The 57,671-nt window shown below is 53.2% G+C and carries 60 protein-coding genes and 2 riboswitches (1 of these 62 running past the window's edge); of the genes, 59 read left to right on the forward strand and 1 reads right to left on the reverse strand.

What is annotated here, in order from left to right; all coding sequences use genetic code 11:
• The 38 genes from ACFWUB_RS00005 to coaBC all read left to right on the forward strand — a co-directional run bounded on the left by ACFWUB_RS00005 (window position 1) and on the right by coaBC (window position 33,648).
• Window positions 1-1,347, forward strand: a complete 1,347-nt coding sequence (locus ACFWUB_RS00005) for a hypothetical protein (protein WP_416183972.1) — start codon at window positions 1-3, stop codon at window positions 1,345-1,347.
• 7 nt (window positions 1,348-1,354) lie between these two features.
• On the forward strand, window positions 1,355-3,511 hold the full coding sequence (gene ppk1 / locus ACFWUB_RS00010; RefSeq protein ID WP_302511987.1) for a polyphosphate kinase 1: 2,157 nt from the start codon (window positions 1,355-1,357) through the stop codon (window positions 3,509-3,511).
• Window positions 3,512-3,568: 57 nt separating this feature from the next.
• The gene (locus ACFWUB_RS00015; RefSeq protein ID WP_020309743.1) at window positions 3,569-4,576 is read left to right on the forward strand and encodes a 3D domain-containing protein; all 1,008 of its coding nucleotides are present in this window, start codon (window positions 3,569-3,571) and stop codon (window positions 4,574-4,576) included.
• Between the two features lie 225 nt (window positions 4,577-4,801).
• A complete protein-coding gene (gene rpsB, locus ACFWUB_RS00020; protein ID WP_020309742.1) occupies window positions 4,802-5,545 on the forward strand; it encodes a 30S ribosomal protein S2 in 744 nt (247 codons plus the stop codon).
• A 109-nt stretch (window positions 5,546-5,654) separates the two neighbouring features.
• The gene (tsf, locus tag ACFWUB_RS00025; RefSeq protein ID WP_020309741.1) at window positions 5,655-6,302 is read left to right on the forward strand and encodes a translation elongation factor Ts; all 648 of its coding nucleotides are present in this window, start codon (window positions 5,655-5,657) and stop codon (window positions 6,300-6,302) included.
• Between the two features lie 80 nt (window positions 6,303-6,382).
• Window positions 6,383-7,108, forward strand: coding sequence for a UMP kinase (gene pyrH, locus ACFWUB_RS00030; protein ID WP_020309740.1), 726 nt, complete (start codon window positions 6,383-6,385; stop codon window positions 7,106-7,108).
• A gap of 46 nt (window positions 7,109-7,154) precedes the next feature.
• On the forward strand, window positions 7,155-7,715 hold the full coding sequence (gene frr, locus ACFWUB_RS00035) for a ribosome recycling factor (protein ID WP_020309739.1): 561 nt from the start codon (window positions 7,155-7,157) through the stop codon (window positions 7,713-7,715).
• Complete coding sequence (locus ACFWUB_RS00040; RefSeq protein WP_020309738.1) at window positions 7,712-7,966, forward strand: hypothetical protein; 255 nt, start codon at window positions 7,712-7,714, stop codon at window positions 7,964-7,966. Before frr ends, ACFWUB_RS00040 begins: the two co-directional genes overlap by 4 nt.
• The gene (locus ACFWUB_RS00045) at window positions 7,959-8,726 is read left to right on the forward strand and encodes an isoprenyl transferase (RefSeq protein WP_020309737.1); all 768 of its coding nucleotides are present in this window, start codon (window positions 7,959-7,961) and stop codon (window positions 8,724-8,726) included. The genes ACFWUB_RS00040 and ACFWUB_RS00045 overlap by 8 nt, the downstream gene beginning before the upstream one ends.
• Before the next feature lie 19 nt (window positions 8,727-8,745).
• On the forward strand, window positions 8,746-9,573 hold the full coding sequence (locus ACFWUB_RS00050) for a phosphatidate cytidylyltransferase (RefSeq protein WP_020309736.1): 828 nt from the start codon (window positions 8,746-8,748) through the stop codon (window positions 9,571-9,573).
• 13 nt (window positions 9,574-9,586) lie between these two features.
• Window positions 9,587-10,732 carry a 1-deoxy-D-xylulose-5-phosphate reductoisomerase gene (locus ACFWUB_RS00055; protein ID WP_020309735.1) on the forward strand — a complete coding sequence of 382 codons (1,146 nt, stop codon included), beginning with the start codon at window positions 9,587-9,589 and terminating at the stop codon, window positions 10,730-10,732.
• Between the two features lie 14 nt (window positions 10,733-10,746).
• Window positions 10,747-11,769, forward strand: a complete 1,023-nt coding sequence (gene rseP / locus ACFWUB_RS00060) for an RIP metalloprotease RseP (RefSeq protein ID WP_020309734.1) — start codon at window positions 10,747-10,749, stop codon at window positions 11,767-11,769.
• 15 nt (window positions 11,770-11,784) lie between these two features.
• On the forward strand, window positions 11,785-12,852 hold the full coding sequence (ispG, locus tag ACFWUB_RS00065) for a flavodoxin-dependent (E)-4-hydroxy-3-methylbut-2-enyl-diphosphate synthase (protein WP_416183973.1): 1,068 nt from the start codon (window positions 11,785-11,787) through the stop codon (window positions 12,850-12,852).
• Window positions 12,853-12,855: 3 nt separating this feature from the next.
• A complete protein-coding gene (locus ACFWUB_RS00070; protein ID WP_302681101.1) occupies window positions 12,856-14,589 on the forward strand; it encodes a proline--tRNA ligase in 1,734 nt (577 codons plus the stop codon).
• Window positions 14,590-14,703: 114 nt separating this feature from the next.
• Complete coding sequence (locus tag ACFWUB_RS00075) at window positions 14,704-15,189, forward strand: MarR family winged helix-turn-helix transcriptional regulator (RefSeq protein ID WP_292260015.1); 486 nt, start codon at window positions 14,704-14,706, stop codon at window positions 15,187-15,189.
• 101 nt (window positions 15,190-15,290) lie between these two features.
• Complete coding sequence (locus ACFWUB_RS00080) at window positions 15,291-16,013, forward strand: hypothetical protein (RefSeq protein WP_020724023.1); 723 nt, start codon at window positions 15,291-15,293, stop codon at window positions 16,011-16,013.
• Window positions 16,014-16,054: 41 nt separating this feature from the next.
• Window positions 16,055-17,080 (forward strand): nucleoside triphosphate pyrophosphohydrolase, encoded by a 1,026-nt coding sequence (gene mazG, locus ACFWUB_RS00085; protein WP_020309729.1) that lies wholly within the window; start codon window positions 16,055-16,057, stop codon window positions 17,078-17,080.
• A 40-nt stretch (window positions 17,081-17,120) separates the two neighbouring features.
• On the forward strand, window positions 17,121-17,399 hold the full coding sequence (locus ACFWUB_RS00090; RefSeq protein WP_044504084.1) for an HU family DNA-binding protein: 279 nt from the start codon (window positions 17,121-17,123) through the stop codon (window positions 17,397-17,399).
• A 114-nt stretch (window positions 17,400-17,513) separates the two neighbouring features.
• Complete coding sequence (locus ACFWUB_RS00095; protein ID WP_292108035.1) at window positions 17,514-18,659, forward strand: MGDG synthase family glycosyltransferase; 1,146 nt, start codon at window positions 17,514-17,516, stop codon at window positions 18,657-18,659.
• Between the two features lie 68 nt (window positions 18,660-18,727).
• Window positions 18,728-19,516, forward strand: a complete 789-nt coding sequence (locus ACFWUB_RS00100; RefSeq protein ID WP_020311575.1) for a sulfite exporter TauE/SafE family protein — start codon at window positions 18,728-18,730, stop codon at window positions 19,514-19,516.
• Between the two features lie 10 nt (window positions 19,517-19,526).
• Window positions 19,527-20,264 carry an SDR family NAD(P)-dependent oxidoreductase gene (locus tag ACFWUB_RS00105; protein WP_020311574.1) on the forward strand — a complete coding sequence of 246 codons (738 nt, stop codon included), beginning with the start codon at window positions 19,527-19,529 and terminating at the stop codon, window positions 20,262-20,264.
• Between the two features lie 57 nt (window positions 20,265-20,321).
• On the forward strand, window positions 20,322-21,248 hold the full coding sequence (locus tag ACFWUB_RS00110; protein ID WP_292281939.1) for a hypothetical protein: 927 nt from the start codon (window positions 20,322-20,324) through the stop codon (window positions 21,246-21,248).
• Between the two features lie 11 nt (window positions 21,249-21,259).
• On the forward strand, window positions 21,260-21,604 hold the full coding sequence (locus ACFWUB_RS00115) for a YkvA family protein (protein WP_020311571.1): 345 nt from the start codon (window positions 21,260-21,262) through the stop codon (window positions 21,602-21,604).
• Window positions 21,605-21,865: 261 nt separating this feature from the next.
• Window positions 21,866-22,315, forward strand: coding sequence for an acyl-CoA thioesterase (locus ACFWUB_RS00120; RefSeq protein ID WP_416183974.1), 450 nt, complete (start codon window positions 21,866-21,868; stop codon window positions 22,313-22,315).
• On the forward strand, window positions 22,305-23,108 hold the full coding sequence (gene murI, locus ACFWUB_RS00125) for a glutamate racemase (RefSeq protein ID WP_020311569.1): 804 nt from the start codon (window positions 22,305-22,307) through the stop codon (window positions 23,106-23,108). The genes ACFWUB_RS00120 and murI overlap by 11 nt, the downstream gene beginning before the upstream one ends.
• 37 nt (window positions 23,109-23,145) lie before the next feature.
• Entirely contained in the window at window positions 23,146-23,688 is a 543-nt protein-coding gene (locus ACFWUB_RS00130; RefSeq protein WP_020311568.1) for a hypothetical protein, read from the forward strand.
• Between the two features lie 14 nt (window positions 23,689-23,702).
• A complete protein-coding gene (locus tag ACFWUB_RS00135; protein WP_292105770.1) occupies window positions 23,703-24,365 on the forward strand; it encodes a coenzyme F420-0:L-glutamate ligase in 663 nt (220 codons plus the stop codon).
• A 12-nt stretch (window positions 24,366-24,377) separates the two neighbouring features.
• A complete protein-coding gene (locus ACFWUB_RS00140) occupies window positions 24,378-24,968 on the forward strand; it encodes an XTP/dITP diphosphatase (RefSeq protein WP_020311566.1) in 591 nt (196 codons plus the stop codon).
• A complete protein-coding gene (locus ACFWUB_RS00145; protein WP_302754882.1) occupies window positions 24,965-25,462 on the forward strand; it encodes a metallophosphoesterase family protein in 498 nt (165 codons plus the stop codon). The genes ACFWUB_RS00140 and ACFWUB_RS00145 overlap by 4 nt, the downstream gene beginning before the upstream one ends.
• Window positions 25,463-25,489: 27 nt before the next feature.
• The gene (speD, locus tag ACFWUB_RS00150; RefSeq protein WP_020311564.1) at window positions 25,490-26,254 is read left to right on the forward strand and encodes an adenosylmethionine decarboxylase; all 765 of its coding nucleotides are present in this window, start codon (window positions 25,490-25,492) and stop codon (window positions 26,252-26,254) included.
• A 12-nt stretch (window positions 26,255-26,266) separates the two neighbouring features.
• Complete coding sequence (locus ACFWUB_RS00155; RefSeq protein ID WP_020724109.1) at window positions 26,267-26,899, forward strand: class II aldolase/adducin family protein; 633 nt, start codon at window positions 26,267-26,269, stop codon at window positions 26,897-26,899.
• 149 nt (window positions 26,900-27,048) lie between these two features.
• Complete coding sequence (locus tag ACFWUB_RS00160; RefSeq protein WP_020311562.1) at window positions 27,049-28,752, forward strand: Rqc2 family fibronectin-binding protein; 1,704 nt, start codon at window positions 27,049-27,051, stop codon at window positions 28,750-28,752.
• Window positions 28,753-28,976: 224 nt separating this feature from the next.
• Window positions 28,977-30,215: an RNA-guided endonuclease InsQ/TnpB family protein gene (locus ACFWUB_RS00165; protein ID WP_416183975.1), complete on the forward strand. Its 1,239-nt coding sequence runs from the start codon at window positions 28,977-28,979 to the stop codon at window positions 30,213-30,215.
• A gap of 171 nt (window positions 30,216-30,386) precedes the next feature.
• The gene (locus ACFWUB_RS00170; RefSeq protein ID WP_416183976.1) at window positions 30,387-31,274 is read left to right on the forward strand and encodes a YicC/YloC family endoribonuclease; all 888 of its coding nucleotides are present in this window, start codon (window positions 30,387-30,389) and stop codon (window positions 31,272-31,274) included.
• Window positions 31,274-31,570 (forward strand): extracellular matrix/biofilm regulator RemA, encoded by a 297-nt coding sequence (gene remA, locus ACFWUB_RS00175; RefSeq protein ID WP_020311559.1) that lies wholly within the window; start codon window positions 31,274-31,276, stop codon window positions 31,568-31,570. The genes ACFWUB_RS00170 and remA overlap by 1 nt, the downstream gene beginning before the upstream one ends.
• Before the next feature lie 7 nt (window positions 31,571-31,577).
• Window positions 31,578-32,192 (forward strand): guanylate kinase, encoded by a 615-nt coding sequence (gene gmk, locus ACFWUB_RS00180; RefSeq protein ID WP_292107342.1) that lies wholly within the window; start codon window positions 31,578-31,580, stop codon window positions 32,190-32,192.
• A 15-nt stretch (window positions 32,193-32,207) separates the two neighbouring features.
• Window positions 32,208-32,417, forward strand: coding sequence for a DNA-directed RNA polymerase subunit omega (gene rpoZ, locus ACFWUB_RS00185; protein WP_014016712.1), 210 nt, complete (start codon window positions 32,208-32,210; stop codon window positions 32,415-32,417).
• A gap of 16 nt (window positions 32,418-32,433) precedes the next feature.
• Window positions 32,434-33,648, forward strand: a complete 1,215-nt coding sequence (gene coaBC / locus ACFWUB_RS00190) for a bifunctional phosphopantothenoylcysteine decarboxylase/phosphopantothenate--cysteine ligase CoaBC (protein ID WP_020311557.1) — start codon at window positions 32,434-32,436, stop codon at window positions 33,646-33,648.
• Between the two features lie 252 nt (window positions 33,649-33,900).
• On the opposite strand, the gene ACFWUB_RS00195 is transcribed toward coaBC, so the two are convergent.
• A complete protein-coding gene (locus tag ACFWUB_RS00195) occupies window positions 33,901-35,163 on the reverse strand; it encodes a hypothetical protein (protein ID WP_020724107.1) in 1,263 nt (420 codons plus the stop codon).
• Between the two features lie 136 nt (window positions 35,164-35,299).
• Window positions 35,300-35,400, forward strand: a riboswitch (SAM riboswitch).
• A 59-nt stretch (window positions 35,401-35,459) separates the two neighbouring features.
• Here ACFWUB_RS00195 and metK point away from each other — a divergent pair.
• The 21 genes from metK to ACFWUB_RS00300 all read left to right on the forward strand — a co-directional run.
• On the forward strand, window positions 35,460-36,650 hold the full coding sequence (metK, locus tag ACFWUB_RS00200; protein ID WP_020311554.1) for a methionine adenosyltransferase: 1,191 nt from the start codon (window positions 35,460-35,462) through the stop codon (window positions 36,648-36,650).
• 125 nt (window positions 36,651-36,775) lie between these two features.
• Window positions 36,776-39,133, forward strand: coding sequence for a replication restart helicase PriA (gene priA, locus ACFWUB_RS00205; RefSeq protein ID WP_416183977.1), 2,358 nt, complete (start codon window positions 36,776-36,778; stop codon window positions 39,131-39,133).
• Between the two features lie 352 nt (window positions 39,134-39,485).
• Window positions 39,486-39,947, forward strand: a complete 462-nt coding sequence (def, locus tag ACFWUB_RS00210) for a peptide deformylase (RefSeq protein WP_020311553.1) — start codon at window positions 39,486-39,488, stop codon at window positions 39,945-39,947.
• Window positions 39,947-40,882, forward strand: a complete 936-nt coding sequence (gene fmt, locus ACFWUB_RS00215; RefSeq protein ID WP_020311552.1) for a methionyl-tRNA formyltransferase — start codon at window positions 39,947-39,949, stop codon at window positions 40,880-40,882. Before def ends, fmt begins: the two co-directional genes overlap by 1 nt.
• A 98-nt stretch (window positions 40,883-40,980) precedes the next feature.
• Window positions 40,981-42,312 carry a 16S rRNA (cytosine(967)-C(5))-methyltransferase RsmB gene (gene rsmB / locus ACFWUB_RS00220; RefSeq protein WP_020311551.1) on the forward strand — a complete coding sequence of 444 codons (1,332 nt, stop codon included), beginning with the start codon at window positions 40,981-40,983 and terminating at the stop codon, window positions 42,310-42,312.
• 1 nt (window position 42,313) lies between these two features.
• Entirely contained in the window at window positions 42,314-43,342 is a 1,029-nt protein-coding gene (rlmN, locus tag ACFWUB_RS00225; protein ID WP_020311550.1) for a 23S rRNA (adenine(2503)-C(2))-methyltransferase RlmN, read from the forward strand.
• A gap of 69 nt (window positions 43,343-43,411) precedes the next feature.
• Window positions 43,412-44,119 carry a Stp1/IreP family PP2C-type Ser/Thr phosphatase gene (locus tag ACFWUB_RS00230; protein WP_020311549.1) on the forward strand — a complete coding sequence of 236 codons (708 nt, stop codon included), beginning with the start codon at window positions 43,412-43,414 and terminating at the stop codon, window positions 44,117-44,119.
• A gap of 36 nt (window positions 44,120-44,155) precedes the next feature.
• Window positions 44,156-46,132: a Stk1 family PASTA domain-containing Ser/Thr kinase gene (gene pknB, locus ACFWUB_RS00235; protein WP_416183978.1), complete on the forward strand. Its 1,977-nt coding sequence runs from the start codon at window positions 44,156-44,158 to the stop codon at window positions 46,130-46,132.
• A 10-nt stretch (window positions 46,133-46,142) separates the two neighbouring features.
• Window positions 46,143-47,006, forward strand: a complete 864-nt coding sequence (gene rsgA / locus ACFWUB_RS00240; RefSeq protein WP_020311547.1) for a ribosome small subunit-dependent GTPase A — start codon at window positions 46,143-46,145, stop codon at window positions 47,004-47,006.
• A 2-nt stretch (window positions 47,007-47,008) separates the two neighbouring features.
• Window positions 47,009-47,653, forward strand: coding sequence for a ribulose-phosphate 3-epimerase (gene rpe / locus ACFWUB_RS00245; protein ID WP_416183979.1), 645 nt, complete (start codon window positions 47,009-47,011; stop codon window positions 47,651-47,653).
• A 58-nt stretch (window positions 47,654-47,711) separates the two neighbouring features.
• Window positions 47,712-47,843: riboswitch (FMN riboswitch) on the forward strand.
• A 93-nt stretch (window positions 47,844-47,936) separates the two neighbouring features.
• Complete coding sequence (ribD, locus tag ACFWUB_RS00250) at window positions 47,937-49,073, forward strand: bifunctional diaminohydroxyphosphoribosylaminopyrimidine deaminase/5-amino-6-(5-phosphoribosylamino)uracil reductase RibD (RefSeq protein WP_416183980.1); 1,137 nt, start codon at window positions 47,937-47,939, stop codon at window positions 49,071-49,073.
• Window positions 49,054-49,698, forward strand: a complete 645-nt coding sequence (locus ACFWUB_RS00255) for a riboflavin synthase (RefSeq protein ID WP_020310651.1) — start codon at window positions 49,054-49,056, stop codon at window positions 49,696-49,698. The genes ribD and ACFWUB_RS00255 overlap by 20 nt, the downstream gene beginning before the upstream one ends.
• A gap of 30 nt (window positions 49,699-49,728) precedes the next feature.
• The gene (ribE, locus tag ACFWUB_RS00260) at window positions 49,729-50,193 is read left to right on the forward strand and encodes a 6,7-dimethyl-8-ribityllumazine synthase (protein ID WP_014016697.1); all 465 of its coding nucleotides are present in this window, start codon (window positions 49,729-49,731) and stop codon (window positions 50,191-50,193) included.
• A 194-nt stretch (window positions 50,194-50,387) separates the two neighbouring features.
• A complete protein-coding gene (locus ACFWUB_RS00265) occupies window positions 50,388-51,125 on the forward strand; it encodes a glycosyltransferase family 2 protein (RefSeq protein WP_416183981.1) in 738 nt (245 codons plus the stop codon).
• A gap of 23 nt (window positions 51,126-51,148) precedes the next feature.
• Entirely contained in the window at window positions 51,149-52,255 is a 1,107-nt protein-coding gene (locus ACFWUB_RS00270) for an AAA family ATPase (RefSeq protein WP_416183982.1), read from the forward strand.
• Between the two features lie 361 nt (window positions 52,256-52,616).
• A complete protein-coding gene (locus tag ACFWUB_RS00275) occupies window positions 52,617-52,889 on the forward strand; it encodes a hypothetical protein (RefSeq protein WP_278969604.1) in 273 nt (90 codons plus the stop codon).
• Window positions 52,890-52,997: 108 nt separating this feature from the next.
• Window positions 52,998-54,215, forward strand: coding sequence for an O-antigen ligase family protein (locus ACFWUB_RS00280; RefSeq protein WP_416183983.1), 1,218 nt, complete (start codon window positions 52,998-53,000; stop codon window positions 54,213-54,215).
• Between the two features lie 7 nt (window positions 54,216-54,222).
• A complete protein-coding gene (locus ACFWUB_RS00285) occupies window positions 54,223-54,984 on the forward strand; it encodes a glycosyltransferase family 2 protein (RefSeq protein WP_020723931.1) in 762 nt (253 codons plus the stop codon).
• 2 nt (window positions 54,985-54,986) lie between these two features.
• A complete protein-coding gene (locus ACFWUB_RS00290) occupies window positions 54,987-55,919 on the forward strand; it encodes a glycosyltransferase family 8 protein (RefSeq protein ID WP_416183984.1) in 933 nt (310 codons plus the stop codon).
• A 16-nt stretch (window positions 55,920-55,935) separates the two neighbouring features.
• Complete coding sequence (locus ACFWUB_RS00295) at window positions 55,936-56,718, forward strand: glycosyltransferase family 25 protein (protein WP_416183985.1); 783 nt, start codon at window positions 55,936-55,938, stop codon at window positions 56,716-56,718.
• Between the two features lie 14 nt (window positions 56,719-56,732).
• On the forward strand, window positions 56,733-57,671 hold the 5' portion of the coding sequence (locus ACFWUB_RS00300) for a glycosyltransferase family 9 protein (protein WP_292298862.1). 126 nt of this gene lie beyond the right edge of the window; 939 of the gene's 1,065 nt are visible here — the first part of the coding sequence; its start codon is at window positions 56,733-56,735; the stop codon falls past the right edge of the window.

Raw genomic sequence — 57,671 nt, forward strand, 5'->3', positions numbered from 1 at the left:
CTGGGATTCCGCCAGCTCCTTTGCGACTATGATGTCAAAGATGTCCGCGTCCTGTCGACGACAGTCATCAGCGAAGCCGACAACTTGATCAGTGTCCTTGACCAGATCCATATCCGTACGGGCTTCGACGTCGAAGTCATCCACATGACCAAGGAAATCTATTATAAGTTCTTTGGTCTTTATTATAATGTATTGAAAGGCAAATTCAATTTTGCCGATAAAGCCGTCATGCTCCTGGACATCACGTCTGGCGGCGTCGGCCTGACCTGCTGGAAATCGGACCGCCTCTTATTCCAGCAGAATATCCACATCGGCTCCCTGCGCATCCTGGAAAATTTTACGGAAAAACAGCGTGACGAGCTGACGTTCCCGACGGCTGTGCGCGAATATATCTACGGCACCCTTTATCCGCTCTGGAAAGGCGTCCAGCAGTATGATATCAAGTATATCGTCCTGTCTGGCCGCGGAGCCAACTTGGTGGCACGCCTCATGGGCAAGACCAGTGAAAACGGCCTCTTCCTGATCACGCCGGATGAACTGCGCCAGTTCGTCTATTCCTTCCACGGCGTCACGCCGTTCAAGCTCATGAAGCGCTTCGGCCTGTCCCAGAACCTGGCCAATGTCATCATGCCGACGATTCTCTTGTATTATGAACTGCTGCGCATCGTCGATATCGACATGCTGGTCGTCATGCCGACGACCTTTACTGAAGGCTATACCATGTATTATGTGGCCGAAAAGACCCATAACGATTATATGGCCCATGTCCAGGGCCTGCTCCTGGACATGATGCGCCGCCTGGCCAAGAAGTACTTGTCCGATTCCATCCATTCCGCCCGCATCGAAGAATACTGCAACGTCCTCTTCCAGGCGCTGTACCAGTTCATCGGCCTCGATTACAGCTATAATTATCTGCTCCGCCTGGCCGCGATTTTCCACGAAACGGGGAAATTCATCAATATCCGCAAACACAACCTCTGCACGTATAACCTCATCAGGGAAACGGACCTCTTCGGCCTGGCCGACGATGAAAAGGAAATCCTGGCCGCCGTCCTCTACTATGCCTTTGACGGTACCTTGCAGGAAGCGTCGCCAGTCTACCATTCCCTGACGCCACGGCAGAAGGTCATTACGGCTAAGCTGACGGCGATTTTCCGCCTGGCCGATTCCCTGGACAAGAGCCATTTAGGGAAAATCAGCGCCATCCGGGCGGAACTCAGGGAAGACGAGCTCGTCGTCCATTATACGGCCGATGCCGATATTTCTCTGGAACGCTGGACATACCTGAAAATGGCCGTCGACTTTGCCGAAGTCTTTGGCATTTCGACGAAATTAGTGAAAGGATAAGATAATCATGGCAGATTTTACGGATGCTCAATATTTTTTAAATCGTGAATGTACATGGGTCAAATTCAATGAACGGGTCCTGCGCGAAGCCATCGTCCCGTCCAACCCGCTGCTGGAACAGCTGAATTTCATCGCCATCGCAGCGTCGAACCTGGATGAATTCTTCATGATCCGCGTCGCCGGTGTCAAGCACCTCGTCGAAAGCGGCGTCAAGCACATCGACATCGCCGGCATGACGCCGCAGGAACAGTTTGAAGCCATCCAGTCCATGGTCCATAAGCTGGTCGGCGACCAGTACCGCTACTATGGAGATATCCAGCAGAAGCTGCAAGCTCACGGCCTGCACTTCATCGGCGTCGATGCCCTTGACGATGACCAGCGGCTGTGGCTGGAAAGCTTCTTTGAACGGGAAATCTACCCGGTCGTCACGCCCATGGCCGTCGATTCCAGCCATCCCTTCCCATTCCTGTCCAGCCTGAACCTGAACCTGGCCGTCCTCTTGCGCCGCAAACAGGGGGACCGCTCGGTCAAGACGGCTATCCTGCCGGTCCCGATGTCAGTCATCGACCGCATCATCAAGGTCCCGGACAGTGTTTCGCCGGCTGGCAAGCAGCATGAAGGTCATCAGTTCCTCTTCCTGGAAGACGTCATCGCCGCTTATGCGGAACGCTTCTTCCTGGGCTGCGACATCCTGGAAGTCGAACCGTTCCGCGTCACCCGAGACGCCGACCTGGATATCGACGACGATGCCGAAGACCTCCTGATGGAAGTCGAAAAGAGCCTGAAGAAACGCCGCAAAGGGGCGGCTGTCCGCCTGGAACTGGCTGCTTCGTCGTCGCGCATGATCCGCGACTTCCTGCGCGATGAACTGCAGCTCGAAGAACGGGACATCTATTCGATTCCGGGTCCCCTGGACTGCAAGGTCTTCTTCTCCTTCGTCGGCATCGACGGCTACGATGACCTGCGCTATCCGCCGGTGACGCCGCAGCCGTCGTCGGAACTGGCCGCCATCGACGCGCCTGATTTCTGGTCGGCCATTGCCGAACGGGACATCATAGTCCATCATCCCTATGAAACCTTTGAAACGGTAGAACACTTCATCCAGCTGGCTGCGACGGACCCCCATGTCCTGGCCATCAAACAGACGCTCTACCGCGTCAGCAGCAAGTCGCCCATCATCGTCGCCCTGGCCCAGGCCGCCGAAAACGGCAAACAGGTCACGGTCCTCATGGAAGTCAAGGCCCGTTTCGATGAAGAAAATAATATCCACATGGCCCGCAAGCTGGAAAAAGCCGGCTGCCATGTCATTTACGGCATCATGGGCCTCAAGACCCATTCTAAGATCACCCTCGTCGTCCGCCGCGAAGAAGACGGCATCCGCCGCTATGTCCACTTGGCGACGGGCAACTACAACGGCAAGACGGCCCGCATCTATACGGACGTCGGCATCCTGACGGCCAATACCCTCATCGGCGTCGACGCATCGGCTTTCTTCAACCTCTTGTCGGGCTACTCCGATCCTCCTCAGTGGAATAAGCTGGCCGTTGCGCCGCTCAACCTGCGGGAAACGATTTATCAGGAAATCGATCAGGAAATCGCTCAGGCCAAGGCCGGCAAGAAAGCCGTCATCGTGGCCAAGATGAATTCGCTCCTCGATAAGTACGTCATCGCCAAGCTCTATGAAGCGTCGGCAGCCGGCGTCAAGATCCGCCTCATCGTCCGCGGCATCTGCGTCATCCGCCCTGGCCTGCCTGGCATCAGCGAAAACATCGAAGTCCACAGCATCGTCGGCCGCTTCCTGGAACACAGCCGCCTGTTCTACTTCTACAACGGCGGCAAGGAAGACGTCTTCATTTCTTCGGCAGACTGGATGCCGCGCAACCTCAACGAACGCGTCGAATTGATGACACCTGTCGAATTCCCGCCGCATAAAGAACGGATCAAGCGCATCCTGAAAGTATACTTCGACGACAACGTCAAGGCCTATGCCATGAACAGCGACGGCTCGTACCGCTACCTGGCAGACGAACGCAAGGGCAAGTCTGTCAACGCCCAGGATACATGCCAGCGCGAAGCTGAACGGCTGACATCGGAACGGAAGAAGGCAGCCCGCCAGTTCCGCAACGTTGTCCTGCGCCCGCGTCCTGCTGAAGAAGACAAGTAAATTGACAAGCCTGCCGGTCTTTGCTACAATGAAAAGAAAAGCATTAGGAGGCATGGCATGGACTGGAAACGATTCAGCATGACTGGATTCAAGAATAAACGACCGATTACACGCATGTACGCGACGATGATCGCCTTATTGGTCATCGTGTCCCTGACAGGGTTCATCGACAGGGGGAAATCAGTGACCCTCGTCGCCGATGGCGAAACCCGCCAGGTATATACCCACGCTGTCAATGAAAAGGCATTGATGCGGGAAAACAATATCGACATCGGTGATTACGATGAAATCGATGTTTCGACGCAGAAACTCGACGACGGCAGCTACGTCAAGGTGCGCCGGGCCATCCCGGTCACCCTGGAGTACCGCGGACAGACCCAGGAAGTCTACACGGCCAAGCACAATTCCCAGGAAGTCGCCGAACAGTACGGCTATAATAAGGAAAAGTACCGCCCTTATGGCGACGTCCAGAAACCGCTCCAGGCGGGGCAGCACATCGTCATCGGCCACGTATCGCGCAAGACCATCACGGAAGATGAAGTCGTGCCCTATGCCATCGAAAGCATCCCTGATGAAACCTTGGGCCAGGGCGAAGAGAAAGTCATCCAGGAAGGGCAGAACGGCCGCAAGCGGGTCAAGCTGAACATCGTCAGCGTCGACGGCCAGGTCGCCGACAAGGAAACGCTGTCGACGGAGCTCATTTCGGAAATGCAGCCTCTGGTCCGCAAAGTCGGCACTAAGGAAACCGTTGAAATCAATACCAGCACAGGTGATGTATCCCACTACCAGAAGATCATCACCATGGAAGCGACGGCCTATCTGCCGACGGACGGCGACGGCCAGTGCATCACCCGCATGGGGACGCGGGCCCGTTATGGCGTCGTCGCTGTCGACCCCAACGTCATTCCCCTGGGCTCGACGGTCTTCATTCCCGGCTATGGCGTAGCCCGGGCCGAAGATACAGGCGGAGCCATCCTCGGCAACCGCATCGACCTCTGCATGGAAGACTACGATGCCTGCATGAACTTCGGCCGCCACACCGTACCGGTCTATGTCCTGAATTAAATTTTTCATTATCCGCTACGAACTGCAAACTTACAACTCAAAGCAAGGGCAGGCATTTGAAAAATGCTTGCCCTTGTTTGTCATATATGCTATAATACCAAAGGTTTGAATACCAAACCCTAAAATACACACGCTTGGCGAGCTCAGCACTGTGCCCGTTCCCCGTGGGGAAGGGTGAAGATGAGCGATGACCGGGCGGAGGAAAAAACAGGAGGAATTACAATTATGGCAGTAGTATCTATGAAACAATTATTGGAAGCCGGCGTTCATTTCGGTCATCAGACCCGCCGTTGGAACCCGAAGATGGCTCGTTTCATCTTCACCGAACGTAACGGTATCTACATCATCGACTTGCAGAAAACCGTTAAGAAAATGGACGAAGCTTACAATTTTGTCCGCGACCTGGCTGCTGAAGGCGGCAAAGTCCTCTTCGTAGGCACGAAAAAACAGGCCCAGGAATCCATTAAAAACGAAGCAGAACGCTGCAACCAGTACTTCGTCAACGAACGCTGGCTCGGCGGTATGCTCACCAACTTCCAGACCATCGAAAAGCGCGTAAAACGCTTGAAGACATTGGAAAAACAGGCCGAAGATGGCACGTTCGAACTCTTGCCGAAGAAAGAAGTTACGCTCCTCAAACATGAAATGGAAAAACTTCAGAAATACCTCGGCGGCATCAAAGACATGAAGAAACTCCCGGACGCTCTCTTCATCATCGACCCGAAAAAAGAAGAAATCGCTGTTTCTGAAGCCCGCAAACTTCACATCCCCATCATCGCTACGGTTGACACCAACTGCGACCCCGATGTCATCGACTATCCGATCCCGGCTAACGATGACGCTATCCGCGCCGTCAAACTCTTGACCGGCAAGATCGCTGACGCTGTCCTCGAAGGCAACCAGGGCGAACAGACTGAAGAAGGCGCCGCTGAAGGTGCTGAAGCCGCTGAAGAAAAAGCAGCAGAATAAGATTACTCGTTCTTTGAGAACTGAATGGTTATTATAGAAAGGTAAGGAGCCTTTGCTTCTTACCTTTCTTCAAACTGTATAATTCACATTACTTTTAGGAGGAATACTCATGGCTATTACAGCAGCAATGGTAAAAGAATTAAGAACAAAAACCGGTGCAGGCATGATGGACTGCAAAAAAGCATTGACCGAAAGCAACGGCGACATGGAAAAAGCCGTCGACTTGCTTCGCGAACACGGCTTGGCTGCAGCAGCTAAGAAAGCAGACCGCATCGCTGCTGAAGGTTTGGTTTATTCTTACATCCATGGCAACGGCCGTATCGGCGTTCTCGTCGAAGTCAACTGCGAAACGGACTTCGTCGCTCAGACAGATAACTTCAAAGCACTCTGCAAAGACATTGCAATGCAGATCGCTGCTGCAAAACCGGCATACCTCAAACGCGAAGAAGTTCCGGCTGACGTATTGGAACACGAAAAAGAAGTTCTCCGCCAGCAGGCCCTGAACGAAGGCAAACCGGAAAAGATCGTCGAAAAGATGATTGTCGGCCGTATCGAAAAATTCTACAAAGAAAACTGCCTCCTCGATCAGGAATTCATCAAAGATTCTGACAAGACGGTTCAGCAGGTCGTTACGGAAGCCATCGCTAAGATCGGTGAAAAAATCGACATCCGCCGTTATACGCGTTATGAATTGGGTGAAGGCCTGGAAAAACGGAACGATGATTTTGTTTCCGAAGTAATGGCACAAGCTAAATAAGATTGCATAAGAGAACACCCAACCCGTGTTCTCTTATTTTCTAATTGGACTTGTATACCGACAGAGGAGGCACTTCTTTTATGGAATCGAAAAAGTATCATCGCATCGTATTGAAATTGAGCGGCGAAGCACTGGCTGGCAAACAGGGTTACGGCATCGACCCGGAAACGGTCGAAACCATTGCCAAGCAGGTCGTCGAAGTCAATAAGCTCGGCGTCCAGGTCGCCATCGTCGTCGGCGGCGGCAACATCTGGCGCGGCCTGTCCGGCTCGGCTAAAGGCATGGACCGCGTCTCGGCAGACTACATGGGCATGCTGGCTACGGTCATGAATTCCCTGGCCCTCCAGGACGCTATGGAAAAGAACGGCGTCGCTACCCGCGTCCAGACGGCTATCAACATGCAGCAGGTCGCTGAACCGTATATCCGCCGCCGGGCTATCCGCCATATGGAAAAAGGCCGCGTCGTCATCTTCGGTGCCGGTACGGGCAACCCTTACTTCTCGACGGATACGACAGCCGCACTGCGGGCTGCTGAAATCGAAGCCGATGCCATCCTCATGGCCAAGAACGGCGTCGACGGCGTCTATGACAGCGATCCCAAACTCAATCCGGATGCCAAGATGTTCAAGCATCTGACCTATCTCGACGTCATCAACAAAGACCTGAAGGTCATGGATGCTACGGCTACGACGCTCTGCCGCAACAACAACATCCCCATCGTCGTCTTCAACATCGACCAGCCGGGGAACATCGTCAAAGCCGCCAGTGGAGAAGATTTAGGCACTGTAGTCGACAAAGAAGACTAAAAGCTGTATGATATACTTATAAAAATAAAATAAGGAAGTGATTGACATGGAAGTAAAAGAAATCATTGCCCAGCACGAAGAAAAGATGGACAAGACCATCGAAGCCCTGAAACGGGAATTGTCGTCGATCCGCACGGGCCGCGCCAGCACGTCGCTGCTGGACCGGATCACCGTCGACTACTATGGTACGCCGACGCCGGTCAAACAGGTCGCCAATGTGGCCGCTCCGGAACCGCGCATGATCACCATCGCCCCGTGGGAACCGAAGATGCTCGGTGAAATCGAAAAGGCCATCCTCAAGTCCGACTTGGGCCTGAACCCGAACAACGACGGCAAGATCATCCGCCTGGAAATCCCCCAGCTGACGGAAGAACGCCGTAAGGAACTGAGCAAGAAAGTCAGCAAGATTGCCGAAGACTCGAAAGTCGTCATCCGCAATATCCGCCGCGACGCCAACGAAACCATCAAGAAGATGGAAAAGAAGAAGGAAGTCACGGAAGATGACAGCAAAGAAGGTCAGGAAAACATCCAGAAGCTGACGGATAAAAAAATCAAGGTCATCGACGAAATCAAAGCGAAAAAAGAAAAAGAAGTCATGGCCGTATGATGGATATACGGATTTTTATTGGCATGCCGTTACGGTATGCCAAATCTGTATTACAGGAAAAAAATATTCCTTTTGTCATAGAGCGGACGCTGTCGCGGAGCCACTTTTTCCACTGCGACCCTGAGCAGACCTATGTCATCCGCGCCCAGCGGCGGGATGACGGCACAGTCTGCCTCTTGGTCAACGACAGCCTGGAGATGAGCGGATCCGTAGCGGCAGCCCTGCGAAATGGAGACGTACAGCATGATTAACTTTTTTGGCAAAAAGAAGGAAACAGCAGGCTCCGTGTCCGAAGCCATGCTGGATCCGAACAACATTCCCCGCCACGTAGCCATCATCATGGACGGCAATGGCCGCTGGGCCAAGCGCAAGGGCCTGCCCCGCAGTTACGGCCATCGCGCCGGTGCCGATACGCTCAAGCGCATCGTCGTCGCTGCCGACGACCTGGGCATCAAGGTCCTGACGGTCTATGCCTTTTCTACGGAAAATTGGAAGCGCCCTGATGAAGAAGTGTCGTACATCATGAAGCTCATGAAGAGTTACCTGAGCAAGAATCTCCTGGAACTCAAGGAACACAACGTGCAGCTCCACGTCATCGGCGATATGAAGCGGCTCCATCCGGACCTGCAGGATACCTTTTCTCAGGCCGAAGCCGAAATGGCCGCCAATACGGGCCTTATCCTCAACGTCGCCGTCAATTACGGCGGCCGCCTGGAAATCACCCAGGCTGCCCGCAAAGTGGCAGAAGCCGTCCGGGACGGCCAGATCCGCCCCGAAGACATTAGCGAAGCGACGCTGGCCCAGTATCTCTATACGGAGCCGGAAAATGACGTCGATCTGCTCATCCGCCCCGGTGCGGACAAGCGGGTCAGCAATTTCCTCCTCTGGCAGATGGCCTACGCCGAATTCTGGTACACCCAGCTCTGCTGGCCCGATTTCAGCAAAGATACCCTGGTCGAAGCTATTTTGTCCTTCCAGGGCCGGGAACGGCGCTTTGGCGGCTTAAAATAAATCAGGGAAGGTATATGATATGTTGGCAAAACGAATACTGACAGGCATCGTCGGTGGTGCCTTTACGATTTTTGTGATTTACGAAGGGAACTGGCTGTTTTTCCTCATGATGGCCCTGTTATCCCTCGTCGCCTGGTATGAATACGGCAACCTGGTCCACAAGCTCCACGCCGTGACGGCCGACAAGTGCGGTGCCGTATGGCTCGTCGCCATGCTGGCCGCCTATTGGTTCGGCAGCACCAAGGTCATGCTCGTCCTGGCCTTGGGCCTCCTTTTCTGGCTCATGCTGCGGACCGTCTTTTTCCACAACAAGATTAAGCCCGTAGACAGTGCCTATACCTTGTACGGCCTGCTCTATATCGGCTGTGGCTTTCTGGCCATGCTGGCCCTGCGCAGCGGCTCTGTGGCTTCCTTCATGGGCAGCAGCTTCGGCGCCGTCATGTTGGAACCGGCGCGGTTCTTCGTCTTTCTCCTCATCTTTTCGACCTGGGCCAGCGATACTTTTGCCTTTGCCGTCGGCAAGATGATGGGCAAAGTCAAGCTCTGCCCGGCCATCAGCCCCGGCAAGACCCGCGAAGGTGCTATCGGCGGTTTCGTCGGTACCCTGGCCGTGGCCATCATCTTTTCGCTCATCTTTAAATTCTCCGTCCTCCACGCCCTGGCCATTGGCGTCATCATCGGCATCATGGCTCCTTTAGGCGATCTGGTCGAATCCATCTTGAAGCGCGTCTGCGGCGTCAAGGATTCGGGGAACATCATCCCTGGCCACGGCGGCGTCCTCGACCGCTTCGACAGCCTGCTCTTTGCAGCGCCGGCTATGTACGTCTATTTGATGCTGGTCATTTAAAGGAGGGCAGGGAATGAAGGATATTTTGATTTTAGGCAGTACCGGCTCTATCGGGACCCAGGCCGTCGACGTCATCGACGCCCATCCCGAGGCCTTCCGCCTGGCCGGCGTCGCCGCTTATTCCCATTGGCAGGAAGTGGCCCGCCAGGTCCGGGACCATCAGGTGAAATGGGCCTGCATGGTCGACAAAAAGGCGGCTGATGAACTGCGCCGTGCCGTCGGTCCGGCGTGTACTGTCTTTTCCGGCAGTGACGGCCTCTTGAAACTCATCGATGAATGCGACGCCCAGATCGTCCTGACGTCCCTCGTCGGCGCCGCCGGTATCGAACCGACGCTCCACGCCATCGAGAAGGGGATGGACATCGCCCTGGCCAACAAGGAAACCCTCGTCGCTGCCGGTGAACTGGTCATGAAGGAAGCCGCAGCCCGCGGCGTCCGCATCCTGCCCGTCGACAGCGAGCACGGGGCCATCTTCCAGTGCCTCCAGGGGCGCCGCCCGGAAGAAGTGGCCAAACTGCTGGTCACGGCTTCCGGCGGACCCCATTTCCGCCGGCCTGCGTCGGAATTTTCGTCGATTACGGTCGAACAGTGCCTCAAGCATCCGACGTGGAACATGGGTGGCAAGATCACCATCGATTCGGCGACGATGTTCAATAAGGGCCTGGAAGTCATCGAAGCCCACTGGCTCTTCCACATGCCCTTCGACAAGATCGAAGTCGTCATCCAGCCGCAGAGCATCATCCATTCCATGATCGAGTTCATCGACGGTTCTGTCCTGGCTCAGCTGGGCATGCCCGATATGCGCCTGCCCATCCAGTACGCCTTTACCTATCCGGAACGGATGACCGTCCGCGGCGCCCGGCCCATCGACTGGAAGACGCTGGGGACGCTGGAATTCTTCCCGCCTGACGACGAGAAGTTCCCATCCATCGGCCTGGCCTATGAAGCCGGCCGCATCGGCGGTACCATGCCCTGTGTCCTCAACGGGGCCAATGAAGTCGCCGTCTATGCTTTTCTGCGTAAAGAGATTTCCTTTACGCGTATTTTTGATATTGTCCGTACAGTCATGGAACGGCACACGGTCTCGCATGACGTCACCCTGGCGTCTATCCGCCAGGCCGATGCTTGGGCCCGCCGCTGTGCTGCTTCCTTGCTGTAGAAAGGGGATTTCCCGTGGGTCTTACTATTTTAGCGACGATCTTCGTCTTCAGTGTCATCGTCTTCGTCCACGAACTGGGCCATTTCGCGACGGCCAAGTGGGCGGGGATGCAGGTCGATGAGTTCGCACTCGGCTTTGGTCCCAAAGTGTACAGTGTACGCCGCGGAGATACAGAATATTCCCTGCGGGCCATTCCTCTTGGCGGATTCAACCGCATCGCCGGCATGACGGAAGAGGAAGACTTGAACGATAAATCTTTCCTGAGCAAACCTGTCTGGAAGCGCATGATCGTCATCGCTGCCGGCGGTATCATGAACTTCGTCCTGGCCATCGTCCTCTTGTGGGGCCTGTTCTTCGTCGTCGGTACGGTGACCGTTTCGCCGGAAGCCGTCGTCGGCTCGACCATCGCCGGCTCACCGGCCGAACAGTCGGGCCTTGCAGCCGGCGACCGCATCGTCCGCATCGGCAACCAGGAAATTTCCAAATGGTCTGATATTTCTCAGGCCGTCGCGCCATACAGCCACGCCGTCGTTACCGTGGAAATCGAACGGGACGGCCAGATCCAGGGCGTCGAAATGGTGCCTGACGTAGACAGCGCCTCGAAGAAAGCCATGCTCGGCGTCATGCCCATGACGACCAAAGAAGCTCATGGCTTCTTTGAATCGGCGGGCATGGCCGTCCAACGGACAGGCAAGCTCTGCCAGCTCATGATCGTCGGCCTCTATGATATGGTGACGGGCCGGGAAAAGGCCGAAGTCGCCGGTCCTATCGGCGTCGCTCAGCTGGCCGGTCAGGTCGCTGCATCGGGCTTTGCCAATTTGCTCATGTTCACGGCCTTCCTCAGCCTCAACCTGGGCATCTTGAATCTCCTGCCCGTACCGCTCCTCGATGGGGGCTATATTATTTTATTGATTCTCGAAGGTATTACGCGCCGGCGGATGCCGAAACGGGCGTTGTACTACATCCAGGTCACAGGGGCCGTCCTCTTGGGCTCCCTGTTCCTCTTCGCCATGTTTCAGGATATCAGCCGCTTTTAGAAAGGCAGGCCTTGCATGAAACGTAGAAAATCTCTTCCCGTCCAGGCGGGCAGCGTCACCATCGGCGGCGATGCACCCGTATCGGTCCAGACCATGTCGACGGTCAACCCGGCCCATATGGCCGAAGCCGTCGTCGATGCCCGCCGCCTGGCATCGTATGGCGCTGAAATCTTGCGCTTCGCCGTTCCCGATATGGAAGCGGCCAAAGGCCTGGCCGCCGTCGTTCAGGCCGTGGATATCCCCATTGTCGCCGATATCCACTTCGATTACCGCCTGGCCCTGGCCGCCGTCGACAGCGGCGTCCAGGCCCTGCGCATCAATCCGGGCAATATCGGATCTGACGACAATGTCGTCAAAGTCGTCGAAAAAGTACGTCCTAAGGGAATCCCCATCCGTATCGGCATCAATACAGGTTCCCTGCCGGAAGATATCCTGGCTCAGAGCGGCGGCCATCCGACGGCAGAAGGCATGGTCGAAGGGGCCCTGCGCCATATCCGCATCCTGGAACGCATGGATTACCGCAACATGGTCATTTCCCTCAAGTCCTCCGACGTGCCCTTGATGATCGAAGCCTATGAAGCCCTGGCCGATAAGGTGCCTTATGCCCTGCACTTGGGCGTAACCGAAGCCGGCCTGGTCCGTGAAGGGAGCATCAAGTCGGCCATCGGTATCGGTACGCTGCTCCACGAAGGCATCGGCGATACGATCCGCGTATCCCTGACGGGCAATCCCGTCGAAGAAATCAAGGCCGGCCAGACCATCCTCAGTGCCCTTGGCCTGCGCCGTTTCGGGCCGACCCTCATTTCCTGTCCGACTTGCGGCCGGACCCAGGTCCACCTCATCGACCTGGCCCAGGAAGTGGAAGAGGCCATTTCTCATCTGACTGTGCCCATCAAGGTCGCCGTCATGGGTTGTGTCGTCAACGGTCCCGGTGAAGCCAGGGAAGCCGATTTCGGCATTGCCGGCGGTAAGGGGAAGGGCATCGTCTTTTCTCATGGCCAGGTCCTGCGCACCGTGCCGGAAGACCGGCTCGTGTCCAGCCTGCTGGAAGAAATTGAAAAAACCATTGCAAAGGAGTCTTAACTCATGTTAGCATCGAAATTGTATAGTCCGACGCTGCGGGAAATCCCGGCAGACGCCGAAATCGCCAGCCATCAGTATATGTTGAAAGCCGGGATGATCCGCAAGAACGGCGGCGGCTTGTATTCTTTCCTGCCTTTAGGCCGCCGGGTCGAACTCAAGATCGAAGCCATCGTCCGCGAAGAAATGAACAACATCGGCGCCCAGGAAATCATGATGCCCATTATGCAGCCGGCTGAAATCTGGCATGAATCGGGCCGCTGGAATGCCTATGGCCCGGAAATGTTCAAACTCGAAGACCGCCATGGCAATCATTTCTGCCTCGGGCCGACACACGAAGAATTGATTACGACCCTGGTCCGCAATGAACTGCGCTCGTACAAGCAGATGCCCGTCACGCTGTGGCAGATGCAGAATAAATACCGCGACGAAATCCGCCCGCGTTTCGGCCTCATGCGCAGCCGTGAGTTCGTCATGAAAGATGCTTATTCCTTCGACGTCGACGAAGAAGGCCTGCACAAGAGCTATCAGGATGAATACGATGCCTATACGCGCATCTTCACGCGCTGCGGCCTGAATTTCAAGCCCGTCGAAGCCGACAGCGGCCAGATCGGCGGCAATCACACCCATGAATTCATGGCCCTGGCCCAGGCCGGCGAAGCCGAAATCGTATCGTGCTCGAAGTGCGATTATGCAGCAGATATTGAAAAAGCCGTTCCTCAGGCCATCGAAATGCCGGCAGAAGACGCCAAAGATGTAGAACTCATCGAAACGCCGAACTGCTCGACCATTGAAGACCTGGCCCAGTTCCTCCACATTCCCGTCGAAAAGACGATCAAAGCCGTCGCTTTCATTATCGACGGCGAAAAGACGGTCCTCTGCATGGTCCGCGGCGACCATGAAGTCAATGACGTCGCCGTCCAGAATTTCGTCGGCGGCAATGTCATCGAACCGGCGACGGAAGACGAATTGAAGGCCCACGGCCTCCAGCCGGGCTACATGAGCCCCATGGGTGCCGATAAACCGGATAATGAAACGTTCTTCGTCCTCGTCGATCCGTCGGCCATGAACGTCCCCAATGGCGTAACCGGTGCCAATAAGGCCGGCTATCACTATCAGAACGTCAATCCGTCGCGGGACTTCAAAGACGTGACGGTCACGACCATCCGCAACATGGTCGCCGGCGACAAATGCCCGCACTGCGGTGCACCCGTCGAAATCGTCCGCGGCATCGAAGTCGGCCAGGTCTTTGAACTGGGCACGAAGTATTCCGAAGCCCTCCATGCGACCTTCCTCGACCAGAACGGCAAGGCCAAACCCTACGTCATGGGCTGCTACGGCATTGGCGTCACCCGTACTATCGCCGCTGCCATCGAACAGTTCCACGACGAACACGGCATCATGTGGCCTGTCGCCATCGCGCCTTTTGAAGTGGCCATCGTCCCGGTCAGCAGCAAAGATCAGGATCAGGTCCGCATCGCCGGTGACCTCTATCAGGCCCTGCAGGCTGCCAAGGCCGACGTCCTCCTCGACGACCGTAATGAACGGGCTGGCGTCAAGTTCAACGACGCCGACCTCATCGGCTATCCCGTCCGGGTCACGGTCGGCAAGAAGAGCGCTGCCGAAGGCACTGTCGAAATCAAGATCCGCCGGACTGGCGAACAGGAAGTCGTTCCTATCGACCAGGCCGTCGCCCGCGTCCAGGAAATCTTAGCTGACCTGCGTAGCAAGAATATGTAAATCGAACGCATATGTTATAAAAATATTTCCGTAAAACGAGGAAAAATGCTTGTATTTTTCCTCGTTTTATCTTATAATTTTAATTAGCAAGCTAATCAAAAGAGGGGAAGACGTATGAGATTTGAAGCATTCCCGACGCGGGAAGAATTGGAAAAACACGCCCGGATCATTCCGGAAATCGAACCGTCGGCGGTCCTGGCCATGCTGCGCATCTCCCAGGCCGCTGAAATCATCCGCTCGTCCATCAACGACGTCCTGGCCAAGCAATACCACTTGTCCCAGGGGAAACTGCGGGTCATGATCGTCCTGCACCAGAGCCCGGAAGGTATTGCACCGTCACAGCTGGCTGAGAAGACCGGCGTGACCCGGGCGACGATTACGACCATGGTCAAGCGCATGGTCCGCGACGGATTGACGACGGTCGTCATCGATCAGGAAGACAAGCGGGGCAAAAAGGTCAGCCTCACGGCCCAGGGCCGCCAGTTCATGGACCAAGTACTGCCCGGCCATTATCTGCGCATTTCGACGCTCATGAACCGCCTCAGTGAGGACGAACAGGCCGAACTCATCCGCCTGCTGACGAAACTGAGCCAGAAATGATTTTCTCAGCAAATTTTAACCTGAAAAGCACTGCTTTTCAGGTTTTTTTCATTTTTCCCTGTTACACTGGGGGCAAATGGAAAAAGAAAGAAGGTTTGCCCATGTATCCGACTCATCACTTCCGCCAGGACTTCCATTACTTGTCCCTGCGCTCATCTCTGTTGGAAGAAATCTCTCTGCTCTATGGCCTGCCCCTGGGGCAGGCGAAGGGCCAGGCCGGCCGGATCTGCCGCTGCCGCCGTATGGTCCGGGAACTGCTCGCGGCCTGCCGACAGCAGCCGGACCAGCCGGTATATCCCTATCTCCTGGGCGTCCTCCTGGAACGGGTCGGTCAATGGCCGCTGACCAGCCGCCCCCGATGGGCCTATGACCAGGCCGAGGGCTATTACGACCGGGCCCGGCAGCTCCAGCAGCGGCAGCCTCCCGGCACGTATGACCGCCAGCACTATCTGCGCCCGTCTGTGGCCCTGCTGCGCCTGAGCCTGCGCCGCAGACAGGAGGAGCGGTTCTATGACTGGTGGGACCGCTGCGGCGGCCTGCGCCGCTTTCACCGCGATGTACAGGCCCTGTTCCAGGTGCGCTGGCTCATCGTCAAGGAAGACTATGAACGGGCGGCCTTTACCCTCCGGAATCTGCATGGATTGGCCGGCAGGCATAGCGCTTTTTCAGCTGCCCAGGCCCGAATCCTATCAGATATCGTCACGGCGGCCTGTCAGGGGCCGGGGGCGATACTCAAGGGAACCTATGGCCCGTATGTCCGCCAGGCCCTGTGGGACGCCCTTTTTCCTGCCAGGCCGCGACAAATGACGGACTCCGTGTTATAATGACAGGCATAGGCATATTTGCCGGGAAATGAGGAACTGCTATGGAAATCAAGATCATCCCGCTGGGGAGCGACGACAAGCCCCTGGATTCGTATGGCCAGGACGGCCAGTCTTTTGCCGAGACTTATGCGCCCATCGTTGAGCTGCTGCTGCGCGAAAGCCGCCTCCATGCCGTCGTCCATACCGTCCCGGGTGGACCGGCGATGGCCCAGGCCGTGTGCCGTCTCATCGAAGAGGCCCGGAAGCGGCAGGGGGACGGTGCTGAGGCCATGCCCTTCGACGTAACGCCCATCGTCGACGTGACGGCGCGCCTGCGCCGCGAAGACGGCTGCCCCTGGGACCGGGCCCAGACCCATCGGACCTTGCGCCGCTACCTCATCGAAGAGGTCTATGAAATGCTCGATGCCATCGACAGCCACGACGTAGCGGGCATCCGCGAGGAATTGGGGGACATCCTCTATCAGGTCGCCATCCACGCCCGCATCGCCCAGGAAAAAGGCCTTTTTTCGGCTCAAGATGTCGTAAAAGACGTCACAGATAAGATGATTCGGCGCCATCCCTACGTTTTTAGCCAAAAAAGCCTTGAAAACATAGGTACGAGTATGTTAAACTGGGATAGATTAAAGCAAGGCGAACAACGCCAGCAGCATGCTCACCTGCTGGACGGCGTCGTTCCCGGACTGCCGTCGCTCCTGGCTGCAGATAAACTTCAGGAAAAAGCGGCTAAGACCGGTTTCGACTGGCCCGATGTCCAGGGCGTCTGGGATAAGTTCCATGAAGAATGGGAGGAATTCCGTCAGGCCCTTGGCGAAGGAGATTCCGTCCACGCCGAAGAAGAAGCTGGGGATGTCCTGTTTGTCTTTGCAAATTTATGCCGACACTATCATATAGAGCCGGAATGTGCGTTACATCGGGCTAACTGTAAATTCCGACGCCGCTTTGCTCACGTAGAGGACCGGGTCCGCCAGTCGGGCCGGCCGTGGGATGCTTTTTCGCTGGATGAGCTCGACTCGTTCTGGCAGGAAGCCAAACAGATAGAACGGCAGAAGGAAAATACAGACAGTTAGCGTTACGCAGATGTAACGATTTAAAGGAGGACCTAGTATCATGAACAAAACAGAATTAATCGCTGCAGTCGCACAGAAATCCGATTTGACCAAGAAAGACGCTGAAAAAGCTGTAAAAGCTGTATTCGAAGCTATCAGCGACAGCCTCACCCAGGGTGATAAAGTACAGATCATCGGCTTTGGCACTTTTGAAGTCCGTCAGCGTAAAGCCCGTGAAGGCCGCAACCCGCGCAACAACGAACCGATTCAGATCGAAGCATCCAAGACCCCGGCTTTCAAAGCTGGCAAACAGCTCAAAGATTTGGTCAACAACAAATAAGGTACGATTCCGAAGGGCCGCATGAAAAACGGCCCTTTTCTTTTCTTGCAAATTGTCGTACCATAGTAGTATGAGCTACTAGACTAATGCTGTTTATAAAAGAGGGTATCATGCATGACAAAGAAGAAAGTCCTGATCCTGTCCGCATCCATCGGTACGGGGCATACACAGGCAGCACGGGCGATAGAAGAATACGTCAAGACCATTCCCGAAGAATGTGAAGTGGAACACCTGGATTTCCTGTCCAACGACGTCCTGTCTATCGACAACATCGTCAAGGAAACGTACATCAAGATCCTCGATGTCTTTCCCATGCTGTACGATTTGATGTACTATTCGTCACAAGGATATAAGAAGGGACTCGTCGTCAAGACGCTCTTTGCCTGGGGCCTCAAGCGGCGGATGCTCAGGGTATTGGCCGAAAAGAAGCCCGATGTCCTCGTCTTTACCCATCCCTTCCCGGCAGGGGCGGCAGCACTCCTCAAGCGCCAGCACCGCCTCGATATCCCCCTGGTCGGCGTCATCACCGATTTTGCCATCCATCAGCTCTGGGTCTATCCTCAGATCGATGTCTACTGCGTCGCCGCGTCCCAGCTCAAGGACCTGCTCGTCGAACAGGGCATCGATGCCGGCAAGATCGTCGTCTCCGGGATCCCCGTGCGCAAGGCCTTTGAACAGGAACGCTGGCATTGGGATGCCGCCCATAAGGCGGATAAGAACGTCCTCATCATGGGCGGCGGCCTGGGCATGGGTTCCATCAAACAGTCCCTGACGCTCCTCGACCGCCTCGACGCCGTCGACAGCTTCACTGTCGTCACCGGCTACAATGCCGATCTCTATGACGAACTGTCCAAGATGCGCAGCGAACTGCATCACGACGTCAACATCCTGGGCTATACCAACCGGATTCCCCAGCTCATGTGCCAGGCATCGCTGCTGGTCACCAAACCAGGCGCCCTGACCTGTACCGAAGCGGCCGCCGTCCAGGTACCGATGGTCCTTTATAGTCCCATCCCGGGCCAGGAAGAAGCCAATGCGACGTACATGCAGGCCAAAGGCTGTGCCCGCTGGGTCAAGAAGCAGGAAGACCTCGTTTCCGTCGTAGCGGACCTGTTGACACATCCCGATAAGCTGGCAGCCATGTCCGAAGCCAGCCTCGACTGCCACCGCGACGGTGCGCGGATCATCGGCAAGGAAATCGTCCGCCTTCTGCGGCCCCAGACAGCGGGAACGGCGGCGGACTTGATATATGAACACTGAGAAAAGGGTCTCCTCGGTTTCGCTCTGCGAAGCAAGAGGAGTTTTTTTCCCAAAGGAGTAATTTTTTCATGGAATTCCAACTTTTTCATACGACCCTGTCGGCGTCGCTGCTGCTCTTCATCATGGCCGGCGGCTTCCTGGCCGGTTTCGTCGATTCCATCGCCGGCGGTGGCGGCCTCATCTCGCTGCCCGTCCTTTTGGCAGCCGGCCTGCCGCCGCACCTGGCCATTGGGACTAATAAATTTTCCGCGACCTTTGGCGCCGTCATGAGCGCCTGGCAGTTCTGGCGGGCTGGCAAGGTCGACATGAGCCTCTTGAAGCGGATCCTGCCGGGGACCTTCATCGGCGCCATCCTGGGTTGCCTGGTCATGCTGCACTTGAAGAGCGAATGGCTCCAGCCCATCATCATCATCGCCCTCATCGCGGCAGCGGTCTTCGTCTTCAGCCAGCGTCAGCTCGGCGCTGCCAGCACGTACAGCGGCAATACCCGGAAGAACGTCCTGGCCGCCCTGGTCATGGCCTCGGCCATCGGTTTCTATGACGGCTTCATCGGGCCGGGGACGGGGACTTTCCTCATCGTCGGCTTTGCGGCCTTGGGCTTCGACTTCGTCACGGCTGCCGGCAATGCCAAGATCCTCAACCTCATGAGCAATGTGACGTCCTTCGTCCTCCTCATCTGGTGGGGCCAGATCCTCTACGTCTACGGCATCGCCATGGCCCTGTGCATCTTTGCCGGCGCCTTCTTCGGTTCCCGCCTGGCTATCCGCCGGGGTACGGGCTTCGTCCGCCTGGTCATGCTGGCCGTCACAGTCGTCCTCATCGGCAAATTGGGCTTATCTTATTTTGGTATTATGTAGGAGGGACGCTATGGATACGGTACTCATCAGCGGCGGCACGTCGGGCATCGGCCTGGCGGCAGCGGCGGTCTTACTGGAAAGGGGCTGGAACGTCGCCATCAGCGGCCGCCATCGGGAAAAAGGGGAGGCCGCCCTGGCGGCGTTGTCTGCGCCGGACCGGACCTGGTATATCCAGGGCGACGTGGCCTGCGACGACGACTGCCGCCGGATGGTCGAAGAGACGGTTTCTCACTTCGGCGGCCTCGACGGTTTGGTCACGTCGGCCGGCGTCTATGAACAAGGCCTCTTGGAAAATGTCACGCCTGCCGACATGCAGCGCCTCTTTTCCATCAATGTCTTCGGGACAATCTCGCTCTGCCGCTATGCCCTGCCGCACTTGCGGCGCCGGCCGGGCAGTATCGTCACCGTCAGCAGCGACGCCGGTCTCCAGGGCAACATCGCCTGCGCTCTCTACGGGGCGACGAAAGGCGCCGTCGTGGCCTTTACCCAGTCCCTGGCCCTGGAAGCGGCACCGCACCAGATACGGGTCAACTGCGTCTGTCCCGGTGACGTGGAAACGCCTATGCTGGAGCAGCAGCTCCGGGACCATCCCGATACGACGCGGGATGCCATGAAAGAGCAGTATCCCTTGTACCGACTGGCCCGGCCCGATGAAGTGGCCAAGGCCATCGCCTTTCTCTTGAGCGATGACGCGTCGTTCATTACCGGCGTGGCACTTCCTGTCGATGGGGGTTTGACAAGCTGGTAGAAACATGGGAAAATATAGAGTATAAATTTTAATACGTTAAAGAATGGGGTGTTTGTTATGGCAGAAGAAGTATACAAAGAAGAAGCCAAGACTGTAGAAGAACTGCAGGCAGAAATCGCCGCATTGAAACAGGAACTGGCCGACATGAAGGCCCAGTCCCAGCCGGCCGACGATGCCGCAGCCAGTGTCGTCAAGGCCATGGAAGAGTCGACAGAAGACAAAGACGTGAAAGTCGAAATGTTGTGCCGCTGGGCTGCAGCCCGGGCCGGTGCCATCGTCATTGCGCCGCTCGTCGGGACCGTCGCCCTCATGGCCAACGAAGTCTATCTGGTCAGCCGCATTGCCAAGGTCTATGATGTCAAACTGAGCGAACGGGCCCTCATCGCCTTCCTCGGCGCCGTCGGCAGCCGCGTCGCCGGCAGCCTGCTGACGACGATCATTCCTTTCAGCGCCATCCAGGTACCTGTCGCCGTCGGCATCACTTACAGCCTGGGCCGCGTCACCCAGCGCTGGCTCAAGGACGGCATGCCTACCGACATGGGTCCCTACGTCGACATGATGGGCGAATGGAAGGATAAGGCTCGGGAACAAGTCGACAAACTCAAGGAAAATCCCTTGAAGAACGTCCCCCTCGGCGATGAAACCATCGACTTCATGAAGAAATGGGGCGGCGTCGCCAAGGACCGCTTCCAGGACGTCAAGGAAAAAGGGGAAGAACTCTATCACACCGTCCGCCATCACGACGACCTGGTCGATGAAATCGTAGAAGAAAAGGTCGAAGAAACCAAGGCCGGTGAAGCCGAAAAGGCAGAAGGAACGGCAGAAACTGCCGAAACTGTGGAAACAGCCGAAGCCACGGCTGAAACGACGGCAGCTGCCGAACCGGAAACGGCAGCGGCTGCAGACGGCGATACGGCGTCTGTCGAAGACAAGGTGAAAGCCGCCGTAGAAGATGCCAAAATCCCTTTGGAAGATAAGAAGTAAGGTGAAGGCCCATGTGGAAGGTACTGCGCTTTTTTGCACGTTTTTATACACCTGGCAAATTCGTCACCTTTGTCCACAAGACAGGGAGGAAGATCCACTTTTTGCCGAAGCTCCTGACGATTTTTTACTGTATGCAGGATGAAGACACGCCGAAATTCATCAAATTGGCCCTCATGGGGGCCTTGGGATATGTCATTCTGCCCTTTGATTTCGTGCCCGATGTCTTTGCCGGCTTCGGCTGGCTCGATGATGCCGCCGTCGTCGCTGCGGCCCTGCGCCTGGCCGGGACTTACGTCAAGCCGGAACACCGTGAAAAAGTACGTCATATGTTCCCGTTCTTCCGCGTCCGCGTGTGAAGGCGGGGAAAGCCGTCTGAAGGGCTTTGCCATCATGCACGGTCCATTTACTTATCGTTTGTAGTAGGGAGTTTGTAGTTTGTAGAAGATGGCTTTAAATTTAAAAATATTTACTAAAAACTACAAACTGCAAACTTAATACTCAAAAAGCGGCTGTCTTTATGGGACAGCCTCTTTTTCCTTTGACAAACATAGTTCCTCATCGTAAAATAATATGAGTGTGCATGATGTAAGATGCATATAGTTAGGAGTTAAGAACTTATGATTACTGTCGTTGAAAAAGTGCGGTTCTATGAAACCGACATGATGGGCATTGCCCACCATTCCAATCATATCCGCTGGTTCGAGTGCGGCCGCTGTGAATATCTGGCAGCTGCCGGCATCGATTTGTTCGCCCTGCTGGACCAGGGTATTTCCTATCCCATCAAGAGCGTGTCCTGCGAGTACATCAGTGCCATCAACTATGCCGATACCATCGACATCGAGACGCGGCTGGTCAAGCTGAGCCGGGCGCAGATGGTCTTTTCGTACCGCATCGTCAACCACGATGACCACCGCCTGCTGGCGACGGGGACGACGCAGAACGTCTTTGCCCATAAGGACAGCGGCAAAGTCGCCCGCCTCGATGAAGCCGATTATAAGAAATTACAGGCCATGTATGCCGAAGATAAAGCGGCTGCCCAGGCCGGGGGAGGGGTCCATGGAACGTAATCAACAGCCTATCGGCGTCTTTGATTCCGGCGTCGGCGGCCTGACCGTCGTCGCCAAGCTGCGGATGCTGCTGCCTCACGAAAACATCATCTACGTGGGCGATACCAAGCGCAATCCCTATGGGACGCGGACGCCGGAAGAAATCCTGACCTATACGCGGGATATCCTGCGCTTCATGACGGCCCAGGGCGTCAAGCTCGTCGCCATCGGCTGCAACACCGTGACGGCCGTCGCCTATGATACGGTCGTCCAGGAAGTACCGTATCCCCTCATCGGCATGAGCCGGGGCCTGCGGACAGCGCGGGAAATCAGCGCGACCAAGAAGATTGCCGTCTTTGCCACGCCGCTCACGATTGCCAACCACAGCCATCGCAAAGTCGCCGCCGCCATGGACCCGGACATCGAAATCGTCGAGCAGTCCTGCCCGGCCCTGGCCAATCTCATCGAACGGGGCGTCCTCGACGGCCCGGAAATCCGCGAGCCTTTGAAGCGCTATACGGAACCGGTCCTTCATTCCGGTGCCGATACGGGCATCTTCGGCTGTACCCATTTCCCCTTCGTCCAGCCCTTGTTTGAAGAACTCTGCGGTGATTCCATCGCTTTTGTCGACCCGGCTCATGAAATGGCCCTGGAAACATTGGACGTCCTGAAAAAGGATGGCCTCCTCAACAAGCAGCCGGAACCGGGGACTCTCCGCCTGTGCTTTACCGCAGAGAGCGGCCGCGGCTCCCGCCTGGCCCAGCACCTCATCCCGGCCAATGAATTTACAGCTGAAGAAATTTCCCTCACTTAATGGTTATCAAAATATTATATAAAAGGAGTCTTGCGTCGTGTTTTTCTATGTCTTACTCAATGTTGTCATTGCCGTCATCGGCATTGTCGCTGTCTTGTACCTTTTATTCCGCCTCTTTGCTTGGCGGCAGGGCGATGCCCGCTTCGTCATCGAAGCCCGTCGCCGCAAACCGTTTGAACTGAAACAGATGACCCAGGATACGGCTGTCTTTGAAACGGAAGTCCCCCTCCACAACGCCGGCCGTCAGCTCGGTACGATCATGGACTTCTATCCCCGGACCCTGCTGCCCCGCGAACAGTACGACAAGGTCATCGTCCATTCCCAGCTGGCCAATAAAGCGGCTGAACGCGATGACAACTATTGGGAATCGGTCATCTTCAACCCTGGCGACAAGGGCATGATCCGCGTCACTATCGCCCTGGTCAGCAAAGACGGCAATATCCGCGAAGACCTGAAGACCTTCCCTGACATGCCCATCGATTTGGTATACCAGGTCGTTTCCCGCAGCGAATGGTACATCCATAAAGCCCGCATCACCCTGAAGGCTTCGGAAGTACAGCACGCATTGGAACAGAACTAGGAGGTTTTAACGAGATGGCAGAATTAGAATTAGTACCTGTAAAAACGAGAATCCTTACGGATAAAGATGATATTGTCGACGTCATTGAAGAATATGCAAAAGATATCGTCGGCCCGGACGATTTGGTCTGCTCGGCCGAAAGCGTCGTCGCCATTACCCAGCGCCGCTATACCCGTCCGGAAGAACTGACGCCGTCGTGGCAGGCCCGCCTCATGCGCCGCTTCGTCCCGGGCGAAGGCAGTATGGCCAGCCTCTATGGCATGCAGGCTGCGATGAACCTCGAAGGCGAATGGAAGATGATGTTCTGGTTCTTCATCGGCTTCTTGGCCAAGCTCGTCGGCAAGAACGGTGTATGGTATGCCAAATGCCGCCAGGCATCGCTCACGGACGATGTCACCGGCACCATGCCGCCTTTTGATAAATGCATCGTCTACGGCCCGGCCGAACCGGATAAAGTCGCTGAAAAGATCAAACAGCGCATGGGCTGCTACGGCGCCGTCGTCGCTGACGTCAACGACCTCAAGCGCTCGGCTGTCCTCGGCCACAGCAAAGGACTGAACCCGAAGGAAATCGCCAAGATCCTCATCGACAACCCCTTCGGCAATGCTTCTCAGAAGACACCTATCGTCGTTATCAAGAATTACGCCCAGTTCGTCAAGAACCGGAAGAAGGACTAAGGAGACAGGCCTGTGGCAGAAAAAATCGTACTGGCAACGCATAATGCCGGAAAAATCCGGGAGTTCAAGAGCATCTTGGAACCGTTAGGTTATGAAGCAGTTTCCGTCCACGACGTCATGGCCGATATTACTGAACCGGAAGAAACGGGGAAAACCTTCGCCGAAAACGCCCTGCTCAAAGCGACGTATTACATGAAGGCCACCGGCCTGCCCTGCCTGGCCGACGATTCGGGCATTGCCGCTGACGCCCTCGGCGGCCGGCCCGGCGTCTATTCGGCGCGCTATGCCGGCTTGGACTGCGACGATGAAGCCAATAATCAGAAGCTCATTGCCGACTTGGCCGCCTTTCCGCCGGAACAGTGGACGGTCCACTACATCTGTTCCCTCGTCCTCATCTGGCCTGACGGCCGGATCGTGACGGCTGAAGGGAGCTGTGACGGCGTCCTGCGCGACTTCTATGCCGGCGACAATGGTTTCGGCTATGACCCGCTCTTCTACGTGCCTGAAAAGGGAAAGACCATGGCTGAAATGACCATGGAAGAGAAGAACGCCATCAGCCACCGCGGCAAAGCCTTGAAGAAGCTCGTCGAGGCCTTGTCATGAGTATGGTCCGCGTCGGCCTGGTCAGTGACAGCCATGGTCGTTTTGAATGTCTGTCACGCATGGCCGATGACGCGCCTGACGTGGCGGCTTGGATTCACTGCGGCGACTACTGTGATGATGGCGAAGACCTGGCTATTTATACGGGGGTTCCCGTCTATGCCGTATTGGGCAACAATGATTATATGACTCATACCCATGATCCAGAATGCCGCTGCGTCACCGTCGGCGGCGTTCGCATCGTCGCCATCCACGGTTGTCAGTGGTATGGCGAACGGCGTTGGCAGAAGCTGGTCGAACTGGGCCGTCAGAATCAGGCGGACCTCGTCGTCTTTGGCCATACGCACCGCCGTTTCGCCAAAATGGACGGAGAGATGTGGGTTGTCAATCCCGGCAGTATCGGCCTGCCCCGGGATGGCCGGGAGGGGACGTATGCCATCGTGTCCATCGATGACGGCGTCATTACCGACGTGGCCTTTCATCAAATCGAACGGTAATTCCAGCAGAAATGGATGATGAGATTCATGAAAACGAATAAACTCAAGCTTTACGGGTTCAATAACCTGACCAAGACCCTGAGCTTCAACATGTATGATATTTGTTATGCCGTCAGCCCTGAGTCGCGCCGTCAATACATCGAATACATCGATGAACAGTATAATGCGGAAAGGCTGACCCAGATCCTGCGCAACGTGGCGGACATCATCGGCGCCCACGTCCTCAACGTCGCCAGCCAGGATTATGACCCCCAGGGGGCCAGCGTTACCATCCTCATTTCCGAAGAAGAAGTGCACGATGCCGATGTCGTCTGTCACCTCGACAAGAGCCATCTGACTGTCCATACTTATCCCGAAAGCCATCCCCAGAAGGGCATCATGACTTTCCGGGCCGATATCGACGTGTCTACGTGCGGCCGTATTTCGCCGCTCAACGCCTTGAATTATCTCCTCGACAGCTTCGATTCGGACATCGTCACCCTCGATTACCGCGTCCGCGGCTTCACGCGCGATGTGAACGGAAAGAAACTGTTCATCGACCACCGCATCAATTCCATCCAGAATTATATCGCCCCGGCCACGCGCAACCGCTACGATATGATCGACGTCAATGTCTATCAGGAAAACATCTTCCATACCAAGATGGTCCTGCACGACTTCGACCTGGATAATTATCTCTTCAATATTACCAAGGATGACCTGACGCCGCGCCAGCAGCAGCAGATACGCCGCCAGGTACGCCAGGAAATGCTGGAAATCTACAACGGCCGCAACATGCCGTCCATGCGCTAAGGAGGCGAGAGCTTGGATACCAAGAAAACACTGTGCCGCATCGGACAGAAAATGAAAGAAGCCGGACTAGTCGCCGCCTGTGATGGCAATATCAGTTTCCGCCGCGACGACGGTACCGTCGTCATTACCCCGTCCGGCGTGCCAAAAGGGGAATTGAAGCCGAAGCACCTGCTCGTCGTCGACCTCGATGGCCATGTCCTGGAAGGGACGGGAAAGGCGTCATCCGAATCGGCTCTCCATTTAGAAATTTATCGGAAGCGGAATGATGTCCGGGCCATCATCCACGCCCATCCCGTCACGGCCACGGCCCTGACCGTAGCCGGCATACCCTTCCGGCCGGACATCGTCACCGAAGGGGCATTGGTCCTGGGCCCGGTACCGACCGTACCTTATGCACCGCCGGGATCGGCAGAACTGGCCACGGCCTGTGCCGAAGCCGCAGAAGGAGCCGACGTCTTCCTCATGGAACGCCACGGCGCCGCCACCGTCGGCCGAGACCTGGAACAGGCCTTCTACCGCCTGGAAACCCTGGAAACCGTAGCCAAGATGTACCGCGATTCCCTCATCTTCGCTGCCACCAGCAGCCAACAAAAAAATAACCCCGCCGCCAAAGCCCAGCCCTTGAGCTGGTATTTGAAGCAGTGAAAAAAAGGAGCTGTCCCATGAAGACAGCTCCTTTTTGGCAGTCAGCGGCTAGCTATTAAAAGACGTCCCTCTTCACAGGATACGGCAAAACATGGTATCATTAAAAGGATTGTTTGTTTCAGTGAGAATTACGATAAGGAGGTATCATCATGAATCTGGATGGTATCACATTACATTGCATTACCAACGAACTGGCCGACATCCTCAAGGGCGGCCAGATTTCTAAAATCTATCAGCTCGACGCCCGGTCCCTCTATTTCCGCATCTTCAACGATACGGGCATCCATCACCTGGTCATCACCCTGGACGACTCGCCGCGCCTGTACGTCGCCGATACCATGCCGCCGACGCCGGATATCCCGACGGGCCTCTGCATGTTCCTGCGCAAATATTATGAAAACGGCCGCATCGCGTCCATCGCCCAGCTGCACCTGGACCGGCTCATCGAAATCGCCGTCGACGTCCTCGACATGTCGGGCCGCCTGGTGACACGTAAAATCCATGTCGAACTCATGGGCAAATACAGCAACGTCATCTTTACCGAAGACGGCACCATCATCGAAGCCCTCATCAAGACGGGGAAGAACAAGCAGGCCCTGCGGACCATCGCCCCCAAGGAACCCTATGCCTTCCCGCCGAACTTCATGCGCATGGATCCCTTTGCCTTTTCGGCCCAGGAACTGACGGACATGATGGAAACGGGTACGGACGAACCGCTCAAGACGTGGATGCTCAAGCGCTTCAACGGCATGAGCACCATCGTCCTCAACGAACTGTCCCACGATTCGGGCATCGATGCAGGGCGGCCCGTCGGGGACCTGTCGCCGGCAGACCGTTTCGCCTGGTGCCGTACAGTCGAAGCCTTTGGCAAGCGCCTGGAAGGTATGTCCGGGGCTTACGTCTATACGGTCAAGGGCAAGGAAGTCATCTTCCCGCTGGAACTGCACAGCCTGGCCCAATATCCGCGGCGCCACTTCAGCCTCATCGAGACCTACCTCAGCGAATACCAGGCCACGCACCGCAGCCTCAACGGCGAACAGGAACAGCTGCAGAAGAAGGTCGGCAAGCTCATCGAAAAGCAGAAGCGCAAAATCAAGCGCATTGCCAGCGAAATGAAAGAAACGAAGAAAATGGATACGTACAAGCTCTACGGTGACCTGCTCATGATCTACGCCTACGAAAAGCACGACCATGAAAAAGAAGTGACTGTCCAGAACCTCCTGTCGGAAGACCAGGAAAAGGTGACCATTCCCTTGAATCCGGCCTATTCCATGACGGACAATGCCAATCGCTATTACAAGCGCTACACCAAGATGCGTAACCGCAAGCAGATGTCGGCCCAGCTCCACGAAGAGAACCAGAAACACCTGGACTATCTCTATTCGCTGGAATACGCCCTGGAAAACACGAGTACGAAAGATGAGATCGCCGATATCAAGGCCGAAATGAAACAGATGAACCTCATCAGCGGCCACAACCGGGACAAGCTCAAAAAAGAATCGGCCCAGGATATCCTGACCCTCCAGGCCGACGGCCTCGATATCTGGGTCGGCCGCAACAACCGGCAGAATGACTTCCTGACCCTGAAGAAAGCCCATCCCTATGACCTCTGGTTCCACGTCAAGAACCAGCCCGGCTCCCACGTCATCCTGGCCTGCCACAATGTGACGCCGACGGATGCCCAGATCGAACGGGCTGCCCAGCTGGCCGCCTACTACAGCAAAGCCCGGGAAAGCTCGAAAGTCGAAGTCGACTGCACCCTCGTGCGCCACGTCAAGAAACCGGCCCACGCTGTCCCGGGCTACGTCATCTTCACCGACCAGACGACGTATATGGTAGAACCAAAAAAATGATAATTTGTGGCTCGTAGTTCGTGGTTCGTAGGGTCAGCGAAGCTGACTGAGAGGTTGCCTTTTATCACAGTTTCGCCAGAAGACTCCTTCCTCTTAGGTAGGGGATGAATGGCGATGGATTTCGCAGGTTCGATGCCTGCGAAATTCACCCTATATATTTTCCATCTTAGCCTTTTCACTACGTCTACGGTATAATGGTAGATAACAGAGGAGGTGGATTCCAGATGTACTTGACGCAATCGAATGTCATCCGTGGCTTGTCGAAACAAGAGTATACGATGCTCCGGGAAATGTGCCAATACAGCAATAACCTGTACAATGTAGCGGTCTATACGATTCGGCAGCATTACTTCGATACCCAGCAATTCTTGCGGTACGAAGAAAATTACCCCATCTGCAAGGAAAATGAAAACTATGGCTTGTTACAGGCCGGTGTCGCCCAGCAGATATTGAAGATGGCCGACCGAAGTTTTCGTTCTTTTTTCGGGCTTTTGCAGAAAGTCAAGTCAGGTGACTATGGTTCAAAGGTTGTCTGCCTGCCACACTATCGTGAAAAAGGCGGTCTCTTCAATCTCATCTTGTCGACGAACGCTATTACCATTAAGAATGGCTTCTTAACCGTGCCGATGAGCCGTGAATATATGAAACGCCATAATGGACATCGGATTCGGATTCCTGTTCCCGACAGGCTGAAGGATAAGACAATTCAGGAAATCCGTATCTGTCCCATGTATGGTGGACGGTATTTCAAGATTCAGTATTGTTACCTAGAGGACCCAGAACCAGTGAAAACCTCGTCAGGCCGTATCTTGGCTATCGACTTAGGGCTGGACAATCTGGCCGCCTGCGTTACCAATACGGGGACGTCGTTCCTCATGGACGGTCGTAAACTCAAATCTATCAACCAGTATTGGAACAAACGCAAAGCCAGACTCCAAAGCATTGCCGCCAAGCAGGGCCGGAAGACGACGAACCAGCTCTGTCAGTTAGCGAAGAAACGCAATTTCCGGATGCAGGACATCCTTCGCAAGACAGCCCGCTATATCCTCGATTTTTGCATCCGTCATCAGATAGGTATCATTGTTTGCGGCTATAATCGCGATTTCAAACGAGGACTAAAGCTGGGCAAAGTGACGAATCAGCATTTCACTCAAATCAGCTTGAGCTATCTGCGCAGTACCTTGAAACAGCTGTGTGAACGCTACGGGATAACCTATCTGGAACAGGAAGAATCGTATACTTCTCAGGCCAGCTGCCTGGACTTGGACGATATTCCCGTATACCAGCCGGATGTCCCCTATACAGGAACGTTCAGCGGGACACGAATCCAGCGCGGCCTGTACCGTTTCGCCAACGGCAGGACGGCCAATGCCGACATCAACGGCGCCGCCAACATCTCCGTAAAAGTAAGCAGAACTTCGATTTCGAGGGACTGTGTAAGGGGCTTTTGGACAGCCCTTTGAGAATAAGGCTATCCTGATTTCAGGAGGAAACTTAAACAGCAACCTTCTCAAGAATCTCCTGCTTCTATAAGCGGGAGAGGTTCAATTGCTTAATTTGTGGTAAAATATTGCAAAAATTAAGCCGTTTAGGGTATAATGGGATATTGAATAGACTAATAAGGGGGTTCGTAAATGCGAAGTATGACTGGTTTTGGCAGCGGTTCCGGCAACGACGGGAAACTGGCTGTCACTCTTGAAATGCGCGCTGTGAACCAACGTTTTTTGGAATTGAATATCCGCATGCCTCATGCTTATCTGGCCCTGGAAGACCGGTTGCGCAATGGCATCAAGGCCATCCTCAAGCGGGGCAAAGTCGACGTCTTCGTCACCGTTCAGGACCTGGACCCGGCGGCACCGGATGTCCGCGTCGACCACGCTGCCTTAGGCGCCGTCAAGACGGCCTTGCAGGACGTGAACGACCGTTTCTTTGAAGGCAAGGCCGTGACCCTCGGCGATGTGACGTCCCTGACCAAGGACTGGTTCGTCCAGACGCCGCCGGCCATCGATGCTGATGCCAGCTGGCCGCCTTTTGAAGCCGCCCTGCAGGGGGCCTTGGACAGCATGGTCGCCATGCGCGAACGGGAAGGGGCCAATATCAGCCGGGATCTCCTCAGCCGGGCCGACAAGATGGCAGCCCTCGTCGAATCCATTGCCAGCCGCAAGGAAATCATCGTCCAGGCCTATGAAGAACGGCTGGAAAAGAAAATCCTGGCCCTCATGGATAAGGTCCAGTCCGCCGTTCCCGATGAAGACCGGCTCTTGCAGGAAGTGGCCATCTATTCGGATAAAGTCGATTTCACCGAAGAAGTCGTTCGCTTCCGCAGCCACTTGAACCAGCTGCACGCCATGCTGCAAAGTCCCGGCGAAGTAGGGCGCAAGCTCGATTTCCTCATCCAGGAAATGAACCGCGAGACCAACACCATCGGCTCCAAGGCCGGCGACCTGGCCGTGACCGAAGCGGTCCTGCAGCTCAAGAATGAAATCGAAAAGATACGCGAACAGGTGCAGAATATCGAATGATGAATTTCAACTTATTAAATATCGGCTTCGGCAATGTCGTCATGGGCGACAAAGTCGTGGCCATCATCAGTCCTGAGTCGGCGCCCATCAAGCGCCTCGTCCAGGATGCCCGTGATGGGAATACCCTCATCGATGCGACTTTTGGCCGCAAGACCCGGTCGGTCCTGGTCATGGACAACGGCTGGATCATCTTGTCGGCCTTGCAGCCCGAGACGATTTCTCACCGCATCGTTCCCGCCGGCAGCGATTCCTTCTGGGAAGATGCCGCTGACGACGGGGAAACAGAAAAGGAGTAGTAATGCTATGAATGATTCCGGATTGCTCATCGTCGTGTCCGGCCCGTCCGGAGCCGGCAAGGGGACTATCTGTTCTGCTCTGCGGGAACAGTTCCCCAATATCCAGTATTCCATTTCTATGACGACCCGTGACCCCCGGCCCGGGGAAGTAGACGGCGTCAATTATTATTTTGCCGATAACGCGCGGTTCGAACAGCTCCTGGCAGAAGATGCCTTCCTGGAACACGCCAAGGTCTACGACCATTACTACGGCACGCCCAAGAAGTACGTCTACCAGATGTTGGAAGAAGGCAAGCATGTCATGCTGGAAATCGACATCCAGGGAGCCATGCAGGTCAAAGAACGGTATCCCCAGGGCGTCTTCATCTACATCGTACCGCCCAGCCGGGCTGTGTTGGAAAAACGCCTCCGCGGCCGCCAGACCGATTCGGACGACGTCATCGCCGGCCGCCTGGCCAAGGCCCGGGAAGAACTGGACTGGATCGACCGCTATGATTATGTCATCGTCAACGACGATTTGGATAAGGCCGTCGACGAAGCGGCTTCTATCTTGAAAGCCGAACAGTGTAAAGTGACGCGCAATGCCCATCGCATCGCCCATACGAAAGAATTGTACAAATAATAGGAGAGATGAACTATGTTAATTAAACCGACTCTTGAATCCCTGATGACTAAAGTGGACAGCAAATATACGCTGGTTACGCTGGCTGCCAAACGGGCCCGCCAGCTTACCGATGGCGACGAACCCCTCGTCGACGTCGATACGACGAAAGTAGTTTCCATTGCCATGGAAGAAATCGACCAGGGCAAGATCACGTATGAAGCACCGCGTGACGGCATTAAATAACACGGAGGTGTTTTCCATGAGCTTGGAAAAGAAAAAGATTGTCTTAGGAATCACTGGCGGCATTGCGGCCTTCAAGGCAGCTTCTATTGCCAGTCAGCTCCGCAAGCGGGGGGCCGAAGTCAAATGCATCATGACCGACCATGCGACGAAACTGATTACGCCCTTGACGATGCGGGAAATTTCCGGCAATCCCGTTGCCGTATCCATGTTCGACGATGTGCCTGAATTCAACGTAGAACACATCGCCCTGGCCCGCTGGGCCGACGTCTTCGTCATCGCACCGGCGACGGCCGACATCATTGGCAAGATCGCCAACGGCATTGCCGACGACATGCTGTCGACGACGGTCATGGCTACGACGGCACCGGTCCTCATCGCACCGGCTATGAATACCAACATGTATCTCAACCCCATTACTCAGGACAATATGGCCAAGCTGAAGAAATTCGGCTATCATTTCATCGCTCCCGACAGCGGTCATCTGGCCTGCGGCATCGACGGCGTCGGCCGCCTGCCCGAACCGGATACCATCGTCGACTACATCGAGCTCCTGGCCTGCCGCAATGACCTCCTGAAAGGGAAAAAGGTCATCGTCACGGCTGGCGGCACGCGGGAACCTATCGACCCGGTCCGCTTCATCGGCAATCATTCCAGCGGCCGCATGGGCTTTGCCATCGCCAAGGCTGCCGTCATGGCCGGTGCTGAAGTCACCCTCGTCGCCGGGACGACGGATAACCTCAAGACACCTGTAGGCCTGGCCCGCCGCATTGATGTCGGCAGTACGCGTGACATGAAAGCTGCCGTCGATTCCTATTATGACGACTGCGACCTGGTCATCAAAGCCGCAGCTGTCGCCGATTACCGTTCGGCCCATCCGGCGGAAAACAAGATCAAGAAAAACGACGATACCCTGACCATCGAAATGGCCAAGAACCCGGATATCCTCTATGGCCTGGGCCAGCGCAAGACCCATCAGACCCTGGTCGGCTTTGCTGCCGAAACGACGAATGTCATCGAATACGGCACGAAGAAGCTCAAGAAGAAGAACCTCGACATGCTCGTCGCCAACGACGTCAGTGCCGAAGGAGCCGGCTTCAAAGGGACGACCAACATCGCCACCCTGCTTTTCCCGGACGGCTCTATGGAAAAATTAGAAAAAATGGATAAAGACGAACTCGCTGCCATCATCGTAGCCCGCGCGGCTGCCATTATGGCGAAAAAGAATAGTTGATAGCAGGGAGTTTGCAGAAAAAGGACTGTCGCATGTGCGACAGTCCTTTTTAGCAGTCAGCAGCTAGCTGTTAGCAGTTAGCAAATGAATTTAACTTTAAAAGTATCTTTACAAACTATGGGCCGATCACAAAAAAATACACGGCCCGTGGCCTTGTGCGTAGGGGACGCCTGGAAGGCGTCCCGCTGTGATATTCGATCATAGCCCATTCGGGCTTAATAGTATGTTTTTTTAATCACGAACCACGAGCCACTAACCACTAACCCGCCCTACGATGGCTTTGGCGAAGCCGTTGAGGTTGGTCGGGCCGACGGAGAGGATGGGGCAGTTATTTTCTTTGGCTTCCGTAATGGCCCAGCGGACGAGGGGCGTCTTGCCGTCTTCCAGGTTGACGACTAAGAGGGACGCTTCTTTCAGCATCCGGTCATCGCCCGGCTGGCCGCTGATGAGGAGGACGGCACCGAAACGGCGCTGGATGCGGCGCTGCCAGTCGGGATCGCCGCCGGCCAGGGCTATCTGACGGCCCGTGAGGAAGCGGTCCAGCTGGCGCGTATAATCGCGCTGGGTCATGAAGGAGGGCAGGTCCAGGCCGCGGTCTTCCGGGTCCCGGACGGAACGCGACGCTTCCTGGGGCGTCACTTTCCGCGGCGCCTGGCCTTTGGTCATATCCGGCCGCACCTGGCGCTTGTTGAGTTCCTTGCGCAGGGCCAGGAGTTCGGCAATCTGGCTGGATGCCGTTTCCTTTATCTTTTCGATATACTGTTCCTGCTTGCGGATACGGTCTTCATACTGTTTGCGGTCCTGTTCGCGGCCCGTCCTTTCCGCATCGAGTTCCTGGCGCAGCCGTTCCAGTTCAGAAAGGACGGCCGTGCGGTTCTTGGCTTCCAGGCGCAGGCGCAGGAGTTCTTCCCGGTCGGCGTCCATCTGGGCTTTTTCTTCCCGCAGCTGCTGAAGTTCTTCTTTTTCTTTGCCCATCATCATGGCCGGCGTTTCCTGGCCGCCAGTGACGGCTTCGTCGGACCAGGGCTGGTCGCAGATGACCATGAGATAGATGCCCAGGGCATGGGCTGCCGCGTGCTTGGCCATCTGCACGTCTTCAAAGACGTCGGTCAAGCCGAGAATCTGACTGTCCGTCTGGAGCATGAGCAGGTCGATGATGCCCATATAGGAAAAAGATTCCATAGTCTGCGCCATATCGTAGCGTTCGAGGTGGATCGTGCCGGCGTAGATTTCTTCCGGGTTCTGTTTGGACGTATAATACGTATTGATGAGCAGCCGGTCGGCCGTCCGTTCGTAGATGCGCAGTACCAAGGCGTCTTCCTGGTCTGTGCCGGTGTGGCGGCTGAAGGTCAGCCGTTCCTGGGAAAGAAGGGTCGTCACCAGGCTCGGGGTCTTGTACCATTTGCCGAATACTTCTACCCGCTTGGCCAGCCGCAGGTCGCCGGGCTTGCTGCAGGTTGCATAATCAAAATAAGGGTCGTTGAAGAATATATCTCTAGGCCGCAATTTGGTCATATCTAATCATCCTTTCTATCTTCTCCATTATAACCCTGCCTATAGGGCAACGTCTAGTAGACAATGTTTTTTAGGCATAAAAAACACTTGCAAAATAGGCGGACTTGAATTATAATGGATGAGCAAACCAAATAAAGAACCATCAAGAGACGACGGAGGGACTGGCCCTGTGATGTCGCAGCAACCTTCAGCTATGAAAGGTGCTAATTCCAGCAGTGATATACTGGCAGATGGGGATTAGAAGCCCCTCTCATGAAGTCATGGATGAGGGGAATTTTTTTTAAGGAGGATCACTCATGGCAAAAAATCGTGAATTCTTTACATCCGAATCCGTCACCGAAGGCCATCCCGATAAAATGGCTGACCAGATTTCGGACAGCATTTTGGATGCCATTCTCGCAAAAGATAAAAACGCTCGCGTTGCCTGCGAAACCCTGGTAACGACTGGTATGGTACATGTCGTCGGTGAAATTTCTACGACGTGCTACGTCGATATCCCGCACATCGTCCGCGAAACGATTCGTGACATCGGCTATACCCGCGCTAAATATGGTTTTGACTGCGACACTTGCGGCGTCCTCGTTTCCCTGGACGAACAGTCCCCGGACATCGCTATGGGCGTCGACGATGCCTTGGAAAAGAAAGAAGGCAATACGGATAAGTTCGATACTATCGGCGCTGGCGACCAGGGCATGATGTTCGGCTATGCTACCAATGAAACGGACGACTACATGCCGCTGCCGATTTCCCTGGCACACCGCCTGGCACGCCGCCTGGCCAAAGTCCGCAAAGACGGCACACTGCCCTATCTCCGTCCCGATGGCAAGACCCAGGTCACTGTCGAATATGAAGACGGCAAACCGGTCCGCATCGATACGATCGTCATTTCGGCACAGCACAGCCCCGAAGTCGGCCGCGAACAGATCGAAAGCGACCTCCTCGAATTCGTCATCAAACCGGAACTGCCGGAAGGCTTGTTCGACGACAAGACGAAACTCTTCATCAACCCGACTGGCCGTTTCGTCATCGGCGGTCCTCAGGGCGATTCGGGCCTCACAGGCCGTAAGATCATCGTCGATACCTATGGCGGCATGGCTCGTCATGGCGGCGGTGCCTTCTCCGGCAAGGACCCCACAAAAGTCGACCGCTCGGCCGCTTATGCAGCCCGTTACGTCGCCAAGAACGTCGTCGCTGCCGGCCTGGCCGATAAATGCGAAATCCAGCTGGCTTATGCCATCGGCGTAGCCCGCCCGGTTTCCATCCACGTCGAAACCTTCGGTACGGGCAAAGTCCCGAACGAAAAGATCGTCGAACTCATCGAAAAGAACTTCGACCTTCGTCCGGCTGGCATCATCGCCATGCTCGACTTGCAGCGCCCGATTTACAAACAGACCGCTGCCTATGGCCACTTCGGCCGCAACGACCTCGACCTGCCTTGGGAAAAGACAGACAAAGCCGAAACGCTCCGCAAAGAAGCCGGCTTATAAGAGGCGGTTCGATAAACTGAACATCCAGAAAAGAGGCTGTCCCATTAAGACAGCCTCTTTTTGGGTATTGAGTTTGCAGTTTGTAGTTTTTTAGTGCGACAGCCCCATACAAAGGAGGTGTCCTTTTGATTGCTGAAATCATCATCAATACGACGGCGAAACGGCTGCAGCAGACTTTTTCCTATACCGTTCCCGATGGTCTGGCCGTCCGCGTCGGCAGCCGCGTCCTCGTGCCCTTTGGTCATCGCCGGGAAGAGGGCATCGTCGTCGCCCTCCATGAACAGCTGGACGAACCGGCCGATTTCACACTGAAGCCCGTCGAAGGCCTGCTTTCGACGCAGACCGGCTTCCAGGAAGAAATGATCCGCACGGCCATCTGGATCCGCGACTACTATGTCTGCAACCTTTCCGAAGCCCTGCGCCTGTTCATGATCGACAAGAAGGGCCTGGTCCGCCAGGAAATCTTGTCCGTCGGCCCGGCTGCGCCTGTGAGTCCTGAAGGGCGGCAGCTCCAGGCCTATGTCGCCGACAAGGGGAGCCGTGAAAAGGGCAGCCTTGTCCGCCGCTTCGGCAGGGACCTCGTCGAAACGGCCCTGGCCCGCCAGGTCCTGACCAGCCGGACTTATTACAAGAACCAGATTGCCGACAAGATGGAAGACTGGCTTTCCTTCGTCCACGATGATGACGAAGACATCCTCCACGGCCGGCGGCGCCAGCAGGAACTGCTCCAGGCCTTGAAAGAGAAGGGGGAAGGGGCCGTTTCCTATTGGCAGGGCCAGGGCTACAGCCGCGACCTCATGCGCCGTCTCTGTGCGACAGGCCTGGCCCGCTGGAGCCAGCGGCCGGCCAGGACGACGAATATCCTGCCGACCCTTTCTGGCGATGCTCCCTTTACGCTGACACCGGAACAACAACAGGCAGTTAAAGTTATCGGAAGCGATGAACAAGGAAAAACCTACGTCCTCCACGGCATCACCGGCAGTGGCAAGACCGAAGTCTACATGCAGCTGGCCAGCCAGGTCCTGAAAGAAGGCCGGCAGGTCGTCGTTTTAGTGCCGGAGATCGCCCTGACCGGGCAAATCGTCCGCCGTTTCCTGCGCCGCTTCGGCGACGATGTCGTCGTCATGCACAGCCAGCTTTCCCAGGGTGAGAAGCGTAACAACTGGCTGCGTATGCAGAACGGGACGAGTCATATCTGTATCGGTGCCCGGTCGGCTGTCTTTACGGCGGCCCAGTCCATCGGCCTGTTCATCGTCGACGAAGCTCATGACAGTTCGTATAAGCAGGACGAAGCGCCGCGCTATCATGCCGTCGCCGTGGCCCGCCAGCGGGCTGCGTACTACGGCTGCCCCGTAATTCTTGGCAGTGCCACGCCGGCGCTGGGCGACTACTATAAGGCCCTGCAGGGCGATTATGTCCTGGTCGAGCTGACAGAGCGCGTCGGCCAGCGGCCCCTGCCTTCGGTCCAGGTCGTCGACATGCGCGATGAATTGGCCCGCGGGAATTACCGCGTCGTTTCCGATTGCTTATTGAATCTCCTGGAAGAGACACTGGCAGCCCGGCAACAGGCCATCATCCTTCTCAACCGCCGCGGCTTCTCGACATTCGTTATGTGCCGCAAGTGCGGCTACGTCGTCAAATGCGATACGTGCGACGTGGCCATGGTCTACCATCGTCAGGCCGCCCACCTGCGCTGCCATTACTGCGATGCCGAAAAGCCCGTGCCGACGGTCTGTCCGTCATGTGGCAGCAAATACATCAAATTCTTTGGCAGCGGCACGGAAAAAGTGGAACAGCAGCTCCACGAACTCCTGCCGTCGGCGCGCATCATCCGCCTCGACCAGGATACGACCAGCCGCAAGCACAGCGGCGACCGTATCATCGAAGCTTTCCGCCGTCATGAATATGACATCCTCCTGGGGACTCAGATGGTCGCCAAAGGCCACGATTTCCCCGGCGTCAGCGCCGTCGGCATCTTATCGGCCGACAGCCTGCTCAATATCCCGGCCTACTGGGCTGGGGAACGGACCTTCCAGCTCCTGACCCAGGCGGCTGGCAGGGCTGGCCGCGGTGATATCCCGGGGCGCGTCGTCATGCAGACCTACGCGCCGGACCATTACGTCATCCAGTGCGCTGCCCGCCAGGATTACCGGGCCTTTTATGACCAGGAAATCCAGTTCCGGAAAGAATTGGGCTATCCGCCTTTCCAGGAAATGGCCAAGATCTTAGTCCAGGATGAATCAGAAGAACAAGTCTGGCGCAAGGCCAACGACGTCGCAGCGGCCCTGAACAGCTGGAACGGGGACCACGGCGATGAAGTCGCCGTCATCGGTCCTTACGAAGACGTCATCAAGAAGATACGCAATAAATACCGCCTGGTCCTGTCCCTGACCGGAAAAGACCTGACAGCCATCAAAAAAGCCATGCAGCGCATCCCGGCCTGCTGGCAGACCGGCGTCCTCATCGATGTCGATCCCGTATAATCGTGGGGAATCGCACCTGCCTGTTCAGTCCGTCTGGGATGTGAGTACATTCCCACATCGGGCAGGAACGGGCGCCCCACGTGGCGACCCTTACAGTGCAAAATAAAAAATGAAAGAAGCATTCTGAGAAACTTCATGGCCATGGCGCCCTTCAGGATACGTCCGGAACCGCCCTCAGTGTTACTTCTTCCATTGCTGACGATGTAACATAACCTTATAAATGTTGTCAATTACGGCAGGAGAGAAATGGGCTATTTCAAGCAATTCTGATGAATCTATAGCATTTCTGGCGATTTCATACTATAATAGAAAAAAATAAGCATTTTTACTATTACAATGAGGTGAAAGTTACATGGCAGTACTTACTATTATTAAAGCCGGGGATCCCGTCCTGAAAGCGACGGCGAAACCCGTTACGAAAGTGAATAAACATATAAAGAAATTGCTCGACGACATGGCAGAAACGATGTATGCTGCTGAAGGCGTAGGCTTAGCTGCGCCGCAGGTCAATGAATCGCTGCAGCTCATCGTCCTCGACGACGGCAACGGCCTCATCGAGCTCATCAATCCGGAAATCCTGGAAAAATCGGACGAAACCAATGTCGATACCGAAGGCTGCCTGAGCATCCCCGGATATTACGGCAAAGTGGAACGGGCTTCCAAAATCAAGGTCCGTTCGCTGACACGTCACGGCAAGACCGTCATCTATGAACCGGAAGGCTTCCTGGCCCGTATTTTCCAGCATGAAATCGACCATCTCTATGGCCATCTGTTCATCGAAAAGGCGACGGATTTACAGAAAGTAGGGGACTAATGGATAAGTTACGTATCGTATTCATGGGGACGCCGGACTTTTCCGTCCCGTCCCTGGAAAAATTGGCCCAGGCCGGCTATGATATCGCTGCCGTCTACAGCCAGCCCGATAAACAGCGGGGACGCGGCAAGAAGGTGACTTTCTCGCCGGTCAAGGAAAAGGCCCTGGAACTGGGCATCCCCGTCTTCCAGCCTGATTCCATGCGCAGTGACGACGTCATCGAACAGCTCCGCAGCCTGGCGCCGGACGTCATCATCGTCATCGCTTACGGTAAGATTTTGCCGAAAGCTGTCCTGGACATCCCGAAATACGGCTGCCTCAACGTCCACGGCTCGCTGCTGCCGAAGTATCGCGGCGCCGCCCCCATCCAGTACGCCATCAAAGACGGCGAAGCCGAAAGCGGCGTGACCATCATGCTTCTCGACGAAGGCATGGATACGGGGAAGATGCTGAAAAAAGCGGCTATTCCCCTGGATGCCAAGGAAACGACGGGGACCCTCTTCGATAAATTGTCCATCCTCGGGGCCCAGACCCTGCTCGACGTCCTGACCGACCTGGATGGCTATGAAAGCCGCGCCGTCGCCCAGGATGAAAGCCAGGCGACGTATACGGCCAAGATTACCAAGGAAGAAGCCCACATCGACTGGTCCCAGGATGCGGCCGTATTGGAACGGCTCATCCGGACGCTGGATCCCCATCCGGGTGCCTATACCATCTGCCACGATGGCAAGCGCCTGAAGATATGGGCAGCCGACGTCGTCGAAGGGACACAGGCTGCGCCGGGGACCGTGTTATCGGTGACTAAGAAACAATTCACCGTCCAGACCGGGAAAGGGGCTTTGCGCATCTGTGAAGTCCAGCCCGAAAGCCGCAAACGCATGGCTGCTGCCCAATATCTGCAAAGCGCAGCCTTGACGGCTGGTGAATTATTATAAATGACTCAGTGCAGAGAAGCGGGACAACTGCCGCAACGAAGACGGTTGCCCTGCTTTTGTGCTGTTCGCTACTGCTTTAAAAGCACAGGGAGGAATCCATGAACGTTCGTGAAATTGCCTTTCAGAGCCTGCTGACTATCTGCCGCGATGAAGGCTATAGCAATATCGTCGTCTCCAAGGCGATACAGACCCATCAATTTGCCGACAGGGACCGGCGCTTCTATACGGAGCTGGTTTACGGCACCTTGCGCTGCCTGAATTATCTGGATTGGATCATATCACAGATCAGTACGCGCAAACTGCAAAAACTCGACCCTGTCTGCCTGGCCATCATCCGCCTGGGCTTATATCAGATTTTCGGCATGACCAAAGTCCCCAAATCAGCGGCCTGCAATGAAGCCGTCAAGATGGCGACGAAATTCGGCAACCGGGGCATGGCCAAGTTCGTCAATGCCATGCTGCGCAACAGTATCCGCCGCCGCAGCCAGTTCGTCATCCCCGATAAGGGCGAAAACATCGTAGCCCACCTGGCCCTGACCTATCATCAGCAGGAATGGCTCGTCCGCCGCTGGATCGAAGCCTATGGCCCGGACGATACGGAACGGCTCTGCCAATATTTCGATACGATCCCGCCGCTGTGCCTGCGCGTCAATACGGCCCAGACCAGCCGCGAAGAGCTGCTGGCCGATTTGGAAAAACAAGGCCTGCCGGCCCGCCCGGCTGCCATTTCACCAGACGGCATCTACCTCGACGGCAATCCCGGCATCCATGAACTGACATGCCTGCGCGATGGCCGGGCCATCATCCAGGACGAACCGTCCCAGCTGGTAGCCCATATCGTCGATCCTCAGCCGCACGAAGTCATCTTCGACGTCTGCGCCGCTCCCGGCGGCAAGACGACGCACCTGGCCACACTGGGCGGCCCGTCCTGTGTCGTCTACGGCGGCGATATCCATGAGCATAAACTGCGGCTCATCGAATATAATGCCCAGAAACTGGGCCTCAAGAATGTGCGGACCCTGCTCCAGAACGGCTGCACCATCGGCCAGAAGTACGCCGGCAAAGCCGACCGGGTCCTGGTCGATGCCCCTTGTTCGGGCCTCGGCGTCCTGCGCCATAAGATCGACCTGCGCTGGCGCAAGAATCCCAGCGACCTGCGCACCCTGCCGGCCCTGCAGCGGCGCATCCTGGACAGTGCATCCCAATGCGTCCGTCCTGGCGGCATCCTGGTCTACAGTACCTGCACCATGAATGATGATGAAAACAGCCGCATCGTGGCTGCCTTTTTGAAGAATCATCCGGAATTCCACGTAGAAAACGCGACGCAGTGGCTTCCCGTTCCCGGCCATGAAGGGCCTTTCATCCAGCTCCTGCCACAGCGCGACGGCCTGGATGGTTTCTTCATTGCCCGCATGAAAAAGGAGGGCTGACATGAGTAATGTATTTGATATGACCAAAAAGGAACTCCAGGCGTTCCTCGTCGCCCAGGGGATGAAAAAGTTCCGGGCCGACCAGATTTTTCATTATATTTATAAGCAAAATATCTTTTCCTGGAATGATATGGTCCTACTGCCCAAGAAAGACCGGGAACAGCTGAAGGAAGTGCTGCCAATCTATTTCCCGGAAGTCGTGTCCCGCCTGGACGCCCCGGACGGACAGACAGTGAAGCTCTTATTGCAGCTGGCTGACGGTGAGACCGTAGAAACGGTCCTCATGAAGCACGACTATGGCAATTCCATCTGTGTATCGTCCCAGGTCGGCTGTGCCGTCAACTGCGCCTTCTGTGCGTCCGCCAAGAATGGCTTCGTCCGCAACCTGTCGGCTGGCGAAATGGTCGCCCAGCTCCTGGCTTTCCGCAAATACGTCACGCCGGACCTCCATTCTATCGTCATCATGGGGACAGGGGAACCGCTCCTCAACTACGATAACGTCATCCGCTTCATGAAGCTCATCCACGAAAAGGATACGCTCTATCTGGGCTATCGCAACATGGCCTTGTCGACGTCGGGCATCGTCCCCAAGATGTACGACCTGGCCAAAGAGGGCATGCCCATCACCCTGGCCGTATCCCTCCACGCGCCGAACGATGCCTTGCGGCGTCGCATCATGCCGATTGCCGAGAAATATCCCCTCGACGAAGTCCTGAAGGCGGCCCGCCACTATTTCGATGTCACTGGCCGGAAGGTCACCTTTGAATACATCCTCATCAAGGGCCTGACTTGTACCAACGCCTGCGCTAAGGAACTGGCCCGTCTCCTGGGTGGTCAGAACATCCTGGTCAATGCCATTCCCATCAACGACAACTACGACGTCGGCCTCTACCGGCCCGATGAAAAGACGATGAATGAATTCGTCACGTATTTGCAGCGCCACGGCGTTTCCGTCACTCTGCGGCGGGAAATGGGCAGCCAGATACAGGCCGCCTGCGGCCAGCTGCGCATAAAACGCGAAAAAATTTGACAGGTGACGGCGAATATGATATGAATTAATGTGTACCTATAACGAAACACCGTGAGAGGACGTGAGAATTTGGGCACATACGGTGAATCCAAAATCGGCCTGGTTCGGAAAGTGAATGAAGATTCCTTTTATATCAGCCACGAGAAAAACGTACTGGCCGTAGCCGACGGTATGGGCGGCTATGTAGGCGGTGAAATCGCCAGCAAGACGGCCGTAGAAGCGATAGCTTATTATTTCAAGAACTTTAGTTATGCAGCACCGGTACAGCTGGAGAAAGCCATTCAATATGCGAATTCCAGCATCCTCAGCAAGACCTTGATCGACCCTTCGCTCAAGGGCATGGGGACGACCGTGTCCATGGTGACCCTGGCTCGTCATATGGCCTTCTGGGGCCACGTCGGTGACAGCCGCATCTACTTATACCGCGACGGGGAATTCAAACAGATTTCCGTCGACCATACGATCGTCCAGGTCCTGCTCGAAAAGGGCAAGATAACTGAAGAAGAAGCGATGGATCATCCCCAGCGCCATGTGCTGACCAGAGCCGTCGGCGTCGATGAGAACTTGGTCGTCGACAGCGGAGCCTTTGAAGTACAGCCGAAAGATCGCATCCTGATTTGTTCCGACGGCTTGACATCATTCATCCAGAAACAGGAACTCTACGATGCTATCGGCGATTACCGCCGGACAGAACGGGAAATCATCAATGATCTCTTTGCCCGCGTCTATGAAAACGGGGCGAAAGATAATATCACGGCAATTTTAACAACCATATAATCGGGAACGACTATGAAAGTGGTGGAATAGCTAAAAATGATTGGTCATATCTTAGATAACAGATACAAGATATTGGAAAAAGTAGGCACAGGCGGCATGGCCAGCGTGTACAAAGCACAGGATATCCTCCTGGACCGGATCGTCGCCGTAAAAATACTTCATTCAAAATACGGCAACGACCACGATTTTGTCGTCCGCTTCCGCCAGGAAGCCCAGGCGGCTGCCAAATTGTCACACCCCAATATTGTCAATATATACGACGTCGGCTACGATGAAAATGTCCATTACATCGTCATGGAATTCGTGCGCGGCGAAACGTTAAAAGAATACATCGAAAAACACGGCCACCTGCCGATCAACACGTCGATACAGATTGCCTTCGATATCGGCGAAGCCCTGGAAAATGCTCATGCCAACGGCATTGTCCACTGCGACATCAAGCCTCATAATATCCTGGTCACCGAGACAGGACGCATCAAAGTCGCCGATTTCGGCATCGCCCGGGCTGTGAATTCCGTCGAAAACAGCGACCGTACCGTCCTCGGCTCAGTCCATTATTTTTCACCGGAACAGGCCAGTGGCGGCCATATCGACGAACGGACGGATATTTATTCCCTAGGCGTCGTCATGTATGAAATGATGACTGGCGTCGTCCCTTTCCAGGGCGATACGGCCATCAGTATCGCCTTGAAGCACGTCCAGGACGATATTCCCTTGCCGACGAAGTACAACCGCCGTATCCCGCGGCTCGTCGAACAGGTCATCCTCAAGGCCATGGCCAAGAACCCGGACGACCGCTTCCAGTCCATCGGCGAGATGATGTCGGAACTGCGCCTGTCCCAGGGTTTCATCAATACCAACGGCGCTCGGCCGATCATCAGCAAGGGTCCGTATAACTTCGGCACGCAGAAATTACAGCCTATCAAGGAAAAGGACCTGCCCGAAGAAGAACCGAAAGAAAAGAAGAAGAACCCCTTCACGCGGTTCATGGATTCTATCAGCAATCATTCGCAGAAAACTATCATCATCGGTATGCTCGGCGTCTTCCTCGTCGCCTTTGTCTGGGCCTTCTTTTCCTTTGGGAATTTTTGGAGTACCGAAGACATTACCGTACCGGATGTGACGGGTAAACAGGTCGAAATCGCCAAGAAGATACTGAAAGATAAGAAACTCGACGTTTCCGTCAAGGAAGTGGAAAGCGACGAAGTGCCAGTCGGCGAAGTCATTTCCCAGACACCGTCTGGCGGAGCCGTCGTCAAGGCCAACCGGACCATTTACCTGACCGTCAGCAAGGGGAATAAAGGTGAAGAAGTCCTCATACCGGACCTGCGGAGCCTGACCCTCGATGAGGCCGAAAAGAAACTGAAGGAAAGCGGCCTGTCTGTGGGCAAGGTGCGCTACAAAGAGAGCGCTCAGTATGCCGACGGGACCATCATCGACCAGGACCCGGAATCGCCGAAGAAAGTCGAAAAGGGGACGAAAGTCGACCTCGTCGTCTGCCGTAAGAGCGAAGCCGAAAAAGAAGCAGAAGCGGCCAAGAATGAAGCCCCTAATACGAGCGGCATGAGCCTCGATGCGGCCGTGAAGGCCCTGGAAAGCGCCGGCTATTCCGTCGGCAGCGTGTCCAACCTCGATTCGTCGAAGGACAGCTCTCAGGCCGTCGTCACGGGCCAGACGTCGGAAGACGGCAAGGTCGTCAACTTGTCCGTCGAATATCCGTCGTCCCAGAGCAGCCAGAGCTCGCCGTCGAGCAGCTCCGGCGGCTCCGATGGCAGTGCCAATAACCAGGAACCGGCCGGGACGCCTCATTACGGGACGGTCAATATCAGCGTACCGTCTGGCGCTTCCAGCCAGCATGTCCAGATCGTCGTATCCGACGACAATGGCTCGCGCGTCGTCTATGACCGCAGCCAGGCCGGCGGCGACAACATCTCTAAGAGCGTCAGCGGCACGGGCAAGACGAGAGTCAAAGTATACATCAACAATTCGTTAGTACAGGACCAGTATATCTAAGGGGAGGAACATGACAAAAGGACGCGTCATCAAGAACTATAACGGCTATTATTACGTCGATGTCGGCCGGGAAGGGCTCATCGAGTGCCGACGCCGCGGCAAATTGCTGAAAGCGAAGATCCTCGTCGGCGACGAGCTGGAAATCACCGAGCTGGGCCAGGACAAGGGCGTCATCGAAGCCCTGCTGCCCCGGCGCAACCAGATACGCCGGCCGGCCGTGGCCAATATCGACCAGCTCCTGGTCATCATGGCGGCCAAGTCGCCGGATCCGAACCAGTTCCTCGTCGATAAGATGCTCATGACCTGTGAATACGGCGGCATCCATCCGACGCTGTGCTTCAATAAGTGCGACCTGGACCGGGAGACGGCCGAATCCTACAAGGCCTTTTATGAACGCTGCGGCTATGACGTCTATCTCGTGTCGGCCAAGACCGGCGAAGGCCTCGATACCCTGCGTAATCTGCTGCCCCACCGCATGACGGCCTTTTCCGGCCCGTCGGGCGTCGGCAAGTCGAGCCTGCTGTCCCAGATCCTGGGCCGGGAAGACTTGTCCGTCGGCGCCGTCAGCGAAAAGATCAAGCGCGGCCGCCATACGACACGCCATTCGGAAATCATGCGCCTCGACAGCGATACGTATGTCGTCGATACGCCGGGATTCAGCTCTCTCGACTTCGAGCACCTCGACCCGAAGGAAGTCCTGCGCCTCTTCCCGGACATGCTGCCCTACAGCGGCGGCTGCAAGTTCTCGTCGTGTCTCCATCTGTCCGAACCGGAATGTACGGTCAAACAGGCCGTCGCTGACGGCCATATCCAGAAAGAACGGTATGACACATACTGTAAGATACTCACTTCCATTGCAGAAAGGAAACGATAGTCATGGTAACCATTTGCCCATCTATATTATCGGCGGACTTCTCCCGCCTGGCTGAAGACATTCAGGACGTCGAACGGAAGGGGGCAGATTGTATCCATCTCGACTTGATGGACGGCCATTTCGTGCCGAACCTGACCTTTGGCGTCCCCGTCGTCAAGGCTCTGCGTAGCTGCACCAAGCTGCCCTTCGATGCCCATCTCATGGTAGAACATCCGGAAACCTACATCGACGGCCTGGCTGCTGCCGGTGTCCAGTACGTCACGGTCCATCAGGAAGCCTGCACCCATCTCGACCGGGTCCTGCAGCAGATCCACGAAGCAGGCATGAAAGGCGGCGTCGCCCTCAACCCGGCGACCCCCGTATCGACTTTGTCCTGCCTGGCCGGGCAGCTGGACATGATCCTCATCATGAGCGTCAACCCCGGCTTCGGCGGCCAGAAGTTCATTCCTTATGCCATCGATAAGATCCGCCAGGCCAAGGCGCTTCTGGAACAGGCCGGCAATACGACGGCTGTCATCGAAGTCGATGGCGGCGTCAATGCCAAGACCGTCCAGGCCGTCAAAGACGCCGGTGCGACCTTCCTCGTCGCCGGCAGTGCCGTCTTCGGAGCTGACGACCGGGCCGCTGCCATCGCGTCCTTGCGATAAGGACTTGTATTTCTTCTTTTCATGTGCTAAAATCATACATGTAGTTCAAATGAATAAGGATAGTCTTTGAGGCAAGGTGAGAAAGCGGCGCTTTCAATTCCTGACCGGCGGTGACAGTCCGCTAACCCGCAAGGGTTGAACCGATGCAATTTCGGTACCGACAGTACAGTCTGGATGGGAAAAGACGACAGATTGTGTTTTTGTTGCGCTCAAAAGGCTATGGGAATCTTACGTCCATAGCCTTTTTTTATCTTGCGAATCTGAATAGAAGGGAAGGAATACATTGGAACCGGCAGAGTATATGAAAAAAGCCCTGGAATTGGCAAAGACCGCCCTGGGCTATACGACACCCAATCCTGCCGTCGGCTGCGTCATCGTCAAAGATGGCGAAATCGTCGGCACGGGATACCATCATAAGGCCGGCACGCCTCATGCCGAAGTATGGGCATTGCGTGAAGCTGGCGAACGGGCGAAGGGGGCTACGGTCTATGTGACCCTCGAACCTTGTGCCCATTACGGGAGAACGCCGCCTTGTGCCCGGACCCTCGTCGAAAAAGGCGTCGGCAAAGTCGTCATGGCCATGCTCGACCCCAACCCCTTAGTGGCTGGCAAGGGCGCGGCTATCTTGCGTAAAGCCGGCATCGCCGTCGAAGTCGGCCTTATGTCGAAAGAAGCGGCTCAGCTCAATGAAGTCTTCATCAAGAACATGATGGTCCAGAAGCCGTTCATTGCCATCAAACTGGCACAGAGCCTCGATGGCCGCACGGCCTCGCGGACTGGGAAATCCCAGTGGATCACCAACGAATGGGCCCGCAGCTACGGCCACTATCTGCGCTCCATCTACGATGGCATTTTGGTTGGCATCAATACGGTCCTGACGGATAATCCCCTCCTGACCAGCCGTATCGAACGGCCCGGCCAGGACGCACCGCATCAGCCTGTACGCGTCGTACTGGATACCAAAGGACGGACACCTTTGAATTCACTCGTCGTCACCGATAAGACGACGCAGACCCTTATCGTCACGACGTCTTTGTGCCCCGTAGAGAAGATGAAGGCTTTGAAAAACGCCGGCGTCCGCGTCATCCTGGCTCCGCTCCAGGACGGCAAGACCATTTACTTGCCTGACGCCTTGCAGCTCCTGCATGATGAAGGACTGACCAGCATCCTCGTCGAAGGCGGCAGCACCATCCAGGGGAGCTTCTTCGATGCCCGTCTGGTCGATAAGATTTATGCCTTCGTCGGCGACAAGGTTATCGGTGGTACTGGCGCTTTGCCGTCGGTAGGCGGCTGCGGCGTCGATGAGCTCGATGAATGTATGCCGCTGGTCTATGATTCGGTAGAGCTCCATGAAAATAACATATTGATTACGGCATATAATGCCAATAGGGAGGGTGCCTATGTTCACTGGCATCATTGAGGAACTGGGGACGATTGCCCATATGGACCGCCGCCCCGATTCCATCCGCCTGACCATTCAGGCACACAAAGTATTAGAAGGCACGCAGCTCGGCGACAGCATTGCCGTCAACGGCGTCTGCCTGACCGTCACGGATATGACGGACTCGACCTTTTCGGCCGACGTCATGCATGAAACCATGCGCCGCTCGTCGTTCAGCACTATCAAGAGCGGTTCCCAAGTCAACCTCGAACGGGCCATGCAGGTCGGCGGCCGCCTGGGCGGTCATATCGTCAGCGGCCATATCGACGGCATCGGCCACGTCGCCCGCATCGCAACCGATGGCATTGCCCGGGTCATCACCATTTCCATCCCCAAGGACATGGAGCCGTTCATCGTCGAAAAAGGCTCTATCACCATCGACGGCATCAGCCTGACTGTCGTATCCGTCGGCAGCAGCCAATTTTCCGTTTCCATCATTCCCCATACCATGGCCAATACGACGCTCATGGATAAGCATCCGGGCGCTATCGTCAACTTGGAAACGGATGTCATCGGGAAATATGTCCATAGCTTTACCGTCGGTCATCCGTCGTCGGCGTCTTCGGGCCTGACGATGGAAAAACTGCTGGAAAATGGATTTTAACATAATATTTCAGAATAGGAGTGTTTTACAATGGTACAAGTCAAAGAAGGTAAATTAATCGGTTCTGGTGCGAAGTTCGGCATCGTCGTCGCACGTTTCAACGAATTCATCTGCAGCAAGCTCCTCGGCGGCGCTTACGACGCTCTCCATCGCCATGGCGTCGATGACGCAGACATTACGACGGCCTGGGTCCCGGGCGCCTTTGAAATCCCCCTGATCGCCCAGAAAATGGCAGAATCGGGCAAATACGACGCCGTCATCTGCCTCGGTGCCGTCATCCGCGGCGCTACCAGCCACTATGACCTCGTCTGCGGTGAATCGGCCAAAGGCATCGCCCAGGCATCCCTCAAGACGGGCATCCCCATCATGTTCGGCGTCATCACGACAGAAAACATCGAACAGGCCATCGAACGGGCTGGCACAAAAGCCGGCAACAAAGGCTTCGACGTCGCTACTAGCGCCATCGAAATGGTCAACCTCATCAAAGAATTATAAACACAAGCGAAGTTATAAAAAGGGCTGTCTCTCCGGGCGGATGCTGGGAAAGGCAGCCCTTGCTTTATTGAACTGCGGCTGGCTGTACTTTGACCGGGCGATATGGTACAATGTTACATAGTTATGAATGCGTATCAGACATAAATATTGAGAGAGAAGGAGCGCTGCCCATGAGCTCTTTAGCTATATTGATTTTGACAAAAAATGAAGAAGACAATATCGTCGACGTCGTGGAAAATGCCAAGAAATGCATCCCCGAAGTCCTGGTCATCGACTCTGGGAGTACTGATAAGACCGTAGAACTGGCCCAAGCCCATGGGGCAAAAGTTTGCTTCCGTGCCTGGACCGACGATTTCGCAGCCCAGCGCAATTTCGCCTTGGAACAGACCACAGCGGACTGGGTGCTGTATCTCGATGCCGATGAACGGCTGAATGACGAACTTATTGCGGATATAAAACGCGTCATTGAAAATACGCCCATGGATACACAATATGCCATTACCCGTAAGTCCGTCGCTTTTGGCGTCACTTTCAATCATGGCGTCCTCGACCCGGATCATGTACGGCGTATGTTTCCGCGGACGACTGTTTCCTGGGTCAATAAAGTCCACGAACATCCCGAATGCGATTTGCCGGACAAACGGTTGAAAGGCTATATCGAACATCATACCTATCGTGACTGGCATGAATGGGAAGAAAAACTGTGCTTATATACGACGATTTGGGCCGAAGATGCCTATAAACGGGGAAAACGGACTTCGATGCTAGGCATCCTCATGCACAGCATCGGTGGCTTCTTCAAGATGTTCGTTCTCCGCAAAGGCTTCCTAGATGGAGGCATCGGTTCGTATTTGTGCTGCACTCATTTTTTCTATACCATGTTGAAATATTTGAAATTGCATGAATTGCAACGGATTCATCAGAGCAAATAAATTTTATAAAGAGGTGATAGTTCGTGTTTCTAAAAAAATTTAGTGTCAAAAATTTCAAGAATTTTAAAAATACTTTTACCATTGATTTTTCGGATGTCAAGGACTATCACTATAGCACACAATGCATTTCACAAGGGCTCATCAAAAATGCCATCATTTATGGCAAGAACGCTGTAGGAAAAACGAATTTTGGTTTAGCTATCGCCGATATTACCTATCATTTAGTGGATAAAAATGGCATTGCAAAATCGATTATTAACTACTGCAATGCCGATGCGGATTCGGATGTCGTTTCTTTTTCCTACGTTTTTCAACGGGAACACGATGAAATTACTTATAAGTATAGCAAGAAGACGGCCAAAGAACTCGTTTTAGAAGAGTTGTGGCTGAACGACCGATTGGTTTTTTCCTTTGATTATAGCAAGCAAACGGGAGATTTCAGTCACTTGAAAGAATATCAGCTTGATACATTGAACTGGGAATTTCGCGATAGCGGCATTTCTGTTTTACGATATATGGCGAATAATTTACCTCTTGACGGAAAAAATCCTGTCAAGGAAGTCATGAAATTTGTCAGCGGTATGCTGTGGTTCCGCAGCCTAGGAAATAATAACGAATTTGTTGGCTTCTCTACGGTGACCGAATCGATGGCCGACTATATCATAAAAAATGGATTTGTTCATGAATTTGAGGAATTCCTGAATACCTATGGTGTCCATGAGCAAATCTGTGCGGCTTCGCAGGCAGATGGCAAAAAAAGCCTGTTTTTCAAGCATACACGGCTCGTGCCTTTCTTTGAGGCTTCTAATGGGACGTGTGCGTTACTGACCTTCTTTTATTGGTATAAGCAGTCCGAGCATATCAGCTTTTTGTTTATTGATGAATTTGATGCTTTTTACCATTATGAATTAGCTGAAAAGATTGTCAAATTACTGGAAGAAAAATTCCCGATTCAAACCATCCTGACGTCGCATAATACTGGCTTACTAAGTAATCGCATCATGCGGCCTGATTGCTATTTCTTACTGCTTCCTGATAAAATCATCTCCCTTGCCAATGCAACGGATAGGGAATTACGGGAAGGCTATAATTTGGAAAATTTGATGAAGCATGGTGAATTCGATGAATAAAAAAATTTGGCAGTGCCTGTCTGTTATGTATTTATGAATATAATCTGAAAATGATTGAATAGCTGAATCGAAAATAGATGCGCGTGGCTATTTGGGCAACAAAGGCTTCGACGTCGCTACCAGCGCCATCGAAATGGTCAACCTCATCAAAGAATTATAAAAGCAAGCGAAATCACAAAGGGCTGTCTCTCCAGGCGGATGCTGGGAAAGGCAGCCCTTGCTTTATAGAACTGCGGCCGGCTGTACTTTGACTGGGCGATATGGTACAATGTAACGTAGTTATCAATGCGTATCAGATAGATGAAAATGTAGAAAATAGCCATAATCCGTAAATAGGATGGTCAAAGAGGCAGTGAATTTAATGGACGAAGAAAATGTAGGATTACACGAGTTTGTGGAAGTTAAGCTAAAAAATAAAAACTGTAGTTATAATAGGCATGTTAAACTTGAAGTAAGAATCGGAGATAATCTTTGTATAAAAACTGGCGAATTTAATAAATATTATAGACTGATTGATAGAGAAAAAGATAGATATCAAGAAGTAATTCGAAATGCTGATGAGAAATTAATCCATAGCTGTATAGAGCCACTTTCGAAGCACATAAATCATGGCAGTGCTAACAAGAAAAAATGATATCTTTGATGACAAAAGATTGCAGTATCTAAGGCTGTATATGGTTTTTCTATATTTTACTGAAATGAATATATTCGAATACTGACAATAAGAAGGGATTGAATTTTAATGGAGTCACAAATTCCATTGGCTTTGAGACAATATGGATTAGGATGTATATTGATTTTATATAGTTTTTCTTTATTTGGTAATATCTCCACTGCAACCTATAATATTACACTTGGTATTTTAAGTATATTTTTATTTGCAGTCTATTTTAAAAAATATATAATGCATAGAAAATACATATTTAGAAGAGATGGCTTTGTTGCACTTTATTTAATTTTTGTAGTTTCATTAATTTTTGCAGCTATAGGGTTAGGACAGGAAGCCTCTATAAAATATACATTCAATTATATTTTATTTTCTTTGCCTCTTTGGGTTTTATTTTTCCTTTTAACTCTTGATTCAAGGTATGTTACTTTTATTCAAATCGGAATTTTGATAGCTGGATTATATTATTTGATACAAGTCATTTCGCTTGGAAATTTGGTATTTACTGAGCGAGTATCTGTTTCGTTTAGTACTGCAAATCGATTTGCCATGGCTTTAGAAATAATACTTCCATTCTTTAGTTTATCTCTTTATCATTTTAGTAAATTTAGGAGAAAGCATCCTGCTTATTTTATTACTTTTATGATTTTGCTTATTGCAACGTTGGGGTTATTTGTTGCCTTGTTGGCAACTCAATCCAGAGGTGGAATCGCGGCCTGCGGAGTAGGTTTCTTAGCTGTTTTATTACTATGGATATTCCAAAATAAATATTCTTTTCGGTTGGTAAAGAAGTTATTTCTTTTTTTCACAATATTAATCGTTTTTGCTTCAAGTAGTATATTTATTACATTGCATGTCGCACATCGGCCTTATGATCAGGAAAGACTTTTATTGTTACAATCAACATTCCATATGTGGGAAAATCATAAATTATTTGGTATCGGGATGGGAAATTGGCAAAAGGAATATCAACAACACTATATATTGCCTCAAGCTAAGGAACCAACCTTGCCTTTTCCACATAATAATACAGCATCATTTTTTTCTATGTCTGGAACAGTAGGGGGAATAGGTTACTTAATTTTTAGTTTAGGTAGTATGGTGTTTTTAATAAAGAAGATAGATGAAAGACCAGATAATTATTATGTTTATGCTATGCTATGGGTTTGTGTTGCTATATTTTCTCATGGTATGGTGGATAACACGTTATACAATAAGGACATTACGAGAATGTTTTATGGCATGTGGGGAATTACTATGGCGTCTCTTTATCTTCCACTAGTAAAGAAATGAGGATTTTATGAGTACATTGACAATTGTAATATTAACTAAAAATGAGGAAACATATATTGAAAATGCGATTAAAAATGCAAAAAAATGCACGGACGATGTGTTGGTTATTGATTCGGGGAGTACAGATTCTACGATAAATTTAGCATTAAAAGAGGGCGCAAGGACTGTTTTTCATGAACTGAATGATGATTTTGCAGCTCAACGAAATTTTGCTCTTACGCAAACTGATTCTGAGTGGATTATGTACCTTGATGCCGATGAACGCCTTGATAAAATTTTATGTGAATATATAACAAGTATTGTTCAGAGTAATAATAAAGCACGTCAATATGGCATGGAAAGGTATATGCTTTTTAACGGATATGAATTCCATCATGGAATTTTTTCTCCAGATTGTGTATACAGATTGTTTCCAAGGGATAAGGTACATTGGGTTGGTAAAGTCCATGAGCATCCAGAATGTAATTTACCTAAAGAAATACTGAAAGGTAAAATGCAGCATTATACTTATAAAAGCTGGCATCAGTGGCTAATGAAGGCAGATTATTATACAACAATTTGGGCGGAAGAAAGATATCAGCAAGGAAAAAGAGTATCTTTAGGAACAGCCTTTTTACATGCAAGTTTAGGCGCCTTGAGAGCTTTACTTATCAAAAGAGCTTTTTTAGATGGTTGGATGGGAATTATTTCATGTGGGCAGCATGGCTTTTATACTATGCTTAAATATGTGAAATTGTATGAATTGCAGAAGAAAAATGAAAAGGATTGAAAATGGAAAAAATTACGCTTGCTTTAGCAGCTGATAATAATTATGCGCAACATTTGGCAGTAGCCTGTGCATCAATTTTGAAAAACACCTTGCATCCAGAAAAAATATATTTCTATGTTTTGAATGATGATATTTCATCAGAAAATCAAGACTTAATTATGCAGACTGTACATGATTTAAAAGGGGAAGTTCGGTTTATTTCAGTAGATAATAAAAAGGTTCATGGCTTTACTAGTGGTCATATTAGTAAAGCTGCTTATTTGCGACTTACTATTGATCAAGTGCTTCCGGAAACTGTCACTAAGGTTATCTATTTTGACACAGATTTAGTCGTATTAGATGATGTGGAGAAGTTATGGAACCTTTCCCTAGAGGGGAAACCACTAGGCGCAGTTTGTGATTTTGGCATTATGAAATCCAAAAGGATGCGGCGGCAAAAGTTTGAGACGTTAGGATTGCCGGAGGGAGACCCTTATTTTAATTCAGGCGTTCTTATCATGGATTTACAACAGTGGCGGCAAAAAAGATATGGAAGCTTAGTTATTGGTACGGTAACTCAACATGCTTTCCGTCATCACGATCAAGATGGCCTGAATAAGGTTTTTATGAACAATTGGAAAAACATCCCGCTTAGATGGAATGTTATTCCGCCTGTATTTACGATGCCCTTAAAAGTATTATGTCATACTTCATTAAGGGTAAAGGCTTTAGAGGCTATGAAAAATCCGGCTGTTTTTCACTGGGCTGGAAGATATAAACCTTGGGAATTCCCTTTGGAGGGGCCTTTCAATCATTTATATTATAGTTATCTAAAATGGACAACTTTTAGAGACCATCCAATGCCGCAGCCTAGTGCAGATATGAAGGGAAAATCAATTAAAAGGCAAAATTTACGCATGAAGTGGGCAGGCTTTTGGAAAAAAAATTTAGGGTAAGAGAGCGCGAAAGTCAATGGAATTGAATCATTTTATAATCAATGCTATAAATGCAAAAGAACGGCAACATAATATCTCTTCGGTATTTCATAGACTTGGATTGGAGCCTGGATTTTTTCCAGCAATTATGGGAAATCAATTGACTAAAGATCAAATAGGTCATTATGTAGATGATGGAGGGCTCCTTACTTTAGGTGAAATTGGCTGTGCATTATCCCACTTATCTATATACAAGAAATTTTTACAGACAAATGAAAAATATATTTTTGTCTTTGAAGATGATGTTGAAATACGGGATGATTTTCCTCAATTAGCGCCTGCAGTGGCGAATTTTATAGGTAATCAAAAGAAAGGAGCTGTTTTACTTTTATATAAAGCAAAAGCACATACAAGAAAAGTTCAATCTATCGGACAATCTTCCGTTCATATTCTTCGTTCCATGGCTGGTTCAGCAGCCCATGGCTATGTCATTAATCGTGTTGCTGCTGAAAATATTTTGAAAGCACAGACCCCTTTGGCTTTTGAGATTGATGCATGGGCATTATATTATAAGCTATTATATTTGGATATTTTTTGCCTGGATCAGAACGTTGTTTTTTTAAATCAAGAGTTGGCTAATGCCTCTCTTATTGATGCAGTAGATAATCGTCATACAGGTTCGTCTAGAGACATTAAAAAAATTAAAGACTATTCTTTTCAACGCTTACTTCGACGATATTCTTGGGAAAAAAGATTATTTGTTGAATATAAACGACTTGAACGCCATATTGATTCGCTTTTTTATGATGAAGATTATTGAGGAGAGGCTATTATATGTCACATATTAAAATATTTATTGACGGTATTATGCATTTAGGGGACATGATTATGTCTTCCTCGGTTATCCCTGTTTTAAAAAAAGCATATCCCGATTCTGAAATTATATATTTGGCAACCGCGAATTTAGCCTATGTAGCTTCATTTTTTGAAGGTATCGATCAAGTCATTCCCTATACGTATCAAAGTAAAGGTGGATATATGGATGTATATCGTATGGGAAAGATGCTCCGTAAATATAACTTTGATATAGGAATTTCTCTTGATCCTCGCGAACGAGTTACTTTAATGAAATGGTTTGCACATATTCCGATTCGAATTAGTATGGAGCAAGCTCTAGGATGGAAATTAGGTTGGGAAAAATGGTTTTATACCAATGATTTATCGTTTTCAGATGGGTGGAATTATAAAGAGCATAGAATGTCGGAAAGTTTTCAACATTTAATGTGTTTATATACGAATGATTCGGAAATGAAATTTATTCCTCCGAGCTTTCGCCCTTCATCTAATGTTGATATGCAAACTGCAACCCAATTATTAAAACCTGCTGGTAATGATAAAAAGAAAATAGCTTTTTGTGTAGCGACGACAGATGGATTTAAAGATTGGCCGTCAGATAAATTTTCTGTTATTGCAGATTGGCTAATAGAAAAATATAATAGTGTCATTATTATGACAGGTATCCCAAAACATACTAATAAAGTTTATCAAATTATTGAATATATGAATCACAAAGATTCATGTATTAATGTTGTTGGTAAAACATCTTTTTCAGAATTAATCGCTTTATTCCGTCAAATTGATTTGGTATTGACTTTGGATACCGGAACGTCACATATTGCAGGTGCGGCGGGGTGTCCGGTTATTACTATCTTTACACATAATTCACCAGCTATATACAAACCGGCAGGGGAATATACAGGAGCTGTTAGTGCA

It is taken from the genome of Megasphaera sp. (genome assembly GCF_047831605.1).
Taxonomy (GTDB): domain Bacteria; phylum Bacillota; class Negativicutes; order Veillonellales; family Megasphaeraceae; genus Megasphaera; species Megasphaera intestinihominis.

Bases quoted from the DNA above. Each gene is read 5' to 3' on its own strand.
- ACFWUB_RS00195 (WP_020724107.1), bottom strand. From the start codon at position 35,163: ATGACCAAATTGCGGCCTAGAGATATATTCTTCAACGACCCTTATTTT.
- ACFWUB_RS00075 (WP_292260015.1), top strand. From the start codon at position 14,704: ATGAGATTTGAAGCATTCCCGACGCGGGAAGAATTGGAAAAACACGCC.
- speD (WP_020311564.1), top strand. From the start codon at position 25,490: ATGAAAACGAATAAACTCAAGCTTTACGGGTTCAATAACCTGACCAAG.
- ACFWUB_RS00040 (WP_020309738.1), top strand. From the start codon at position 7,712: ATGATGGATATACGGATTTTTATTGGCATGCCGTTACGGTATGCCAAA.
- metK (WP_020311554.1), top strand. From the start codon at position 35,460: ATGGCAAAAAATCGTGAATTCTTTACATCCGAATCCGTCACCGAAGGC.
- murI (WP_020311569.1), top strand. From the start codon at position 22,305: ATGGAACGTAATCAACAGCCTATCGGCGTCTTTGATTCCGGCGTCGGC.
- rpoZ (WP_014016712.1), top strand. From the start codon at position 32,208: ATGTTAATTAAACCGACTCTTGAATCCCTGATGACTAAAGTGGACAGC.
- ACFWUB_RS00110 (WP_292281939.1), top strand. From the start codon at position 20,322: ATGGCAGAAGAAGTATACAAAGAAGAAGCCAAGACTGTAGAAGAACTG.
- ACFWUB_RS00290 (WP_416183984.1), top strand. From the start codon at position 54,987: ATGGAAAAAATTACGCTTGCTTTAGCAGCTGATAATAATTATGCGCAA.
- ACFWUB_RS00115 (WP_020311571.1), top strand. From the start codon at position 21,260: ATGTGGAAGGTACTGCGCTTTTTTGCACGTTTTTATACACCTGGCAAA.
- ACFWUB_RS00255 (WP_020310651.1), top strand. From the start codon at position 49,054: ATGTTCACTGGCATCATTGAGGAACTGGGGACGATTGCCCATATGGAC.
- ACFWUB_RS00090 (WP_044504084.1), top strand. From the start codon at position 17,121: ATGAACAAAACAGAATTAATCGCTGCAGTCGCACAGAAATCCGATTTG.
- pknB (WP_416183978.1), top strand. From the start codon at position 44,156: ATGATTGGTCATATCTTAGATAACAGATACAAGATATTGGAAAAAGTA.
- rpsB (WP_020309742.1), top strand. From the start codon at position 4,802: ATGGCAGTAGTATCTATGAAACAATTATTGGAAGCCGGCGTTCATTTC.
- ACFWUB_RS00135 (WP_292105770.1), top strand. From the start codon at position 23,703: ATGGCAGAATTAGAATTAGTACCTGTAAAAACGAGAATCCTTACGGAT.
- ACFWUB_RS00015 (WP_020309743.1), top strand. From the start codon at position 3,569: ATGGACTGGAAACGATTCAGCATGACTGGATTCAAGAATAAACGACCG.
- ACFWUB_RS00285 (WP_020723931.1), top strand. From the start codon at position 54,223: ATGAGTACATTGACAATTGTAATATTAACTAAAAATGAGGAAACATAT.
- ACFWUB_RS00080 (WP_020724023.1), top strand. From the start codon at position 15,291: ATGTATCCGACTCATCACTTCCGCCAGGACTTCCATTACTTGTCCCTG.
- ppk1 (WP_302511987.1), top strand. From the start codon at position 1,355: ATGGCAGATTTTACGGATGCTCAATATTTTTTAAATCGTGAATGTACA.
- rsgA (WP_020311547.1), top strand. From the start codon at position 46,143: ATGACAAAAGGACGCGTCATCAAGAACTATAACGGCTATTATTACGTC.
- ACFWUB_RS00145 (WP_302754882.1), top strand. From the start codon at position 24,965: ATGAGTATGGTCCGCGTCGGCCTGGTCAGTGACAGCCATGGTCGTTTT.
- rlmN (WP_020311550.1), top strand. From the start codon at position 42,314: ATGAGTAATGTATTTGATATGACCAAAAAGGAACTCCAGGCGTTCCTC.
- rpe (WP_416183979.1), top strand. From the start codon at position 47,009: ATGGTAACCATTTGCCCATCTATATTATCGGCGGACTTCTCCCGCCTG.
- ACFWUB_RS00170 (WP_416183976.1), top strand. From the start codon at position 30,387: ATGCGAAGTATGACTGGTTTTGGCAGCGGTTCCGGCAACGACGGGAAA.
- ACFWUB_RS00070 (WP_302681101.1), top strand. From the start codon at position 12,856: ATGTTAGCATCGAAATTGTATAGTCCGACGCTGCGGGAAATCCCGGCA.
- ACFWUB_RS00100 (WP_020311575.1), top strand. From the start codon at position 18,728: ATGGAATTCCAACTTTTTCATACGACCCTGTCGGCGTCGCTGCTGCTC.
- ACFWUB_RS00105 (WP_020311574.1), top strand. From the start codon at position 19,527: ATGGATACGGTACTCATCAGCGGCGGCACGTCGGGCATCGGCCTGGCG.
- ACFWUB_RS00055 (WP_020309735.1), top strand. From the start codon at position 9,587: ATGAAGGATATTTTGATTTTAGGCAGTACCGGCTCTATCGGGACCCAG.
- ACFWUB_RS00045 (WP_020309737.1), top strand. From the start codon at position 7,959: ATGATTAACTTTTTTGGCAAAAAGAAGGAAACAGCAGGCTCCGTGTCC.
- def (WP_020311553.1), top strand. From the start codon at position 39,486: ATGGCAGTACTTACTATTATTAAAGCCGGGGATCCCGTCCTGAAAGCG.
- fmt (WP_020311552.1), top strand. From the start codon at position 39,947: ATGGATAAGTTACGTATCGTATTCATGGGGACGCCGGACTTTTCCGTC.
- pyrH (WP_020309740.1), top strand. From the start codon at position 6,383: ATGGAATCGAAAAAGTATCATCGCATCGTATTGAAATTGAGCGGCGAA.
- ACFWUB_RS00050 (WP_020309736.1), top strand. From the start codon at position 8,746: ATGTTGGCAAAACGAATACTGACAGGCATCGTCGGTGGTGCCTTTACG.
- coaBC (WP_020311557.1), top strand. From the start codon at position 32,434: ATGAGCTTGGAAAAGAAAAAGATTGTCTTAGGAATCACTGGCGGCATT.
- frr (WP_020309739.1), top strand. From the start codon at position 7,155: ATGGAAGTAAAAGAAATCATTGCCCAGCACGAAGAAAAGATGGACAAG.
- remA (WP_020311559.1), top strand. From the start codon at position 31,274: ATGAATTTCAACTTATTAAATATCGGCTTCGGCAATGTCGTCATGGGC.
- rsmB (WP_020311551.1), top strand. From the start codon at position 40,981: ATGAACGTTCGTGAAATTGCCTTTCAGAGCCTGCTGACTATCTGCCGC.
- ispG (WP_416183973.1), top strand. From the start codon at position 11,785: ATGAAACGTAGAAAATCTCTTCCCGTCCAGGCGGGCAGCGTCACCATC.
- ACFWUB_RS00160 (WP_020311562.1), top strand. From the start codon at position 27,049: ATGAATCTGGATGGTATCACATTACATTGCATTACCAACGAACTGGCC.
- ACFWUB_RS00095 (WP_292108035.1), top strand. From the start codon at position 17,514: ATGACAAAGAAGAAAGTCCTGATCCTGTCCGCATCCATCGGTACGGGG.
- gmk (WP_292107342.1), top strand. From the start codon at position 31,578: ATGAATGATTCCGGATTGCTCATCGTCGTGTCCGGCCCGTCCGGAGCC.
- ribE (WP_014016697.1), top strand. From the start codon at position 49,729: ATGGTACAAGTCAAAGAAGGTAAATTAATCGGTTCTGGTGCGAAGTTC.
- ACFWUB_RS00295 (WP_416183985.1), top strand. From the start codon at position 55,936: ATGGAATTGAATCATTTTATAATCAATGCTATAAATGCAAAAGAACGG.
- ACFWUB_RS00165 (WP_416183975.1), top strand. From the start codon at position 28,977: ATGTACTTGACGCAATCGAATGTCATCCGTGGCTTGTCGAAACAAGAG.
- ACFWUB_RS00120 (WP_416183974.1), top strand. From the start codon at position 21,866: ATGATTACTGTCGTTGAAAAAGTGCGGTTCTATGAAACCGACATGATG.
- mazG (WP_020309729.1), top strand. From the start codon at position 16,055: ATGGAAATCAAGATCATCCCGCTGGGGAGCGACGACAAGCCCCTGGAT.
- ACFWUB_RS00275 (WP_278969604.1), top strand. From the start codon at position 52,617: ATGGACGAAGAAAATGTAGGATTACACGAGTTTGTGGAAGTTAAGCTA.
- tsf (WP_020309741.1), top strand. From the start codon at position 5,655: ATGGCTATTACAGCAGCAATGGTAAAAGAATTAAGAACAAAAACCGGT.
- ACFWUB_RS00280 (WP_416183983.1), top strand. From the start codon at position 52,998: ATGGAGTCACAAATTCCATTGGCTTTGAGACAATATGGATTAGGATGT.